The organism is Promicromonospora sp. AC04 (assembly GCF_003058225.1).
Classification (GTDB): Bacteria; Actinomycetota; Actinomycetes; order Actinomycetales; family Cellulomonadaceae; genus Promicromonospora.
The window spans coordinates 57,672-115,342 of the sequence record NZ_QBUG01000012.1 but is presented as its reverse complement, the minus strand read 5'-3'; the positions used below and the strand labels follow the sequence as shown (position 1 = coordinate 115,342).

Annotated in this window: 46 protein-coding genes (2 of these 46 cut by a window edge); 35 read left to right on the top strand and 11 right to left on the bottom strand. The window is 71.5% G+C overall.

Going from position 1 to position 57,671, the window contains the following annotated elements; genetic code table 11:
* Positions 1-293: the end of a carbohydrate ABC transporter permease gene (locus C8K30_RS26020; RefSeq protein ID WP_233257469.1), read on the top strand. It extends 703 nt beyond the left edge of the window; the window shows 293 of its 996 coding nt (coding positions 704-996); its start codon lies off the left edge, out of view; it ends in the stop codon at positions 291-293.
* Between the two features lie 11 nt (positions 294-304).
* Here C8K30_RS26020 and C8K30_RS26015 read toward each other — a convergent pair whose 3' ends face one another.
* Entirely contained in the window at positions 305-1,324 is a 1,020-nt protein-coding gene (locus C8K30_RS26015) for a LacI family DNA-binding transcriptional regulator (RefSeq protein ID WP_108495807.1), read from the bottom strand.
* Positions 1,325-1,595: 271 nt separating this feature from the next.
* Between C8K30_RS26015 and C8K30_RS26010 the strand changes: the two genes are divergently transcribed.
* From C8K30_RS26010 to nrdF, 11 genes are all read left to right on the top strand, one after another.
* Complete coding sequence (locus C8K30_RS26010) at positions 1,596-2,900, top strand: ABC transporter substrate-binding protein (protein WP_108495806.1); 1,305 nt, start codon at positions 1,596-1,598, stop codon at positions 2,898-2,900.
* Positions 2,893-3,870: a carbohydrate ABC transporter permease gene (locus C8K30_RS26005; RefSeq protein WP_369941279.1), complete on the top strand. Its 978-nt coding sequence runs from the start codon at positions 2,893-2,895 to the stop codon at positions 3,868-3,870. The genes C8K30_RS26010 and C8K30_RS26005 overlap by 8 nt, the downstream gene beginning before the upstream one ends.
* A gap of 1 nt (position 3,871) precedes the next feature.
* On the top strand, positions 3,872-4,756 hold the full coding sequence (locus C8K30_RS26000; protein ID WP_108495805.1) for a carbohydrate ABC transporter permease: 885 nt from the start codon (positions 3,872-3,874) through the stop codon (positions 4,754-4,756).
* A gap of 91 nt (positions 4,757-4,847) precedes the next feature.
* Positions 4,848-7,115, top strand: a complete 2,268-nt coding sequence (gene yicI / locus C8K30_RS25995; protein WP_108495804.1) for an alpha-xylosidase — start codon at positions 4,848-4,850, stop codon at positions 7,113-7,115.
* Entirely contained in the window at positions 7,112-8,548 is a 1,437-nt protein-coding gene (locus C8K30_RS25990) for a GH1 family beta-glucosidase (RefSeq protein ID WP_108495803.1), read from the top strand. The genes yicI and C8K30_RS25990 overlap by 4 nt, the downstream gene beginning before the upstream one ends.
* Positions 8,549-8,689: 141 nt before the next feature.
* Entirely contained in the window at positions 8,690-9,346 is a 657-nt protein-coding gene (locus C8K30_RS25985; protein WP_108495802.1) for a hypothetical protein, read from the top strand.
* 39 nt (positions 9,347-9,385) lie between these two features.
* Positions 9,386-10,795: a serine hydrolase gene (locus C8K30_RS25980; protein WP_108495801.1), complete on the top strand. Its 1,410-nt coding sequence runs from the start codon at positions 9,386-9,388 to the stop codon at positions 10,793-10,795.
* A gap of 387 nt (positions 10,796-11,182) precedes the next feature.
* On the top strand, positions 11,183-11,425 hold the full coding sequence (nrdH, locus tag C8K30_RS25975) for a glutaredoxin-like protein NrdH (RefSeq protein ID WP_108495800.1): 243 nt from the start codon (positions 11,183-11,185) through the stop codon (positions 11,423-11,425).
* A 35-nt stretch (positions 11,426-11,460) separates the two neighbouring features.
* Positions 11,461-11,895: a class Ib ribonucleoside-diphosphate reductase assembly flavoprotein NrdI gene (nrdI, locus tag C8K30_RS25970; protein WP_108495799.1), complete on the top strand. Its 435-nt coding sequence runs from the start codon at positions 11,461-11,463 to the stop codon at positions 11,893-11,895.
* Between the two features lie 38 nt (positions 11,896-11,933).
* Entirely contained in the window at positions 11,934-14,039 is a 2,106-nt protein-coding gene (gene nrdE, locus C8K30_RS25965) for a class 1b ribonucleoside-diphosphate reductase subunit alpha (RefSeq protein WP_199230713.1), read from the top strand.
* A 51-nt stretch (positions 14,040-14,090) separates the two neighbouring features.
* On the top strand, positions 14,091-15,071 hold the full coding sequence (gene nrdF / locus C8K30_RS25960; RefSeq protein ID WP_108495798.1) for a class 1b ribonucleoside-diphosphate reductase subunit beta: 981 nt from the start codon (positions 14,091-14,093) through the stop codon (positions 15,069-15,071).
* Positions 15,072-15,255: 184 nt separating this feature from the next.
* Here nrdF and C8K30_RS25955 read toward each other — a convergent pair whose 3' ends face one another.
* On the bottom strand, positions 15,256-15,984 hold the full coding sequence (locus C8K30_RS25955; protein ID WP_108495797.1) for a DUF4386 domain-containing protein: 729 nt from the start codon (positions 15,982-15,984) through the stop codon (positions 15,256-15,258).
* Positions 15,985-16,077: 93 nt separating this feature from the next.
* Positions 16,078-16,929, bottom strand: coding sequence for a UbiA family prenyltransferase (locus C8K30_RS25950; protein ID WP_108495796.1), 852 nt, complete (start codon positions 16,927-16,929; stop codon positions 16,078-16,080).
* Between the two features lie 67 nt (positions 16,930-16,996).
* On the opposite strand from C8K30_RS25950, the gene C8K30_RS25945 reads away from it, so the two are divergent.
* Genes C8K30_RS25945 through C8K30_RS25935 form a run of 3 tightly spaced genes read left to right on the top strand, consistent with a single transcriptional unit; the run spans position 16,997 to position 19,756 of the window.
* On the top strand, positions 16,997-18,112 hold the full coding sequence (locus tag C8K30_RS25945; protein ID WP_108495795.1) for a type III polyketide synthase: 1,116 nt from the start codon (positions 16,997-16,999) through the stop codon (positions 18,110-18,112).
* A gap of 1 nt (position 18,113) precedes the next feature.
* A complete protein-coding gene (locus tag C8K30_RS25940) occupies positions 18,114-18,641 on the top strand; it encodes an isoprenylcysteine carboxyl methyltransferase family protein (protein ID WP_108495794.1) in 528 nt (175 codons plus the stop codon).
* A complete protein-coding gene (locus C8K30_RS25935) occupies positions 18,638-19,756 on the top strand; it encodes an NAD(P)/FAD-dependent oxidoreductase (protein ID WP_233257468.1) in 1,119 nt (372 codons plus the stop codon). The genes C8K30_RS25940 and C8K30_RS25935 overlap by 4 nt, the downstream gene beginning before the upstream one ends.
* 19 nt (positions 19,757-19,775) lie before the next feature.
* Here the strand turns inward: C8K30_RS25935 and C8K30_RS25930 are convergent, their stop codons facing one another.
* Both C8K30_RS25930 and C8K30_RS25925 read right to left on the bottom strand, forming a co-directional pair.
* The gene (locus C8K30_RS25930) at positions 19,776-20,303 is read right to left on the bottom strand and encodes a phosphoribosyltransferase (protein ID WP_108495793.1); all 528 of its coding nucleotides are present in this window, start codon (positions 20,301-20,303) and stop codon (positions 19,776-19,778) included.
* Positions 20,304-20,433: 130 nt separating this feature from the next.
* Positions 20,434-21,405, bottom strand: coding sequence for an FKBP-type peptidyl-prolyl cis-trans isomerase (locus tag C8K30_RS25925; RefSeq protein ID WP_108495792.1), 972 nt, complete (start codon positions 21,403-21,405; stop codon positions 20,434-20,436).
* Positions 21,406-21,558: 153 nt separating this feature from the next.
* On the opposite strand from C8K30_RS25925, the gene C8K30_RS25920 reads away from it, so the two are divergent.
* Genes C8K30_RS25920 through C8K30_RS25910 form a run of 3 tightly spaced genes read left to right on the top strand, consistent with a single transcriptional unit; the run spans position 21,559 to position 23,514 of the window.
* Complete coding sequence (locus C8K30_RS25920; RefSeq protein ID WP_108495791.1) at positions 21,559-21,858, top strand: hypothetical protein; 300 nt, start codon at positions 21,559-21,561, stop codon at positions 21,856-21,858.
* Positions 21,859-21,886: 28 nt separating this feature from the next.
* On the top strand, positions 21,887-22,645 hold the full coding sequence (locus tag C8K30_RS25915) for an alpha/beta hydrolase (RefSeq protein WP_369941267.1): 759 nt from the start codon (positions 21,887-21,889) through the stop codon (positions 22,643-22,645).
* A gap of 41 nt (positions 22,646-22,686) precedes the next feature.
* Positions 22,687-23,514 (top strand): alpha/beta fold hydrolase, encoded by an 828-nt coding sequence (locus tag C8K30_RS25910; RefSeq protein WP_108495790.1) that lies wholly within the window; start codon positions 22,687-22,689, stop codon positions 23,512-23,514.
* A gap of 133 nt (positions 23,515-23,647) precedes the next feature.
* Here the strand turns inward: C8K30_RS25910 and C8K30_RS25905 are convergent, their stop codons facing one another.
* Complete coding sequence (locus C8K30_RS25905) at positions 23,648-25,204, bottom strand: DivIVA domain-containing protein (RefSeq protein WP_108495789.1); 1,557 nt, start codon at positions 25,202-25,204, stop codon at positions 23,648-23,650.
* Positions 25,205-25,544: 340 nt separating this feature from the next.
* Between C8K30_RS25905 and C8K30_RS25900 the strand changes: the two genes are divergently transcribed.
* The 4 genes from C8K30_RS25900 (at position 25,545) to C8K30_RS25885 (ending at position 30,078) form a co-directional block, all read left to right on the top strand.
* Positions 25,545-26,921 (top strand): hypothetical protein, encoded by a 1,377-nt coding sequence (locus C8K30_RS25900; protein WP_132239004.1) that lies wholly within the window; start codon positions 25,545-25,547, stop codon positions 26,919-26,921.
* Positions 26,918-27,925, top strand: a complete 1,008-nt coding sequence (locus tag C8K30_RS25895) for a hypothetical protein (RefSeq protein ID WP_233257466.1) — start codon at positions 26,918-26,920, stop codon at positions 27,923-27,925. Before C8K30_RS25900 ends, C8K30_RS25895 begins: the two co-directional genes overlap by 4 nt.
* A 64-nt stretch (positions 27,926-27,989) precedes the next feature.
* A complete protein-coding gene (locus tag C8K30_RS25890) occupies positions 27,990-29,021 on the top strand; it encodes a hypothetical protein (RefSeq protein WP_233257465.1) in 1,032 nt (343 codons plus the stop codon).
* 94 nt (positions 29,022-29,115) lie between these two features.
* On the top strand, positions 29,116-30,078 hold the full coding sequence (locus C8K30_RS25885) for a tetratricopeptide repeat protein (RefSeq protein WP_108495786.1): 963 nt from the start codon (positions 29,116-29,118) through the stop codon (positions 30,076-30,078).
* Positions 30,079-30,146: 68 nt separating this feature from the next.
* Here C8K30_RS25885 and glgB read toward each other — a convergent pair whose 3' ends face one another.
* The 4 genes from glgB to C8K30_RS25865 all read right to left on the bottom strand — a co-directional run bounded on the left by glgB (position 30,147) and on the right by C8K30_RS25865 (position 37,880).
* Positions 30,147-32,414, bottom strand: a complete 2,268-nt coding sequence (gene glgB, locus C8K30_RS25880) for a 1,4-alpha-glucan branching protein GlgB (RefSeq protein WP_108495785.1) — start codon at positions 32,412-32,414, stop codon at positions 30,147-30,149.
* 65 nt (positions 32,415-32,479) lie between these two features.
* The gene (locus C8K30_RS25875; RefSeq protein ID WP_233257464.1) at positions 32,480-33,925 is read right to left on the bottom strand and encodes a phosphotransferase; all 1,446 of its coding nucleotides are present in this window, start codon (positions 33,923-33,925) and stop codon (positions 32,480-32,482) included.
* Positions 33,922-35,676 carry a maltose alpha-D-glucosyltransferase gene (gene treS / locus C8K30_RS25870; protein WP_108495869.1) on the bottom strand — a complete coding sequence of 585 codons (1,755 nt, stop codon included), beginning with the start codon at positions 35,674-35,676 and terminating at the stop codon, positions 33,922-33,924. The genes C8K30_RS25875 and treS overlap by 4 nt, the downstream gene beginning before the upstream one ends.
* 107 nt (positions 35,677-35,783) lie before the next feature.
* The gene (locus C8K30_RS25865) at positions 35,784-37,880 is read right to left on the bottom strand and encodes an alpha-1,4-glucan--maltose-1-phosphate maltosyltransferase (RefSeq protein WP_108495784.1); all 2,097 of its coding nucleotides are present in this window, start codon (positions 37,878-37,880) and stop codon (positions 35,784-35,786) included.
* A 132-nt stretch (positions 37,881-38,012) separates the two neighbouring features.
* Between C8K30_RS25865 and glgP the strand changes: the two genes are divergently transcribed.
* On the top strand, positions 38,013-40,595 hold the full coding sequence (glgP, locus tag C8K30_RS25860; protein WP_108495783.1) for an alpha-glucan family phosphorylase: 2,583 nt from the start codon (positions 38,013-38,015) through the stop codon (positions 40,593-40,595).
* 71 nt (positions 40,596-40,666) lie between these two features.
* Positions 40,667-40,864, top strand: coding sequence for a ferredoxin (locus tag C8K30_RS25855; protein WP_108495782.1), 198 nt, complete (start codon positions 40,667-40,669; stop codon positions 40,862-40,864).
* Positions 40,865-40,959: 95 nt separating this feature from the next.
* Here the strand turns inward: C8K30_RS25855 and C8K30_RS25850 are convergent, their stop codons facing one another.
* Complete coding sequence (locus tag C8K30_RS25850) at positions 40,960-41,268, bottom strand: DUF6725 family protein (RefSeq protein ID WP_108495781.1); 309 nt, start codon at positions 41,266-41,268, stop codon at positions 40,960-40,962.
* A 138-nt stretch (positions 41,269-41,406) separates the two neighbouring features.
* Between C8K30_RS25850 and fdxA the strand changes: the two genes are divergently transcribed.
* The 11 genes from fdxA to C8K30_RS25795 all read left to right on the top strand — a co-directional run.
* On the top strand, positions 41,407-41,724 hold the full coding sequence (gene fdxA / locus C8K30_RS25845; protein WP_108495780.1) for a ferredoxin: 318 nt from the start codon (positions 41,407-41,409) through the stop codon (positions 41,722-41,724).
* Position 41,725: 1 nt separating this feature from the next.
* On the top strand, positions 41,726-42,844 hold the full coding sequence (dapC, locus tag C8K30_RS25840) for a succinyldiaminopimelate transaminase (protein WP_108495779.1): 1,119 nt from the start codon (positions 41,726-41,728) through the stop codon (positions 42,842-42,844).
* A gap of 115 nt (positions 42,845-42,959) precedes the next feature.
* Positions 42,960-44,267, top strand: coding sequence for a citrate synthase (locus tag C8K30_RS25835; protein ID WP_108495778.1), 1,308 nt, complete (start codon positions 42,960-42,962; stop codon positions 44,265-44,267).
* 162 nt (positions 44,268-44,429) lie between these two features.
* Positions 44,430-47,678 (top strand): hypothetical protein, encoded by a 3,249-nt coding sequence (locus tag C8K30_RS25830; RefSeq protein WP_108495777.1) that lies wholly within the window; start codon positions 44,430-44,432, stop codon positions 47,676-47,678.
* Entirely contained in the window at positions 47,678-50,521 is a 2,844-nt protein-coding gene (locus tag C8K30_RS25825) for an FtsX-like permease family protein (RefSeq protein ID WP_108495776.1), read from the top strand. Before C8K30_RS25830 ends, C8K30_RS25825 begins: the two co-directional genes overlap by 1 nt.
* Positions 50,522-50,560: 39 nt before the next feature.
* Entirely contained in the window at positions 50,561-51,583 is a 1,023-nt protein-coding gene (locus C8K30_RS25820) for an ABC transporter ATP-binding protein (RefSeq protein WP_233257463.1), read from the top strand.
* Positions 51,580-52,296 (top strand): ABC transporter ATP-binding protein, encoded by a 717-nt coding sequence (locus C8K30_RS25815; RefSeq protein WP_108495775.1) that lies wholly within the window; start codon positions 51,580-51,582, stop codon positions 52,294-52,296. Before C8K30_RS25820 ends, C8K30_RS25815 begins: the two co-directional genes overlap by 4 nt.
* 246 nt (positions 52,297-52,542) lie before the next feature.
* Positions 52,543-54,213, top strand: a complete 1,671-nt coding sequence (locus tag C8K30_RS25810; RefSeq protein ID WP_108495774.1) for an ABC transporter substrate-binding protein — start codon at positions 52,543-52,545, stop codon at positions 54,211-54,213.
* 151 nt (positions 54,214-54,364) lie between these two features.
* Complete coding sequence (locus C8K30_RS25805; protein WP_108495773.1) at positions 54,365-55,291, top strand: ABC transporter permease; 927 nt, start codon at positions 54,365-54,367, stop codon at positions 55,289-55,291.
* Positions 55,284-56,246, top strand: a complete 963-nt coding sequence (locus C8K30_RS25800; RefSeq protein WP_108495772.1) for an ABC transporter permease — start codon at positions 55,284-55,286, stop codon at positions 56,244-56,246. The genes C8K30_RS25805 and C8K30_RS25800 overlap by 8 nt, the downstream gene beginning before the upstream one ends.
* Positions 56,243-57,671, top strand: partial view of an ABC transporter ATP-binding protein gene (locus C8K30_RS25795; RefSeq protein WP_108495771.1) — the 5' portion only. Its footprint extends 317 nt past the window's final position; only the first 1,429 of its 1,746 coding nucleotides appear in the window; its start codon is at positions 56,243-56,245; its stop codon lies beyond the right edge, outside the window. Before C8K30_RS25800 ends, C8K30_RS25795 begins: the two co-directional genes overlap by 4 nt.

Here is a 57,671-nt window from a genome sequence, read left to right as displayed (position 1 = left end):
TGGTCGCGCTGTTCTACGGCGTCGGCTACTGGAACGCGTTCTTCAACGCGATGCTCTACATCAACGACAACGCGAAGTGGCCGCTGCAGCTGGTACTGCGGTCCTACGTGCTGCAGGGGGTGACGCTGCCGGGCAGCGGCGTGGGCCAGGTCGACGTCGACGACGGCGCCGTGACCGGCCTGCCGGTGAAGATGGCGGTGATGGTGCTCGCGATCATCCCGATCCTCGTGGTGTACCCGCTGGTGCAGCGGCACTTCACGAAGGGTGTGATCTTCGGGGCCATCAAGGGATGACGCGCCCGCCGTCAGCCGGCTGCGGCAGCGGCGGGCCCGCTCGCCGAGCTCTCCCGCTCGGTGAGCACGGGGGCGAGCAGCCTCGTCTCGGACGGCTGCTCGCCCTCGAGGCGCGCCATCACCATGTCGACCGCCACCTTGCCGATGTCCTCGGCGGGCAGGTCGATGCTGGTCATCGGGATCCGCTGGGAGAGCGCCACGTCCGTCGGGCACACCGCCACCACGGATATGTCGGTGCCGACCACGATCCCGCGCTCGGCCAGGCGGGACAGCACGTGGGGGAGTGCGCCCTCGTTGTGCACGATGATCCCCGTGGTGTCCGGCGCGGTCGCCAGCAGCGCGTCCACGGCGGCCGCGGCGCCCGACGGCGACGAGTCGCACGCCTCCACCTTGACCGCCACGCCCGAGCTCTTGGCCTGGCTCCGCAGCCCGCGCATCAGCCGCTCGGCATACGAGGTGTGCCGCCGCAGCACCTCGGGCGGCGAGCCGATCAGCGCGACGTCGGTGTGGCCCGCGCCGGCGAGGTGCCGCACGGCGAGCCGGCCGGCGGCCTCGAAGTCGAGGTCCACGCAGCTCAGCCCCTCCGGGTCCTGCGGCAGGCCGATGAGCACGGTGGGCTGCTTGGCGGCGGCCACCAGCGGCACGCGCGGGTCGTCCGCCTCGATGTCCATCATGACCAGGGCATCCACCATGGAGCCGCCGGTCACGCGGTCGAGGCCGCTGACGTCGTCCTGGGTCAGCAGCAGGACGTCGTGGTCGAAGTCCCGCGCGCGCGTGACCACGCCCGCCACGAACTGCATGATGACGGGCACGTTCACGCCCACGCGCAGGGGCGCCATGAGCGCTATGACGTTGGTGCGGGCCGAGGCCAGCGCCCGCGCGCCGGCGTGCGGGCGGTAGCCGAGCTTCTCGATGGCGCGCTCCACGCGCGCCCGGGTGGGCGCCGAGATGGGCCGCTTGCCCGACAGCACGTAGGACACGGTCGAGACCGAGACCCCCGCCGCCTTGGCGACGTCGTCGATCGTAGCCACAGTGCTCCTCTCGCATCGGTACCGCTGTGTGCCTGTGAGTGTGCCTGGCGCGGTGGCACGCCGTGCGCGCGCCGCGCCGGGCACACCAGTGTGCCTTATGGCAGGGAAGCGCTTCGACAGAAGCCTAGCCCAATTGTCGAAAAGTGCCACTGGACATGAGTCGCTGCCTAGAGTTAGCGTGTTGAAACGCTTCGACGATCAAGACGCAGAGGTCTGGTCCCTGAGCCCCCCGGGCTCTGCGCGACGGCGCTGTGAAACACAAGGAGATGCAATGAAGCACAAGCGGACGATGACTGTCGTGGCGGCCTCGCTGGCCGGCGCCATGGCCCTGGCCGGCTGCACGGGCCAGAGCGGCGGCGGTGGCGACACCGACGACAGCACGCTGACGATCTGGCACTACGAGAACGAGGACTCGGCGATGGGCCAGGCGTGGGCCGAGGCCATCAAGATCTTCGAGGAGGAGAACCCGGACGTCACGGTCGACGTCGAGAAGCAGACGTTCGAGCAGATCCAGAAGAACGCCAAGATCGTGCTCACGGGCGACGACGTGCCCGACGTCATGGAGTTCAACAAGGGCAACGCGACCGCGGGCCAGCTCGCGGCGCAGGGCCTGCTGACCCCGCTGACCGACGCCGCCACCGAGCGCGGCTGGGACAAGACGCTGACCGGCTCGCTGGCGACCACGGCGACGTACGACGAGCAGGGGCTCATGGGCTCCGGCGAGTGGTACGGCGTGCCGAACTACGGCGAGTTCGTCGGGGTCTACTTCAACAAGGACATGTTCGCGGACCTGGGCCTCGAGCAGCCGACCACCCTCGACGAGTTCGAGGACGTGCTGGCCGCCTTCAAGAAGGAGGGCATCACGCCGCTGGCCGAGGCCGGCGCCGAATACCCGCTGGGCCAGCTCTGGTACGAGCTCGTGCTCGCCTACGGCGACCGCGCGCTGGTGGACGACTACCAGCTCTTCGCGAACGACGTCGACTTCCACAACGAGGCGATGACGCAGGCCACCGAGAAGCTCGACGAGTGGATCGACAAGGGCTACATCGCGTCCGACTCGGCGGCGCTGACCGCCGAGGACATGGGCGTCTCGTTCATCGACGGCACCTACCCGATGATGGTCAGCGGCTCCTGGTGGTTCGGCCGCCTCGTGGCCGAGACCAAGGCCGACTGGGGCCAGTTCAACTTCCCGGGCAACGAGCTGCACACCGGATCCTCGGGCAACCTGTGGGTGGTCCCGACGAACGCCGACTCCCCGAGCCTGGCCGAGGAGTTCATCGACATCACCCTGCGGCCCGAGGTCCAGAACGTGCTGGCCGAGGAGGGTGGCCTGCCCGTAGCGGGCGACGCGTCGGTCATCAAGGACGACCGCACGCGCGAGCTCACGGAGAACTTCCAGGCGATCCTGGACGAGGACGGCCTGGCGTACTACCCCGACTGGCCCGTGGCCGGCTACTACGACGTGATCGTCAGCGAGCTGCAGTCCCTGGTCAACCGGTCCAAGACGCCGGCCGAGGTGCTGGACGGGCTGCAGAGCTCGTACGACGAGGGCAAGGCCGACCTGCTCGATGGCTGACACCGTCCTGACCGAACGGCGCTCGCGGGCGGACGCCCGCCCGCGAGCGTCGCGCGGGACGCGCCGTCGTCGGCCGCAGTGGGTGGGGTACCTGCCCTACCTGCTGCCCGGCGCGGTCGCGTTCGGCGTCGTGATCGGCTACCCGCTGCTGACCAACGTGTACTTCAGCCTGTTCAAGTGGCGCGGCGGCATGGCGCCGCTGCGCTGGAACGGGCTGGGCAACTACGTGGACCTGCTGGGCGACGACAAGTTCTGGACGTCGTTCGGCAACTCGCTGGCGATGATCGTCGCGATGGTGCTGGTGCCAACGCTGCTGGGGCTGGTGCTGGCGGCGGTGCTGTTCGACTACCTCGGACGGCGGTTCGGCGAGCGCGTCTCGTCGGTGCTGCGGGCCACGTACTACCTGCCGCAGATCCTGCCCGTCGCCGTGGCGGGTGTGCTGTGGAACTGGATCCTGAACTCCCAGACGGGCGCGCTCAACGTGATCCTGCGGGGCATCGGCATCGAGACGCCGCCCAACTGGCTGGGCGACCCGAGCACGGCCCTGCCGTCGGTGATGCTCGTGCTGATCTGGGTCCAGCTGGGCTACCCCGTGGTCATCTTCATGGCGGCGCTCCAACGCGTGGACCCGGAGCTGTACGAGGCGGCCGAGCTCGACGGCGCGGGCTGGTGGGACCGGTTCCGGGCCATCACGGTGCCCCAGATCCGCCCCGAGACCTTTGTGGTGACGCTGACCTGCACGGTCGCGGCGCTCAAGGTGTTCGGGCCCATCTACGTGCTGACGCGCGGCGGGCCCGAGAGCTCGACCCTCGTGCCCAGCTACTACTCGTACTTGAACTTCTTCGACAAGTCCCAGGTCGGCTACGGGTCCGCGATCGCCACGGTGCTCACGCTCGTGATCGTCGCCGTGGCGCTGATCATCCTCGGCCTGCAGAACCGGGCCGAACGACGTGAGAGGGAGGGGGTCTGACATGGCCGTCGCCACAGACCTGCGACCTGCCCAGGTGCGGGCCACCGCCGTCGACTCCCGGTACCGGCGCGGCGCGGGCCGCTGGCTCGTGCTGGCCGCCGCGGTCCTGGTGGGCCTCGCGGTGCTCGCGCCGTTCGGGATCATGCTGCTCAACGCGTTCAAGTCACCGCAGGACTACGCGGCCAACGGGCCGCTGTCCCTGCCGTCGGGCCTCTACCTCGACGGGGTGGTGGCGTTCTGGGAGCGCACCGAGTTCCCGGTGAAGCTCTGGAACTCGGTGTTCATCTCGGCCGTCGTGGCCGTGCTGGGCGCGCTGCTGTCGCTGCTGAACGCGTACGCGATAGGCATCGGCCGGGTGAAGGGGCGGCTGTGGATCATCGCGCTGTTCCTGCTGGCGAACATGCTGCCGCAGGAAGCCCTGATCTACCCGCTGTTCACGATGGCGCAGTCGGTGGGCCTGTCGAACTCGCAGTGGTCGGTGATCATCATCTTCACCGTCATCCAGTCGGCATTCGGCACCTACCTGCTGTCCTCGGTGCTGGGCACGTTCCCGCCCGCGCTCCTGGAGGCGGCGGCGCTCGACGGCGCGAGCCGCTGGCGCATCCTCTGGCAGGTCGTGTTCCCGATCGTGCGGCCCACGCTCTCGGTCCTGATGATCTTCTTCTTCATCTGGACCTGGAACGAGTTCTTCATCCCGCTGGTCATGCTGACCAGCAACGACACCCAGACCATCCCCATTGCCCTGGCGTCCCTGCAGGGCGATCGCATGATGGACGCGCCGACCATCAACGCGGGGTCGCTCGTCTCCCTCGTGCCGGCCGTCCTGTTCTTCCTGATCTTCCAGCGCACCCTGACCCGGGGCGTGACCGCGGGGGCGGTCAAGTGACCCTGCCCCACCTGATGACCCACCTGGTGACCCGTCTGACGACCCACGCGGTGCCCCGCCCCATGACCCACGACGCCGAGAGGTACCGGCCATGAGATTCACCGACGGCTACTGGCAGCTGCGACCCGGCGTCGACATGCTCCGTCCGCGCGACATCGACTCGATCGAGGCGGGCGCGGACACGCTGACCGTGTACGCGCCCACCGCGCCCATCACCCGGCGCGGCGACACCCTGAACCGCCCGGTCGTGACCGTCACGTTCGACGCCCCGGCGGACGACGTCATCGGCGTGCGCATCGAACACCACCAGGGCCGCCGCGACCCCGGCCCGCACTTCGGTATCAACCGGGAGCCCGGCGTGGTCAAGGTCGTCGCGCCCGACGACGGCCCCGCCGAGCTCACCTCGGGCGGCCTCACGGCCCGCGTCTCCACCGACGGCGAGTGGCAGGTCGACTTCGTGGCCGACGGCGAGGTGCTCACCTCGTCGTCGGGCCGGAGCATCGGGATCGCGACCACGCCCGAAGGCGACTTCGTGCACGAGCAGCTCGGGCTCGGCGTGGGCGAGCACGTCTACGGTCTGGGCGAGCGGTTCGGCGCGTTCGTGAAGAACGGCCAGAGCGTCGACGTCTGGAACGAGGACGGCGGCACGGCCAGCGAGCAGGCCTACAAGAACGTGCCGTTCTACCTGACCGACCGCGGCTACGGCGTGTTCGTGGCCCACCCCGAGCGGGTGTCGTTCGAGGTGGGTTCCGAGGTGGTCAGCCGCACCCAGTTCTCGGTGCCGGGGCAGTCGCTGCAGTACTACGTGATCCACGGGCCCACCCCGGCCGAGATCCTGCGCCGGTACACGGCGCTGACGGGGCGGCCCGCCGTCGTCCCCGCCTGGTCGTACGGGCTGTGGCTCTCGACGTCGTTCACGACGAGCTACGACGAGGAGACCGTCACCAGCTTCATCGACGGCATGGCCGAGCGCGACATCCCGCTGTCGGTGTTCCACTTCGACTGCTTCTGGATGCGGCAGTTCCACTGGTGCGACTTCGTGTGGGACCCGGCCACGTTCCCGGACCCCGAGGGCATGCTGGCCCGGCTGCACGAGCGCGGCCTGAAGGTCTGCGTCTGGATCAACCCGTACATCGCCCAGCGCTCCCACCTGTTCCGCGAGGGCCAGGAGAAGGGCTACCTGGTCAAGACGCCGGAGGGCGACGTCTGGCAGTGGGACAAGTGGCAGGCGGGCATGGCCCTGGTCGACCTCACCAACCCCGAGGCGGCCGCCTGGTACCAGGACAAGCTGCGCGTGCTGCTGGACCAGGGCGTTGACTGCTTCAAGACGGACTTCGGCGAGCGCATCCCCACCGACGTCGTCTGGCACGACGGGTCCGACCCGCAGCGCATGCACAACTACTACGCCTCGCTCTACAACAAGACCGTCTTCGAGCTGCTCGAGGAGGAGCGCGGGCGCGGCGAGGCCGTCGTGTTCGCGCGCTCCGCGACCGCGGGCACGCAGGCGTACCCCGTGCACTGGGGCGGCGACTGCGAGTCCACGTTCGTCTCCATGGCCGAGTCCCTGCGCGGTGGCCTGTCGCTGTCGCTGTCCGGGTTCGGGTACTGGAGCCACGACATCGGCGGGTTCGAGGGCACGCCCGACCCGGCGGTGTTCAAGCGGTGGACGGCGTTCGGCCTGCTGTCCTCGCACTCCCGGCTGCACGGGTCGAGCTCCTACCGCGTCCCGTGGGCGTTCGACGACGAGGCGGTCGACGTCACCCGGAAGTTCACCAGGCTGAAGATGCGGCTCATGCCGTACCTCGGCCGGCTCGGGCACGTGGCCGCCGAGGAGGGCATGCCCGTCATGCGCCCCATGGTGCTCCAGTTCCCCGACGACCGGACCGCGGCCTCCGTCGACACCCAGTACATGCTGGGGCCGTCGCTGCTGGTCGCCCCGGTCTTCAGCGAGTCCCGCGTGGAGTACTACGTCCCCGACGGGGAGTGGACGCGTTTGTCGGACGTCGGTGGGGCCGGCCTGGCCCCGGCCGTGACCGGGCCGCGGTGGGTCGCCGAGGAGCACGGCTTCGACAGCCTCCCGCTGCTCGTGCGGCCCGGCACGGTGCTGCCGGTCGGCGCGCGCGACGACCGGCCCGACTACGCGTGGGCCGAGGGCGTGACGTTACGCTGCACCCGTCTGCCCGAAGGGTTCGACGAAGACGTCCTGGTACCCGGTGGCACCGGCGCCCCGGCGACGTTCCGTGTGCGGTACGCGTCCGGCGTCGTGCACGTGAGCAGCGACGACGCTCCGGGCGAATGGGGCGTCGAGAACGAAGGACGGACCATTCGGGCCACCGGCCCGGGAGAGGTGGCACTGTGAGTGCACGGAGTTTCCCCGCGGAGTTCCTCTGGGGCTCGGCGACGGCGTCGTACCAGATCGAGGGCGGCGCGACCGAGGGCGGGCGCGGCCCGTCCATCTGGGACACGTTTTCCCACACGCCGGGCAAGACGCTGAACGGCGACACGGGCGACGTCGCGGACGACCACTTCCACCGGTGGCAGGAGGACGTCGAGCACATCAAGAACCTGGGCCTGGGCGCCTACCGGTTCTCGATCGCGTGGCCGCGCGTGCAGCCGGGCGGCTCCGGGGAGTTCAACGCCGAGGGCATCCGGTTCTACTCGGACCTCGTCGACGGGCTGCTCGCGGCGGGCGTGAAGCCCGTGGTCACGCTCTATCACTGGGACCTCCCGCAGGAGCTGGAGGACGCCGGCGGCTGGACCAACCGCGAGACGGCCTACGCCTTCGCGCGGTACGCGCGGCGCATGGCCGAGGAGCTGGGCGACCGCATCGACGTCTGGACCACGCTCAACGAGCCGTGGTGCACGGCGTACCTGGGCTACGGCTCGGGCGTGCACGCGCCGGGCCGCACGGAGCCCCTGGCCGCGCTGCAGGCGGTGCACCACCTGAACCTGGCGCACGGCCTCGCGGTCCAGCAGATCCGCGAGGTGCTCGGCGACGCCGCCAAGACGTCGATCACGCTCAACCTGCACGTCTTCCGGCCGGACGACCCGTCGTCCGAGGCGGACCAGGGTGCCGTCCGGAAGGTCGACGCGCTGGCCAACCGGGCGTTCCTCGGGCCGGTCCTCGAGGGTGCCTACCCTGCAGACCTCCTGGAGAACACGGCCTCGGTCACCGACTGGTCCTTCGTGCAGGACGGCGACCTGGAGGCGATCGCCCAGCCGCTGGACGTGCTGGGGGTCAACTACTACTCGACCGCGCGGGTCCGGGCCTTCTCCGGGCAGGGGGAGCGGCAGCAGGCCGACGGGCACAAGGACTCCGCCGGCACCCCGTGGATCGCGGCGGACGACGTCGAGTTCCTGCCGCAGCCCGGCCCGTACACCGCCATGGGCTGGAACATCGAGCCGGCCGGCCTCACGGACCTGCTGGTGTCGCTGCGCGACACCTACCCCGACCAGCCGCTCATGGTCACGGAGAACGGCGCGGCCTTCGACGACGCCGTGGTGACCGAGGACGGCGTCGTGCGAGTGCACGACCCGCTGCGCGTGTCCTACCTGCACGACCACGTCGAGGCCATGGGCCAGGCCCGCGACAAGGGCGTGGACGTGCGCGGGTACTTCGCGTGGTCGCTGCTCGACAACTTCGAGTGGGCGTACGGCTACGACAGGCGGTTCGGCATCATCCGCGTCGACTACGAGACGCTGGAGCGCACCTGGAAGGACTCGGCGCACTGGTACCGCCGTCTGGCGACGACGAACACCCTGCCGGCCGTGGACGAGGTCTCCCCGGCCTGAGGCCCGGCCGGGTGGCACCGAGAGGTAGGGGTAGTAGCGGCATGCACCTCGCATGCGGCTGCTACCCCTACGTTCGACTACCCGTACGCTCGACGGCGGCCGGTTGGCCAGGTCGACCATCTGAGGGGAGTGACTGGCTGGATGTCGGAGATGACGGCTGAGGAAATGGGATGGACAGCGGTCCTGGAGGAGCTTCGGTCCGCGTCCGGGGTGGAGGTCAGCCACGAGGTGCTCGGGGCCGTTGAGGCCGACCCGAACCCGGAGAGCGTGCCCCTGGACCCGGGACTGGTTCGATGCAGCCCCCGCTTCTCCGAGATCGGCATTCAATGGGGGACGGTCGAGCCGTACGCGCCCGTATCGGGCGAGTTCTATCTCACGCCTGTCGCGTCGGCCATCAAGGGAGAGGCACCTGACTTCTCGTCGGACCTCCATTCCGAGAGTGAGCGTGCCGTGGGGGCCGAGCTCCGCATCATCGACGATGCTCCGTACACGGGCGCCGGCATGTACACGGCCCTCAGGTTGCAGGCGGGCGTGGCCAACCCGGAGATCTGGTTCGCGGACCACCTGCGGGGCCTCTGGCGAATGGATCTCGACTACCGCGAGTACCTCAGGGTGTTGGCCATGACCAAGGGGGCCTTCAGCTGGCAGCATCTCTTCACCGACGCGCCGCTGGACGACTCGGAGTTCAGCCGGATACCCGGCCGGCTCACGAACATGCTCGACGTGCTTCCGCGCGTCTTTCCGGACCACGACTACGAACCGCTCAGGGAGCGCCTTGTGGAACGCCTCGCTGGCTAGCGCCGACCATCCAGCTCTGCTCCTGGGTACCTTCTGCTCATGACAGAGCTGAGGGAGCCGCTGGACGCGGCACTGAGCGGTGCGGTCAGGGAACTCCGGGCGGCTGCACGGGTCCCCGTCCTGTCGGCGGCCGTCGGCCGCGGGGGCGAGGTGGCCTGGGCGGGCGTCGCCGGCGCCCCATGGGCAGGCAGCCCGACGCCGGAGCACGCGTTCCGCATCGGCTCCGTCACCAAGCCCATGGTGGCCGTGGCGGTGCTGCGGCTCGTCGCCGAGGGTCTCGTGGCGCTCGCGGACCCGATCGGCAGGCACCTACCGGACGCACCCGCCCCGGACGCCACGATCCGCCACCTGCTCACGCACACGAGCGGCCTGCAGTCCGAGTTCCCAGGCCCGTGGTGGGAGCGGCACGGCGGACCCACGTGGGACGAGCTGGCCCGCTCCGGCGTCGAGCAGCTCTGGGACCCGGGCGAGCAGTACCACTACAGCAACCCGGGCTTCGCCGTGCTGGGCCGGCTGGTCGAGGTGGTCCGGGGCAGCGCCTGGGACAGGGTGCTCCGCGACGAGCTGTGGGGGCCGCTGGGAATGACCGCCACCGGCCGCGTGCCGGCCGGTCCACACGTCACGGGGTACGCCGTCCACCCGCACGCGGACCTGGTTCATCACGAGCCGGTGGCCGAGTTCCGCGCGGCGGGACCCGCCGGCGAGCTGTGGTCCACGCCGTCGGACCTGGTGCGGTTCGGCATGTGGCTCGTGGGCGGCGAGGCGGACCGGGACGCCGGCGAGGCCGTGCTCCCGCTCGCGCTGCGCCGCCAGATGGCCGTCCCGCGCGTGGTGGTCGACGACGCCGGTCCCGCCGGCGGCCCGTGGCCCACCGCGCACGGCCTCGGTGTGCGCGTCCGCCAGGACGGCACCGTCCGCACGATCGGTCACGGCGGTTCGGTGCCGGGGTTCACCTCGGATCTCCGGGCCGACGCCGCGACGGGCGACGTGGTCGCCGTCTGCGGCTCGTCGACGCACGGGATCGGCGGTGGGGCCGGCCTGCTCGCGGCGCTGCAGGGCGTCGCGGCGCCCACGCCGCTGCCGCTCGGCGGGTCGGGCGACGCCGTCGGGCCCGTGCCCGGGCGGGCATACGGGCCGGGCGCGATCACCGGCACCTGGTACTGGGGGCCGTTCCCGCACACGGTGAGCATCGACGCGGCGGGCCGCGTCGACCTGCGGTCCTCGGACGGCGGCCGCGGCACCGTCTTCGACGACGTCGGGGGCGAGCTGCGCGGCGTCGAGGGCGGCTACTGGCTGGGGGAGCGGTTCGAGGTGCGCGACGCCGGGGACGGGGCCGCTGCGCTGGACGTCGGCACCTTCCACTTCACGCGCACGCCGTACGATCCGGCCACGGCCGTGCCCGGCGGAGTCGACCCGCGCGGCTGGCACCGGCCGGGCTCCGCCGGGTGACGTAATGGTGTCCGGGGGGGGTGTCCGACGGGACACGCCCAAGTGTCGCGACACGCCGTCGACTCAGATCACTTTTTGGGCTTCGCGGACCCCTCCGCTGGCGCTTGAAGTGCCCTTTCCCGGGCCTCGCGGGCACCGGTACGACCACCCCGCGCAGAGCCCTGCACGCGGCCTACCAGGCGGTGTCAGAGGCTCGTGGCAGCATGGTCCATGGGCGTCGCGAGCGGTTCCGGTGTGGTGCCTCGTTCGCCCAGAACCACTACATGTCGTAACCGAGCGAGTGTCAGACACTAGGTGTAGTGTTTGGTTCAGCGGGAGACGCAGACCCGCAAACTAAACACACCAACGTAATTTCACAGGTGTCCTTCGAGGTCAGAGGAGGCGGACATGAGCGTCACGGTCTACAGCAAGCCGGCGTGCGTCCAGTGCGACGCGACGTACCGGGCACTGGATCGCAAGGGCGTCGAGTACTCGGTCGTCGACATCACGCAGGACGCCGAGGCGCTCGAGATGGTTCGCGGCCTCGGGTACCTCCAGGCGCCGGTCGTCGTGGCCGGTGACACCCACTGGTCGGGCTTTCGCCCCGACCAGATCAGCGCGGTCGCCGCGCTCCAGGCCGCCTCGGCCTGACCTGCAGCACTGCAACGTCGGCAAGGAGGTGTGACGTGGTTTCTCTCGTCTACTTCTCCAGCGTGTCGGAGTACACGCACCGGTTCGTCGGGAAGCTCGGACTCGATGAGCTGGGGATGTCGGTGCACCGGATCCCGCTGCGCCCGGCCGACGGCTTTCTGCGCGTGGACGAGCCCTACGTCCTCATGTCCCCCACCTACGGTGGCGGCAACGAGGGCGGGGCCGTCCCGCGGCAGGTGAGGAAGTTCCTCAACGACGAACAGAACCGGTCGCTCATTCGCGGCGTCATCGCTGCGGGGAACACCAACTTCGGGGCTGCGTACTGCATCACCGGGGACATCATCGCGGCTAAGTGTGATGTCCCGTACCTGTACGCCTTCGAACTCCTCGGTACAGCGGAGGACGTCGCGCGCGTCCGCAACGGATTGGGACGATTTTGGCAGCAACAACCACAGAGGCTCTCAGCCTGACCGAGGGCCTGAGCGAGATCCCCCTGGAGAGCATCCAGATGGACTATCACTCGCTCAACGCCATGCTGAACCTGTACGGGCCGGACGGGAAGATCCAGTTCGAGAAGGACCGCGAGGCGGCCCGCCAGTACTTCCTGCAGCACGTGAACCCGAACACCGTCGAGTTCGAGTCGCTGGAAGCAAAGCTCGAGCACCTCGTCGAGGCCAAGTACTACGACCCCACCGTGCTGGCGAAGTACTCCGGTGCGTTCGTCAAGGAGCTCTTCCAGCTCGCGTACTCGAAGAAGTTCCGCTTCGAGACGTTCCTGGGCGCGTTCAAGTACTACACCTCGTACACGCTGAAGACGTTCGACGGCAAGAAGTACCTGGAGCACTTCGAGGACCGTGTCGCCATGGTCGCGCTCGGCCTGGCCGACGGCAGCGAGCAGACGGCGCGCGACATCGTCGAGGAGGTCATCTCCGGGCGGTTCCAGCCGGCGACGCCGACGTTCCTCAACGTCGGCAAGGCGCAGCGCGGCGAGCCCGTGTCCTGCTTCCTGCTGCGCATCGAGGACAACATGGAGTCCATCGCGCGCGGCATCAACTCCGCGCTGCAGCTCTCCAAGCGCGGCGGCGGCGTGGCGCTGCTCCTGAGCAACATCCGTGAGCACGGCGCGCCGATCAAGCACATCGAGAACCAGTCCTCGGGCGTCATCCCCGTGATGAAGCTCCTGGAGGACTCCTTCTCCTACGCGAACCAGCTCGGCGCGCGTCAGGGTGCCGGTGCGGTGTACCTGCACGCGCACCACCCCGACATCATGCGGTTCCTCGATACCAAGCGGGAGAACGCGGACGAGAAGATCCGCATCAAGACGCTCTCGCTCGGCGTGGTCATCCCGGACATCACGTTCGAGCTGGCCAAGAAGAACGCGGACATGCACCTGTTCAGCCCGTACGACGTCGAGCGGGTCTACGGCAAGCCGTTCGCCGACATCTCCATCTCGGAGAAGTACGACGAGCTCGTGGCCGACGACCGCATCCGCAAGACCACGATCAGCGCCCGCGACTTCTTCCAGACGCTCGCGGAGCTGCAGTTCGAGTCCGGCTACCCGTACATCATGTTCGAGGACACGGTGAACGCGGCGAACCCGATCAAGGGCCGCATCACGCACTCGAACCTGTGCTCCGAGATCCTGCAGGTGTCGACCGCGTCGACGTTCAACGAGGACCTCTCCTACAACGAGGTCGGGCGGGACATCTCCTGCAACCTGGGCTCGCTGAACATCGCCAAGGCGATGGACTCGCCGAACTTCGGCCGCACGATCGACACCGCTATCCGCGCGCTGACCGCGGTGAGCGACCAGACGTCGATCGAGTCGGTCCCGTCGATCAAGCGGGCCAACGAGCAGGGGCACGCCATCGGCCTGGGCCAGATGAACCTGCACGGCTACCTCGCCCGTGAGCGCATCTACTACGGCTCCGAAGAGGGCATCGACTTCACGAACATCTACTTCTACACCGTGGCCTACCACGCGATCGCGGCGTCGAACCGCCTGTCGATCGAGCGGAAGCAGAAGTTCGGCGGGTTCGAGGACTCGAAGTACGCCACTGGCGAGTACTTCGACAAGTACGTCGAGCGGGAGTGGAAGCCGGCCACGGAGCGCGTCGCGCGCCTCTTCGCCGACGCCGCAGTGTCCATCCCGACGCAGGACGACTGGCGCGCGCTCAAGGCCTCGGTCATGGAGCACGGCCTCTACAACCAGAACCTGCAGGCCGTGCCGCCGACGGGTTCGATCAGCTACATCAACAACTCGACGTCGTCGATCCACCCGGTCCCGGCCAAGATCGAGATCCGCAAGGAAGGCAAGCTCGGCCGCGTCTACTACCCGGCGCCGTACATGACGAACGACAACCTGGACTACTACCAGGACGCGTACGAGATCGGGTACGAGAAGATCATCGACACGTACGCCGCGGCGACGCAGCACGTGGACCAGGGCCTCTCGCTGACCCTGTTCTTCCCGGACACGGTGACCACGCGCGACGTGAACAAGGCGCAGATCTACGCGTGGCGCAAGGGCATCAAGACTCTCTACTACATCCGCCTGCGCCAGCTCGCCCTGGAGGGTACTGAGGTGGACAACTGCGTCTCCTGCATGCTGTGACGCGTCCGCACGGCCAGATCTCCTCCTACTGCAGCCCCTGAAGGAACTCCCATGGCACCAACTGGCAAGCTCAAGCTCATCGATCGCGTGACGGCGATCAACTGGAACCGCCTCGAGGACGAGAAGGACCTCGAGGTCTGGGACCGCCTGGTCGGCAACTTCTGGCTGCCCGAGAAGGTCCCGGTCTCCAACGACATCCAGTCGTGGAACACCCTCTCGGAGCACGAGAAGACCATGACCTCCCGGGTGTTCACCGGCCTGACCTTCCTGGACACCATCCAGGGCACGGTCGGCGCGGTGTCGCTGATCCCGGACGCGCTCACCCCCCACGAGGAGGCGGTGTACACCAACATCGCCTTCATGGAGAGCGTGCACGCGAAGAGCTACTCCTCGATCTTCTCCACGCTGCTGTCGACGCCGGAGATCGACGACGCCTTCGAGTGGTCCGAGAGCAACGAGAACCTGCAGAAGAAGGCGGAGATCGTCCTCGACTACTACCGGGGCGACGACCCGCTGAAGCGCAAGGTCGCCTCGACGATGCTCGAGTCGTTCCTGTTCTACTCCGGGTTCTACGCGCCGATGTACTGGTCCTCGCGGGCGAAGCTCACGAACACGGCCGACCTGATCCGCCTCATCATCCGCGACGAGGCGGTGCACGGGTACTACATCGGCTACAAGTACCAGAAGGGCCTCGCCAAGCTGACGCAGCCCGAGCAGGACGACCTCAAGGCGTACACGTTCGACCTGCTGTTCGAGCTGTACGAGAACGAGGTGGAGTACACCGACTCGCTGTACGGCGAGCTGGGGCTGACCGAGGACGTCAAGAAGTTCCTGCGGTACAACGGCAACAAGGCCCTGATGAACCTGGGCTACGAGGCGCTGTTCCCCAAGGAGGACACCGACGTCAACCCCGCGATCCTCGCGGCGCTGTCGCCTAACGCGGACGAGAACCACGACTTCTTCTCAGGGTCTGGCTCGTCGTACGTGATCGGCAAGGCAGTGGAGACCGAGGACGACGACTGGGACTTCTGACCTCGTGTCGGGAGCCCGTCGCTCATAGCGGCTGATCAGAGGCCCGGAACCGCAGATTCTTGCGGTTCCGGGCCTCTTGCGTGACTTGGCCGAGCCAGGAACGTCTTGGCTCCGGCCATCGCCTCGTCGAGCTGGGTCAGCGGGCACTCGAACAGGGTTTCCTGGCGAACGGCCGTGATCGCGCTCAGCTTGTGGCGCTCGCGCCGATAGCCGGCGCGGTGTGCCGGTCGTGGGTCTCGTTCACGGCGGGGCGTGCCCGGAACGAGTACCAGAGCAGCCAGCCGATCATCCAGACCTCGCCGACGGTGGCCAGGAACGGGAGCAGGTCGGTGACGGGCGCTGCGGCCGGCACCAGGTAGGTGACGAAGCCGCTGACGATGTATCCGACGCCGCCGGCCACCAGAATCCAGCCGAGCGCGCGCGGCATGCCCGATCGCAGGGCGAGGACGCCCATCGGGATCAGCCACAGCCCGAAGAAGAGCGAGCCGACGTCCCAGAAGCTGCCGCCGAGCACGTACAGGAGCTGCGCTCCGTCGGCGGCATCGGCGGACGCCGGCGCTAGGGCGGTGTCCAGCGCGGCACCCAGACATGCTGCGCTGGCCAAGACCGCCACCGCGTTGATCAGCCCGAAGGCGGCCAGGGAAATCGCCGCGAACGTGTCGACGCGTCGGAACAGCCGGTAGAACCACAGGGCGACCAGCGCCTGGGCGGCGACGAGCAGGAGCTCCAGGCCGATCCCCAGGCGTGCGAGCGTCTCGTTCTCGATCAGGTGGGCGAGGGTCGATGCCGCGCTGTCGGGATCGAACAGCATCGGACGGATGATCAGGAATCCCGGGATCGCGACGACGGCGACCGCCAGGTAGAGCAGACCGGTCGTGCGTGCCGTGCGGGGGTGCAGCGTGGGCGAGCTCATGACTTCCCTCTCGGTTGACCTTACGGCGTAAGGCGACCTTACGCCGTAAGGCTCCCGAGAGGAAGGGGGATCGGATGAAGGGCGATCCCGGCCTCACACCGCGATGTCGGTCGCGCTCAGTGCCAGCAGCACCACGCACAGCGCGGCGACGGCCATGCTGAGGCCAAAGGGCGCGCGGCTACGTGGTCGGGTGACGGCCACGGCGCCCGCGGCGAGAGCCAGGCAGGCGGCGACCGCGCCGCCGGTCCAGGCGGCGGGTTCCGGGGCACCGGCCGGTCCGGTGACCACCACCGTGACCGCGAGGACCAGGACGCATGGGGCGATCACGCCGGACGCGCGGCGACCGAGCCGGTGAGGCAGGCCCCGGACGCCGGTCGCGACATCGTCCTCCAGGTCGGGCAGGGTGTTGGCGATGTGCGCTCCCACGCCGAGCAGTGCTGCCGCGGCGACTGCCCAGAAGGCCGGGACTCGTGGGCCAGGCGCGGCGAGCACGACGAAGACGGCCAGCAGCCCGAACGACATTGCGTAGGGCAACCAGGACCACACGGTCGCCTTGAGACGGGCGTTGTACGCCCACGCCCCGCCCACCGCCACGAGATGGGCGACCCCCGGAGCAACACCCAGCACCAGCGAAGCGATGACGCATACGGCAAGCGCCGCGAGTGCGGCGTCGCGCAGGGTGGCGGCGGTGACAAGTCCCGCCACCACCGGTTTGTCGGTTCGGCCGACGGCGACGTCGCGTGGGGCGTCGATCCAGTCGTTGGACCATCCGACGGAGAGCTGGCCGGTCCCGACCGCCACCGTGATCAGCGCGACGGTGCCCCATCCGGAGCCGAGGGCCGCGGCGAGCGCGGCGGCCAGGCCGGTCACGACGGCGGCCGGAGCGGCGTGGCACGCGAGCACGAGGCCGCGGACCACGCGCCGGGCATTCTCGCCGGAAACCATGGGCGGCACGCTAGTCGTGGTGGGTTCACGACGCGCGAGGAGACGTCACCTGAGCAACGATGCGTAGATGTCGCTAGTCGTGGCGGTCGAGCCTGCTCTACCGGAGCACGTGTACGCCCAGGAAGCGATCACGGCGGCCCTTGGGCCGTTGGTGGCGCCGGACCCGGCCCGGACCGCGCTGCTGCGCCGCCTGCACGCGGGCGCCGGCGTGGGCCGCCGTCACCTGGTGCTGCCGCTCGAGGAGTACGGCGGCCTGCGCTCCTTGGGCGCCTCCAACGCGGTGTTCATCCGTGAGGGTGCCGCGCTGGCCGAGCGGGCGTGCCGACGGGCGTTGGCCGCTGCCGGCCTGGAGGCGCGCGACGTCGATCACGTGTTCGCCACGTCGGTGACAGGGGTGGCGGCACCGTCGTTGGACGTGTTGCTCTCCGAGCGGCTGGGCCTGCGTGGCGACGTGCGGCGTACGCCGTCGTTCGGCCTCGGTTGCGCGGGCGGGGCCGGTGGGCTGGCGCGTGTGCACGACCATCTGCTGGGCCGGCCGCATGACGTGTCTCTCCTGGTGTCCCTCGAGCTGTGCTCCCTGACACTTCAGCACGGCGACGACTCCGTGGCGAACATGGTGGCCTCCGGCCTGTTCGGCGACGGCGCCGCGGCCGTCGTCGTCGTGGGCGCCCTGCACCCGCTGGCGGGGCCGACGTCGGACGGTGCTGCGGCGCAGCCGGCGGCGGGCCGTCGGCGGCGTACGGCCAGAGTGGTCGACACCCGGTCGGTGCTGTACCCCGGCACCACTGCCGCGCTCGGCTGGGATGTGCGCGACACCGGTTTCGCCATCGTGCTCTCTGCCACGCTCCCGGACCTGCTGCGTGCGCACCTGCTCGCCGACGTGAAGGGCCTGCTCGCGGAGCACGAGCTCACACCGGCCGCGGTGCCCACCTGGGTGGTGCACGCGGGCGGGCCGCGCGTGATCGACGCCGTGCGGGATGCCGTCGGGCTGTCCGAGGACGCCGTCCGGGAGAGCCGGGAGAGCCTCGCCTGCGCGGGCAATCTCTCGTCCGCGTCCGTGCTCGACGTCCTCGCGAGGACCCTCGCGCACTCCGACGCCCCGCCGGGTTCACCCGTCGTGCTCATGGCCTTCGGCCCGGGCGTCTCGTGCGAGCTCGTGCTGCTGCGCATGGGGGGTCGCTGAGATGCTCGGGCTCTATGTCGCCCTCGTCGGTGCCACGGCGGTCGAGCGTCTCGCCGAGCTCGTCGTGTCGGCCCGCAACGCCCGGTGGTCGTTCGCCCGTGGTGGTGTCGAGTCCGGCCGGGGGCACTTCCCGGCGATGGTGGTCCTGCACAGCGGGCTGCTGGTGGCGTGCGTCGCCGAGGCGGTGCTCGCCGACCGGCCGTTCCTGCCGTGGCTGGGCTGGCCGATGTTCGTCCTCGTGGTGGCGAGCCAGGCGCTGCGGTGGTGGTGCGTGGCCACGCTGGGGTACCGCTGGAACACCCGCATCATCGTGGTTCCGAACCTGCCGCTCGTCAGTGCGGGACCGTACCGGTGGATGCGCCACCCCAACTACGTGGCGGTGGTGGTCGAGGGCGTCGCGCTCCCGATGGTGCACACCTGCTGGGTCACCGCCGTCGGGTTCACCGTGCTGAACCTGGTGCTGCTGAGCCGCTTCCGCATCCCGGCCGAGGAACGGGCGCTCCGGTCCGCCGAGGTCGAGACCCGGTGAACGGCGTGAACCGCGGTGCCGCGGACGTCGACGTCGTGGTGGTAGGGGGCGGCCCGGTCGGGCTGGCGGCGGCGGTGCGCGCTAGGGCTGCCGGGCTCGACGTGCTGGTCGCGGACCGGCGGACGGGCACCCTCGACAAGGCATGCGGCGAGGGCCTGCTCCCGGGTGCGCTGCGGGCCGTGCAGGCGCTCGGCGTCGACCCGCCGGGCCATCCGCTCTCCGGGATCAGCTACCGGGCACCCGGCAGGCACGCCGACCACCGGTTCGCCGCGGGTCCGGGTCGGGGCGTGCGGCGCACGGCACTGCACGAGGCCCTGCGAGCGCGCGCTGCCGATGTCGGCGCATCGCTCTCGCACGGCAGGGTCACGGCCCTGCGGCAGGGCGCCACGAGCGTCGAGATCGAGGTGGTGCCGGGCGGTCGTGCCGACGGCACCGACGAGGGGAGAGCCCCGATCACGCTGCGCGCCGGCTGGGTGCTGGGGTGCGACGGCCTGCACTCCACGGTTCGTCGACTGGCGGGGCTCGACGCCGGCCCAGGGCTACGCGGCAGCCGGCCGGCACGTAACCGGTACGGCCTGCGCCGGCACTTCCGGGTCGCGCCATGGACCGACCTCGTCGAGGTGCACTGGTCGCCTCACGCCGAGGCCTACGTGACACCGGTCGCCGGCGACGTAGTCGGCGTCGCGCTGCTCGCGCCACGTGCGGTGGCCGGCGTGGGCTTCGACGAGCTGCTGCGTTCGCAGTTCCCGGAGCTCAGTTCACGGCTCGGCGCCACCGCGTCCGCCGGTCCGCTGCTCGGTGCCGGACCGTTGCGCCGTCGGTCGCGGCGACGCTCCACGGGACGGGTGCGGCTCGTGGGCGATGCATCGGGCTACGTCGACGCCCTGACCGGCGAGGGGATCCGGGTCGGCCTCGCCCAGGCTGAAGCGGCCGTCCGTCACCTCGGCGACGGCGACGCGTACGAGCGTGTGTGGCGGACGGTGACCCGCGACTACCGCACGCTCACCACGGGCCTGCTCGTCTGGGCATCGAGTCCTGCCCGCGGAGCCATCGTGCCCTTGGCTTCGCGGACGCCCTGGCTCTACGGCGCTGTGGTCGAGCGGCTGGCCCGCTGACCGGACCACCGTCGCACGCTCACGCGTCGATCGACCTCGCGCCCGTCACGGGCGGCTCGGCGGACCACGGGAAGGTGATCCACAGGTCGGTGTCCTTCCACGAGTAGTCGGGCTGGATGATCGTGCGCGGCTTGGTGTAGAGCACGGCGGAACGGGCCTCGGCGCCCTGCTTCTCCAGCAGGTCCATGACCAGTGCCAGGGTGCGGCCGGAGTCGGCGACGTCGTCCACCACGAGGACCTTGGCGCCGGGGAGGTCGGACGTGTCCATGAGCGGCGGCAGCACGCGCGGGTCGTCGAGCGTCTTGCCGATGTCCGTGTAGAACTCGACGTTGAGCGTGCCAACGCCCTTGGTGCCGAGCGCGTACGCCATGGCGCCGCCGGGGACGAGGCCACCACGCGCGACGGCGACCACGACCTCCGGCACGAAGCCGCTGTCCACCACCTTGTGGGCCAGGTCGCGGACCGCGACGGGGAAGGTCTCCCAGGTGAGTACCTCGCGTTCCGGCACGGGAGCGGACTCAGCGGCGGGCAGTTCTGTCGACGTCATGGGAAGACCCTACGAGACGTGGCGGGCACCCGGCTCGGGTGCCCGCCACGTCTGTGTCGTGACCTGCGGCGATGCGCACGTCACGTGCGCGAGATCTCAGGCCGGTCCGAGGACGGACCGGAGGGGAGGGTCAGGCGGCCTTGGCCTCGAGGATGTCGACCACGAAGAGGAGGGTCGAGTTCGCGGGGATGCCGCCCTGCTCCTGGTCGCCGTAGGCCTGGTCCGCGGGGACGACGAGCAGCACCTGGCTGCCGACCTTCTGACCGGCGATGCCGTTGGTCCAGCCGGGGATCACGGCGTTGAGCGCGAACGACGTCGGCGTGCCGCGGCTCCACGAGGAGTCGAACGACGTGCCGTCGAGCAGGCAGCCCGCGTACTGGACGGTGACCGTCTGGTCCTTGGTGACCTTGGCGCCGTCACCCTCGATGAGGGGCTGGACCACCAGGTCGGTGGGCGCCACGTAGTCCGTCGGGACGGTGACGGTCGGCTGGCCGTCCTCGGCGAGCTCGACGGTGGGCAGGCCCGCCTCGGGGGTCACCGCGGTGCCCTCGGCCCGCGTCGGGATCTCCTTGGCCTCGGTGACCTCGACCATCGTGACCTGGATGGTCTGGTCCATCGCGGTGCTCGCCATGAGGAGGCGCGCGCCGACCTTCTGGCCGATCAGGCGGTCGTTCAGGAGGTCGTACTGCGGGTCGCCGAGCGTGAACGACTCCGGCTTCTTGGTCTCCCAGGTGGAGCCGCTCGTCGAGCCGTCCTTGCCCGCGATCACCAGGTAGTTGATGGTGACCTGAGCGCCTTCGGTCAGTTCCTCGCCGGTGCCTTCGTCGACGATGCGCGACGTCGGGGTGGTGACCTCCAGCGGCGCCTTGAACTCCACCTTCGGTTCCTTGCCGACCGGGCCCGAGACCTCGATCGCATCAACGGCCTTGACGTCCGCCTCGGACGGGCTGGGCGCAGGCGACGGCTCGGCGGCCGGCGTCACCTCGCAGACGTTGCCGTCGGCGGCAGCGCTGCCGCCTCCGTCGTCGCCGCTTGCGCAGCCGGTGAGCGCGATGGAGGCCAGCGCGACGGCTGCCAGGCCGGCAGTGGTGCGGTGCTTCACGAGTAGTCCTTCGGTCGGGTTTGCGCCTTGCTGGGGACCGCCACACTCTAGCGGGCGGAAATGAGTGAGGCTCCCAGGCACTGTGGTAAGCAGAATGGGCTGCTTTCGGGCAGGCTCCAGCCATCCGCTCCGCCCTGCGGAAGAATAGTTGCCATGCCGTCGAAACGCCGCTCCAGCAAACGTCCGTACGCCGCGGACCACGTCCCCCTCGACGTGGACCGGGCGACGGGCGGCCGGCGCAGCGAGTCGGCGGCCGACGGCGAGTGGGTGGTGCAGCGGATCCGCTCGTCCGACAAGACCTACATCTGCCCGGCGTGCCGCCAGGAGGTCACGCCGGGGACGGCGCACGTCGTCGCGTGGAAGACGGATGTGCTCGGTGGCCCCGACGCCGGGCTGGACGCCCGGCGGCACTGGCACAACAGCTGCTGGCAGCGGCGCGCCAACCTGCGCTGAGTCCCGGTCGACCAGCACGGGGGAGACAATGGGGTCGATGACCACTGAAGCCGAGCTCCACCAGATCCGCTCGCTCACCGTCCTGCCCGCAGAGCGGGAGGACATCGAGCTGCACACCGCCGACGGCCTCACCCTCGTGGGCGAGCTCGCGCTGCCCGCGGACAGCGAACCGTCGGCCAGCCTGCTGACGTTCCACCCGCTGCCCACGCACGGCGGATTCATGGACTCCCACGTGTACCGCAAGGCGGCCTGGCGCCTGCCCGCGCTGGCGAACCTGGCGGTGCTGCGGTTCAACACGCGCGGTACCTCGTCCCCGCGGGGCACGAGCGAGGGCACGTTCGACGGCGGCGAGGCGGAGAAGTACGACGTCGCCGCCGCCATCGAGCTGGCCGAGTTCCGCGGGCTGCCGCGGCCGTGGCTGGTCGGCTGGTCGTTCGGCACGGAGCTGGTCCTCAAGCACGGCGCCGACCCGAGCGTCGAGGGCGCGATCCTGCTGTCGCCGCCGCTGCACCGCGCGACGGACGAGGACCTGGACCGCTGGGCCGCGTTCGGCAAGCCCCTCGTCGTCCTCGTCCCCGAGCTCGACGACTACCTCCGCCCCGACGAGGCTCGCCGCCGTTTCGCACGCGTACCGCAGGCCGAGGTGATCGGCGTCGACGGCGTCAAGCACCTCTGGGTCGGCGAGCCGGCAGTGGCCCGCGCGCTGAACGAGATCGTGGCCCACGTGCTGCCCGACCATCCGCTCCCGCTGCCGACCCACTGGGACGGACCACTGGGCGCTTCCTGAGCGGCCACCCCCACCACCGCACCCACCACAGGAGGACGACGATGACGTCTCAAGCCACCAGGAACCTGGCTACCTTCACGCTGCACGACGGCGGCGGGGTGCCGCTCGTCCTGCTGCACGGCTTTCCGCTCGACCACCGCATGTGGGCCGCCTGTGCCGGGTACCTCGCGCCGGGGATCCGTGCCATCGGCGTCGACCTGCCGGGCGCCGGGCACAGTGACCTGGACGGGTACCCGCCGAGCATCGAGCATGCGGCCGACGCGGTGTACCGGACGATGATCGCGGCGGGCGAGGGCAACGCCGTCGTCGTCGGGCACTCGATGGGCGGGTACGTGGCGCTCGCCCTGGCCGAGCGGCACCCGGGGTTCGTGGCCGGCCTGGGGCTGGTGAACACCAAGTCGACAGCGGACACCGACGAGGCGCACGCCAAGCGGCTACGGATCGCCGCCGCTGCGGACGCCAGCCAGACCGTGGACGCCGTGCTCGGCATGCCGGCCAACCTGGTGGGCGCCACCAGCACGGAGCGCCGCCGGCACCTGTTCCCGGTCCTGGACTCGTGGATCCGCGCGCAGTCGCCCGCGGGCGTCGCGTGGGCGCAGCGGGCGATGGCGGCCCGTCCCGACCGCACTGCGGTGCTCGAGCGCTTCGGCTCGCCGGTCGCCGTCGTGGTGGGCGCGGAGGACTCCATCACGCCGCTGGCCGAGGCCGAGCACATGGTCAGGGCGGCCGGGTCCCCCGCGGGGCTGTCCGCCGGCGACGCCGCGCTCACGCTGGTGCCCGGGACCGGGCACCTGAGCGTCGTCGAGGACCCGCAGGCCGTCGCGGCGGCCCTGAGCCTGCTGCACGTCCAGGTGGTGGCCCACCACTGAGCCCGGTGAGCCGAGGTGGAACCAGGCTGGAGACAGAACCACTGCGACAGCACCAGGGCGAGAAAACGGCTGGGGCGTTACCAACCACGTGGTTGGTAACGCCCCAGCCGTTTTCTCGCCGGGTCTCGGCGGATCAGCTCGAGGCGCCGGCCTTCTCCGAGACGGGCTCCTCGGCGTCCTCGTTCTCCGCGGGGGAGGAGGCCGAGTCGGAGGCGGCCTGCCCGGCCTTCGTGCTCGCCTTCGTGCCCTTGACCGACGGGATGACGACGGTCGCCGTGCCGACCGGCACCGGCGTCGGGCTGCTCGGCGGGATCGAAGCCGGCATCGAGGAGCCTGCGTCGGAGACGTCGGGCTCGGCCTCGGTGCCGTCACCGACGACGGCGAAGCGGGCCTGCTGCGCGGGAGTCGCCCCCGCCAGGCTCGCGGGCTTGGCCGGAGCCGTGGGCAGCGCGGGCGCCGCGGCACCGGGGGCGGGCGGCGTGCCGAGCATGCCCCGCAGCTCTTCCAGGTACGAGTTGATGGAGTCGTGCTGGCGCGTGAGGTCCTCGAGCTGGTGCTGCGCGGCGGACCGGCTGGACTCCGCCTCGGCGCGGGCGTCGTCGATGGTCTGCTCCGCGAACTCCCGGGCGTCGGCCACGATGCGGTCCGCGGACTTGCGGGCGTCGGCCACGAGGTCCTTGACGTAGACGTCGGACTCCGAGCGGATCTTCTCCGACTGCTCGAGGGCCACCGCGACGCGCTTCTCGGCCTCCGCCGCGTGCTCCTCGGCCGTGCTGACCAGCTTGGCGGTCTCGGACTTCGCCGTCTCGTGCCGCTCGGCGAGCTCCTTCTCCACTGCCTCCTTGCGGGTGGCGATGTCGAGCTCGGCCTGGGCGAGCGCCGCGCGGGCCTGCTCGCGCAGGTCCTCCATCTCGCTCGTGACGGCGTTGGAGGCCTCGGCGGCCTGGCGGCGGGCCTCGGACAGGATCTGCTCGGACTCGGCGCGGGCGCTGGCCAGCATCGCGGACGAGTCGCGCTCCGCCGTCTCGCGCTGCTCGGTGGTCTCCGCGTTCACCTTGGCGCGGAGCTTGCCTGCGTCGCGCTCGGTGTTGACGCGCAGCTCGGTGGTCTCGCGCTCCACCGTCGAGCGCAGGGTGCCGAGCTCGCGCTCCAGGCTGGCCCGGCGCTCGCTCTCCTCGGCGTTGATGGCGCTGGCGATCTGCGCGGACTCGCGCTCGGCGGAACCCACGAGCTCCTCGGCGCGGCGCTGCGCGGCGAGCAGGTGGCCCTCCGCCTCGGCGGCCATCGTGGTGCGGATCTCCTCGGCCTCACGGCGAGCGCTGGCGAGCATCTCGGCGACCTCGGACTCGGCACGGGACCGCACCTGCCCACCGGACAGCTTGGCGCGGGCCATGATGTCCGCGGCCTGCTGGTTGGCCTGGTTGATGATGTCCGTCGACTGGTCCTCGGCGGAACGCAGGAGGAGCTCGATGCGGGAACCGAGGCCGGCGTACGACGGCTTCTCGGTCTCGCGCAGGTTGCGCTTGGCATCGGTGAGGTCCTGCGTGAGCTGCATTGCGCGGCCGTCGGAAGCCTCGACCTGCCTACGCGCCTCTTCGAGCGCGTGGTTCAGTCGGTCCAGGTGCGCATGAACCTGGTCGCGGTCATAACCGCGCATGGCAGTAGGGAAGAGCGAGCGCTCGTCGGACACGGTGCAGACCTCCAGTGTCGGAACTTGGTGAGGCGCGGGTCAGGCTCCCCCCTGGGACGCCGCATTATGCGGGCTCGTCCGGCGCCCAGGATACGTGCCTTGTGCGGATGTGGATACTCCGTGACGGGATGCAATCTGCGAAATGCGTGGAATACTCACCGCTGGCCCGGGGCCCCTTACCACGGTGGCGGTTCAGGCACACCTCCGTGAAGGAAGGGTGAGAATCCCTGCCGAACCTCACAAGCACACCCGTCATTGGACAGGGCTCCGCGTTCGGTCCCTATGCTGGAACATCCACCTGATCGACGGGCACGCGCCCAAAATTCGAAGGGAATCGGTGGTGCAACGCTTTTTGGCGACTCTCCTGATCCTTGCCGGACTCGGCGGGATCGGTTACGGGGTCGCGACGGCAACCGTCCTGCGCGAGTCCGACACAGTTGTCGCGACCGCGACCCCCAGCGGCGACGGAACCATGGTCGTGACCGAGCCCGGTGTGCTCGGTCTGGTTGACGACCAGGTGACCGTCCGGGCCACTGTCCCAGAGGGACAGAAGGTCACGCTCGCGCTCGGGTCCGACGTCGACGTGCTCGGCTGGGTCGGTGAAGACCCCTACGACTCGGTGACCGGCCTGTCCTCGTGGGAGACGCTGAGCGTCGCCCCGGGCACGGGTCTCGCCACGGACGAGGAAGGGGAAGAAGCCTCCGACGAGCCGGCCGAGAAGCCGAGCACCGGCCCCGACCCCGCCGGATCCGACATGTGGATCACCGAGGTGAGCGGCGAGACCACCGTCCAGATGCGCTGGACCGAGCAGCCCGGCCGCGTCGTGCTGCTGGCAGCGGGCGTCGGCAAGGGCGCCGAGGCGCCCACGCTCGAGCTCACCTGGCCGCGCCCCGTCGCCACCCCGTACCTGTGGCCGGGCGTGCTGGGCGGCGGCTTCGCCCTGATCCTCGGCGTCTTCATGGCCATCGGCGCGCGTCGCAGCAAGAAGCGCGGCGGCAGCAAGGGCCGTTCGCCGTCCGGGGCCCGTACCCGGCAGCCTGCCTCGGACCTGCCGCGTCGCGACGCGGTCTTCGGGGTGGACGGCGACGAGCCGAACCAGTACCCCGACGAGTCCCACGGCGGGTACCCGCCCGCGCTGGGCGATGCGCCCGACGGCGGCACGGCGGTCTTCCCGCCGTCGGCCCCGGGGATGCCCGGCCAGGGGCTGCCCGTGCAGGGCATGCCCGCACCCGACGACGAGCCCACCCAGTCCTGGGGCCCGCCCGCGCCGTTCGGCGGAGCGGCCCCGATCACACCCGAGCCGGCTCCCGCGCCGGAGCCGGTCGCCGCCCCGGCGGCATCCATCCGCGGGATGCGGCGCAGCCGCCGTGGTCAGGGCCCGGCAGCAGCACCCGCGGCTCCCGCCCAGGCCCCGGCTCAGCCGCCGCAGTTCGGCGGCGCCGTGCCGGAGCACACCCAGCCTGCCCCGGCACCGTCCGGGGCGACGGCCGCCGCCCAGGCCGCCCCGGCGCCGTCGGGCAAGCCGATGACGCGGCGCGAGATGCGCATGCGCGAGCAGGCGGAACGCAGGGCGGCGACGGGCACGCAGCCCGCCGTGCCCGCCGCCGAGCCGGAGCCTCAGCCCGAGCCCGAGCAGCAGACGCCCAGCAGCCGAGCCGCGGCATGGCGCCAGACCTGGGGCGTCACGGGGAACGATGACGGAGGTAGTAACCGATGAAGTCCACCACGACCCGCTCCATGGCCGTGGTAGCAGCTGTGCTCGCCACGGGACTGCTCGCCGGCTGTGCCGAGGAGCTTCCCGTCCCGAAGCCGGAAGCGCCCGTCGCGGCGGCCGTCGTCACCCAGTCGCAGGAGCGCAAGATCCTGGACAAGGTGTCGGGCGTCGTCGACGAAGCGAACAAGGCCAGCAAGGCCGACTCGCTGGCGGCGCGCCTGTCCGGGCCCGCGCTCTCGATCCGGGAGACCCAGCTCAAGCTGGCCGCCGCCCGTGGTGACGACGAGCCGCTGACGAACCTGACGATGCAGATGCAGCAGGTGATCCTGCCGTCGGACCAGGAGTGGCCGCGCAGCAGCTATGCGATAACGGTCCAGCCCAAGGACCTCACCACGCCGGTCCTCATGGCCTTCAACCAGTCCACGGCCCGTGAGCAGTACAAGCTGTGGGCCTGGGTCCGGCTGCTGCCGGGCGTGACCATGCCGCAGTTCGCCGAGGCCGACCTGGGCAGCGCCTCGGTGGCGCCGAACGACGAGAGCCTCAAGATGACGCCCGACTCCGCGGTCGAGCAGTACGCGTCCGTGCTGACGGTCGACGAGCGCTCGAAGTACGCGGACAACTTCGCCGACGACGACCTGCGCGCATTCTTCCGGGAGTACGGCCAGAAGCAGGTCGACGCGATCAACAAGGAAGAGTGCGGCGGCGAGTTCAAGGTCGGGTACGAGCGCACGAAGGACCCGGTGAAGGCCGTCCGCACGGCCGACGGCGGCGCGCTCATGCTCGCGGCGATGATCAGCACGGAGACCATCACCGCCAAGGAGGAGGGCTGCGAGATCGGCCCGCCGTCCGAGTCGGCTCAGGCCCTGTGGGGCGACGCCGGCAACACCAACGTCGTCCAGCTCAACTACAAGGACGTCGTGGCCATGTACATACCGCCCAAGGACTCGGACGACCAGGTCAGCCTCGTCGGCTACGAGCACGTCCTGTCCTCGGTCTCGAACGGCTGACGTTTTCGCAGATCATCGCCTCTGCCGCGGCTAGGGTGGCCCCGTGAATCCACGGAGGCCACCCTTGCTGCGTTCCGGAGCTCTTCCCGCGACCCGACGGGCTGTCGCCGGCCTGACGGCGGTCGGCGCGGCGTCCGTGCTGCTCGCGGGCTGCACGGTCGAGCCGCCCACCCCCGCGCCCGAGGCGCCGGTGGTCGCGGCAGTGGTCAGCACGTCGCAGGAGCGCAAGATCCTGGACCGGGTGTCGGGGGCCGTCCAGGCAGCGGACGACGCCACCGACGCGGGCACGCTGGCCGCGCGCCTGACCGGCCCCGCGCTCGCCATGCGCCAGGCCGAGCTGAGGGTGGCCGAGGCCCGCGGGGACAACAAGCTGCTGACCGACCTGACGTTCGAGACACAGCAGGTGATCCTGCCCTTGGAGCAGGGCTGGCCGCGCAGCAGCTTCGTCATCACCGTGCAGCCCCCGGACAACGCCACGCCGGCGCTCGCCGCCTTCGAGCAGTCCTCGGCCCGTGAGCAGTACAAGCTGTGGGGCTTCGTCCACCTGGCGCCGAGGGTGACCATGCCGCGGTTCGCGGAAGCCGAGCTCGGCAGCCCCGCGGTCGCGGCGGACGACACGAGTCTCAAGGCGTCGCCTCAGGCCGCCGTCGAGCAGTACGCCTCGGTGCTGACTGCCGGCGAGGACTCGCGCTACACAGACAATTTCGCCGCCGCCGACGACGACGAGCTGCGGCTGCAGCTGCGCAAGAGCGGTGCGAACCAGGTCGCCCAGATCGAGGACAAGGACGGCGAGGGCAGCTTCGAGGTCGCGTACGAGCCGGCGAAGGGTCCCGTCAAGGCAGTGCGGACGGCGGACGGCGGGGCCGTGGTGCTGGCGGAGCTGCTGAGCCTGGAGACGCTGAAGGCCGAGGAGGGATGGCGGCTCACGCCGGCCACGCCGTCGGCCAAGGCGCTCTGGGGTGATGCCAAGGGGACCGACGTCATGAAGATCGCCTTCCGCAACACGGTTGCCCTGTACGTGCCGCCCGCCGGCTCGGCGGAGCAGATCGGCCTGCTGGGCTTCCACCGGGTGCCCTACGCCGTGTCGAACGGCTGAGCCGAAGGTGAGCGCCGGCGCCGTGATCCCGACAACGTTCTCGCCGAGAGCGGAGTCGACGAGTAACCACCGACGCGTTCATTAGGATTACCCCATGAGCAGTACCACTCCTCAGCCCGGCCCCGCCCGGAGCGCGCAGCCCGAGTTCGCGGTGCGCGGCGCCGTCGACCTGTCCGCCCTCAACCGTCCCAAGGCGCCGCCGCCTGGTGAACCCGGCGGCGCGCCCGAAGCCGGCGGCTTCGTCGTGGACGTGAGCGAGGCGAACTTCGAGCAGCTGATCCGCGACTCGTCCACCTATCCGGTGGTGATCCTGCTGTGGATCCCGACCGACCAGGCGAACGCCGAGCTCGGCGTCACCCTGGGCCGTCTCGCGCAGGAGTACGCCGGCCGGTTCGTGCTGGGCCGCGTCGACGCGCAGGCCAGCCCGCAGGTCGCCGCCGCGTTCCAGGTGCAGGGCGTGCCCACCGTCGTCGCGGTGCTGCAGGGCCAGCCCCTGCCGCTGTTCCAGGGCGCGGCCGACGAGCAGCAGATCCGCGGCGTGCTGGACCAGGTCCTCGCCGCCGCCGAGCAGAACGGCGTCAAGGGCCGGGCCCCTGGCGCGGCACCCGCGAGCGAGGAGCCGGAGCCCGAGGTCGAGCAGCCGCTGCCGCCGCTGCACCAGGAGGCGTACGACGCGATCGAGCGCGACGACCTGGAGGGCGCTGCCGCCGCCTACGCCAAGGCCCTGCGGCAGGACCCGCGGGACGCGGACGCGACGGCCGGCCTCGCGCAGGTGCACCTCATGCAGCGCACCCACGACTCCGACCTCGCCGTCGTGCGCCAGGCCGCGGCGGACGCGCCGTCCGACGTCGATGCGGCGCTCGCAGTCGCCGACATGGACATGCTGGGCGGCAAGGTGGACGACGCCTTCGCGCGCCTGCTCGACCTGCTGCCCGAGGCGGACGCCGACGGCAAGGAAAAGATCCGCGTCCGGCTCCTGGAGCTCTTCGAGGTAGCGGGCACCACGGACCCAAGGGTAAGCAAGGCCCGCAAGCGCCTGGCGATCAGCCTCTACTGACCCGCTCTGCGCGTTGAGTGCTGGATATTCGCCCTTTCTTGCTCGTCAGAAGGGCGAATATCCAGCACTCAACGGGTTTCCGGGACCAGGATCAGCGCGCCCAGCGGGGGGACGCGGATCTCGGCCGACCAGCGGCGGCCGTGGTGCGGGACCGGTTCGGCCCGGACGCGGCCCATGTTTCCGACGCCCGAGCCGCCGTACACGGTGGCGTCCGTGTTCAGCGCCTCGAGCCAGACGGGACCCTCGGCGGGCGGCAGGGTCTCGGCCGGTTCGGCCGTACCGGCGACCCCGGCCGGCGGGGCGGGTATCTCCGGCAGCGGCAGGCGGTAGCCCTCGTGGGGCACACCCGCGAAGTTCACGACGACCACGACCGGGTCCCCGCTGCGTGACCGGCGGACGTAGGCCAGCACGTTGTGGTCGGCGTCGTCCGACTCGAGCCACTCGAAGCCTGACGGGTCGAAGTCGAGCTCCCACAGGGCGGGCGTCGCGCGGTAGAGCGCGTTCAGGTCCCGGACCAGGTGCTGGACGCCGGCGTGCCCGGCGTCGCCGAGCAGGTCCCAGCGCAGGCCGTCGGACTCGGACCACTCCGTGTCCTGCGCGAACTCGCACCCCATGAACAGCAGCTGCTTGCCGGGATGGGTCCACTGGTAGGCCAGGAACGAGCGCACCCCGGCGAGCTGCTGCCACCGGTCGCCCGGCATCTTGCGCAGCAGCGAACCCTTGCCGTGCACCACCTCGTCGTGGCTGATCGGCAGCACGAACTGCTCCGTGAAGGCGTAGATGAGCGAGAACGTGAGCTCACCGTGGTGGTAGCGCCGGTTGTACGGGTCCTCCGCGAGGTAGCGGAGGGTGTCGTTCATCCAGCCCATGTTCCACTTCAGGCCGAAGCCCAGCCCCCCGCTCGACGTCGGGCCCGTGACCTGGGGGAACGCCGTCGACTCCTCGGCGATCATCATGACGCCGGGCGAGCGCCGGTAGGCGGTCGCGTTCGCCTCCTGGAGGAACGCGATGGCTTCCAGGTTCTCCCGCCCGCCGTGCACGTTGGGCGTCCACTCGCCCTCCTTGCGGGAGTAGTCGAGGTAGAGCATGGACGCGACGGCGTCCACGCGCAGCGCGTCGACGTGGAACTCCTCGAACCAGTAGGTGGCGTTGGCGACCAGGAAGTTGCGCACCTCGCGGCGGCCGAAGTCGAAGATCAGCGTGCCCCAGTCCTGCTGCTCGCCGCGCCTGGGGTCGGGGTGCTCGTACAGGGGGGTCCCGTCGAAGCGGGCCAGGGCGAACTCGTCGCGCGGGAAGTGCGCGGGCACCCAGTCCAGGACGATGCCCACCCCGGCCTGGTGGAGCCGGTCCACCAGGTACCGGAAGTCGTCGGGCGAGCCGAACCGCGACGTCGGCGCGTAGTAGCTCGTGACCTGGTAGCCCCACGACGCTCCGTACGGGTGTTCCGCCACGGGCAGCAGCTCCACGTGCGTGAAGCCCTGCTCGGTGACGTACGCGGTCAGCTGCTCGGCGAGCTCGCGGTAGCCCAGGCCGGGGCGCCAGGAGCCCAGGTGCACCTCGTAGACGCTCAGCGGCTCGGAGTGCGGGTCGGTCGCCTCGCGGGCCGCGAGCCACGCCTCGTCGTGCCACTCGTGCGTCGATGTGGTCACGACGCTGGCGGTGGCGGGGGGCTGCTCGGTCGCCTTGGCGAGGGGGTCGGCCTTGGCGCGCCAGACGCCGTCGGCCCCGAGGATCTCGAACTTGTACCGCAGGCCCGGGCCGACGTCCGGGACGAACAGCTCCCAGACGCCCGTGGCGCCGAGCGACCGCATGGGGTGCGTGCCGCCCCAGCCGTTGTGGTCGCCCACGAGCCGCACGCCGCGCGCGTTCGGCGCCCAGACGGCGAAGGCGACGCCGGCGATGTCGCCGGCGGCGCTCGGGTACCGGTGCAGGTTGGCGCCGAGCACCTGCCAGAGCTGCTCGTGCCGTCCCTCGCCGATCAGGTGCAGGTCGACGTCGCCCAGGGTGGGCAGGAACCGGTACGGGTCGTCCGACGACCAGGTCTCGGTGCCCGAACGGGTCCGGATCCGGTAGTCGGGGGCGTGCCGGGACCCGTCCGGCTCCTCCGCCGCGGGCACGACGGCGGCCCATACTCCCGCGCCCTGGTGCGTCGCGGCGACCTCGGTACCGCCTTCCGAGGTCACCACCACCACCTCGTCGGCGAGCGGGCGCAGGGCGCGCACCACCGTCCAGGGCCCGTCGAGCAGGTGCGGGCCGAGCACGGTGTGCGGATCGTGGTGGGATCCGGACGCGATAGCGGTCAGGACCTCGAGGTCGACGTCGGGCAGGTCTGCCATGGGTTCACCTTTCCACGTCCGGTGTGTGGCGTGCGACACCTGTCCGGCGTGTGCCCCCGCCCAGGTCATGAGGTGAGCACGCGTTCCACCGCGGTCAGCGGGATGTGCATCCACGCGGGGCGGTGCCGGGACTCGTAGACCACCTCGTACAGCGCCTTGTCGACGATCAGGGCGCGCAGCAGCAGCTCGGCGGTGGCGACGGAGAGCTCGCTGCCCGACCTCGTCGCGTCCGCGACCGGGTGCACCGTCCCCTCGTGCGCCTCGCCGCTGGCCTGCCGGTACCCCTCGAGAAAGCTGACCTGGGCGTGCGCGGCCCAGTGCGGGTCCGTGGCCCGCCCGACGGCGGCCGCGTAGTCCAGCGAGCGGAGCATCCCGGCGACGTCGCGCAGCGGCAGGTCGGGGGCGGTGCGCTCGGACACGGGGCGCTGCGGCTCGCCCTCGAAGTCGAGCACCTTCCAGCCGCCCGGCGAGAAGAGCGCCTGCCCGAGGTGCAGGTCACCGTGGATCGGCTGCAGCGGCACCACCCCGCCGCCCTCGACGACCGCGGACAGGCGCGCGCTCAGGGCGTCGTACAGCGCGGTGACGCCCGCGCGGTGCGGGGCCAGGGCCGGGACGTCGGCGAAGGCCTCGGCGGCGCGGCGGCGCAGCACGCCCATGAAGCCCGCCGGCTCCAGCCCGGGGCCGGGGCCCAGCGCCCGGCGCAGGACCGCGTGCAGGTGCGCGACGACGGCGCCAAGCTCCGCCGCCTGCTCCCCGAAGTCCTCGTCCCGCGCCGCGTACGCGCAGGCCAGCTCGAACCCGTCGGTGGCGTCGGCGACGAGCGCGGAGAGGACCGCGAGGTGAGCGAGCGGCGCGGCGCCGGCTTCGGGCGCGGGCAGCTCGACCGCGCCGAGGAAGCGGGGCACACCGTCCCAGCCGGCCTGGGTCAGGGCCTCCGGGATCACGACGTCCGGGTGCGGTCCCAGCGCCACCGTCCGCAGGATCTTGAGCATCCCGCCCTGGCCGGTGTCGTGCGGCAGGGCGGGGAACATCACCGACGTGTTCGACTGCTCCCCGGAGATCCGCCGCGCCCCGGCCATCTCGTCGCAGTCCTCCTGCCCGCACGCCTCGGGGAGCGCCGAGCCGAGGTAGGCCCGCCACGCCGCGGGGTGGGCGCCGCCGTCGTGCACCGTTACGGTGCCCGACCTCGTAGCGACCGTGCCGATCAGGCCCGCCGCCTCCGTGTCGACGGTGTCGGCGGTCGGCTCAGCAGTGGGGGTCAGGACCAGCGGGACCTGGACCACCAGTGCGTCGGAGCCGGCCGCCAGCCCCGGGCCGGCCAGCCGCAGGAACGCGACGACGACGTCGGCCACGCCCGGGAACGTGACGGTGAGCCACGGCTCGTGCCTTACGCCCTGGGCGGGCACCGGGTACCAGCGCTGCTCGGGCAGCCACGCGTCCAGCAGCCGCAGCACCTCGGGGGCGAGGTGCGCGGCACCGGGGGAGACGTGGACGGGGCGCGCCGGGCTCACACCTCTCGCGCCTGCCCGACGGAACCGTCCGCAACGGCCGGCGTCGGTGGCGCCAGCACCAGCCAGTAGAAGTCGCGCGCGCCCCACGTCATCGTCAGGACGCCGTCCTCGCCGACGCTCGGGAACCCGGCCCCGCCGAACACGTCGGTGAGCGTCCAGCCGGCGTACCCCGGGAGCTTGATCGTGGACGAGCGTGCCGTCGCGGACAGGTTCGCGGCCACCAGCAGCGTCTCCTCGGCCGAGGACCGGGTGAACGCGATGACCGACTCGTCGTTGCAGTCGAGCGCCGTGAAGTCCCCCGTCCCGAACGTGGGGTGCAGCCGCCGGAACGCCAGCATGTTGTGCGTCCAGTGCAGCAGCGACGTCGGCTGCGCGAGCTGCGCCTCTACGTTGGTGTGCTGGTAGTGGTGCACCAGCGACTGGACGAGCGGCAGGTACAGCTTGCCCGGGTCGGCAGTGGAGAAGCCGGCGTTGCGGTCCGGCGTCCACTGCATAGGGGTGCGCACCGAGTCGCGGTCGGGCAGCCAGATGTTGTCGCCCATGCCGATCTCGTCGCCGTAGTACACGCACGGGGTGCCGGGCAGTGCCAGCAGCAGCGCGTTGGCCAGCTCGATCTCCTTGCGGGCGTTGTCCAGCAGCGGCGCGAGCCGCCGTCGGATCCCCACGTTCGCCCGCATCCGGGGATCGGGGGCGTACCAGCCGTACATGCTGGCGCGCTCCTCGGTGGACACCATCTCCAGGGTGAGCTCGTCGTGGTTGCGCAGGAACGTGCTCCACTGCCCGGACGCGGGGATGGCCGGGGTGTCCGCGAGGATCTCCAGGAGCTGGCGGGCCCGCTGGTCGCGGATCGCGTAGAAGATGCGCGGCATCACGGGGAAGTGGAAGCACATGTGGCACTCGGGCTCGTCGTCCGTGCCGAAGTACCCCACGACGTCCGACGGCCACTGGTTGGCCTCGGCCAGCATGATGCGGCCCGGGAACTCGGAGTCGAGCATGCGCCGCACGCGGCGCAGGAACCGGTGCGTCTCGGGCAGGTTCTCGCAGTTGGTGCCCTCGGCCTCGAACAGGTACGGCACGGCGTCGAGCCGGAACCCGTCCACGCCGAGCTGCAGCCAGAACCGCGCGACGTCGAGCATCGCGTCCACGACGCGCGGGTTCTCGAAGTTGAGGTCGGGCTGGTGGCTGAAGAACCGGTGCCAGAAGTACTGCCGCCGCACCGGGTCGAACGTCCAGTTCGACGTCTCGGTGTCCACGAAGATGATCCGCGCGTCCTGGTACCGCGTGGCGTCGTCGCTCCACACGTAGAAGTCGCCGTACGGGCCGCTCGGGTCGGCGCGGGACGCCTGGAACCACGGGTGGGCGTCGCTGGTGTGGTTCATGACCAGGTCGATCACCACGCGGATGCCCCGCTCGTGCGCGGCGGCGACCAGGTCGCTGAAGTCCGAGATGGTCCCGAACTGCGGCGAGACGGCGGTGAAGTCAGCGACGTCGTACCCGCCGTCGCGCAGCGGCGACGGGAAGAACGGCGGCAGCCACAGGCAGTCGACGCCGAGCCACTCCAGGTAGTCGAGCCGCTCCACGAGGCCGCGCAGGTCGCCCGACCCGCCGTCGGCCGAGTCGGAGAACGACCGGATCATGACCTCGTAGAAGACCGCCTTCTTGTACCACTCGGGGTCGGCCGACAGGCCCTTGCGCCGGGCGTCGAGGCGCGGTTGCCGCCGCGGCGGCAGCGCCTGGACGGGCACTGGCATCGTCGGCGGGTTCGGCATGACGGGGCGCGCGGGCTGCGCCCGCTCGGCGTTCGGCTCGGGGTAGCCCTCCGGCGGCCCGACGGCGGGGCCACCCGGCCCGAACGTCGTCATGCCGGACCCACCTGGAGGACGTGGGCCACCCGGACCTGCGGGTCGAGCCGGACCCAGGGATGTGCTCCCCAGCCATAGGTCTCGCCGGACAACAGGTCGTGCGCCACGAAGAACGGGGAGTTGTCGTCGCCCTCGGGGGCACTGAGGCCGAGGGCCGAAAGGTCCAGGTGCACTACTGACTCCTGTGTGTTCCGCGGGTCCAGGTTCAGCACGACCACGATCACGTCGTCGTGTCGTGGGGCACGTCGATCGTTACCCCCTGCTCTCATGGTGCGGCCCGGTGGCGCCGCTGTCGCGCGCGACACGTGATCGGCAGTGATCCGGCGGGAGTAGGCCACCACCTGGTCGTTCGTCGTGGGGTGGACCGTCAGGTTGCGCAGCTGCGTCAGTGCGGGGTGCGCGCGGCGGACCGCGTTCAGCTCGCCGAGCAGCAGCGCGATCCCGTACTCGTCCGCGCGGGACCAGTCCCGTGGCCGGTACTCGTACTTCTCGTTGTCGATCTGCTCCTCGACGCCGGGCCGCGGCGTGTTCTCCACCAGCTCGTAGCCGGAGTAGATGCCCCACGTGGGCGAGCCAGTCGCGGCCAGCACCGCTCGCACCGCGAACGCCGCGACCCCGCCCTCGATCAGGTAGGGCGGGAGGATGTCGTGGGTAGTGGGCCAGAACGACGGGCGCAGCACCGAACCCTGCGGCCCGCTCACCTCGGCCAGGTACTCCTCGACCTCCTCCTTGGAGTTGCGCCAGGTGAAGTAGGTGTACGACTGGTGGAAGCCGATCCGGGCCAGCGTCTGCATCATCGCCGGCTTGGTGAACGCCTCCGACAGGAAGATGACCTCGGGGTTCGTCGCGTGCACCTGCGCCAGGAGCCACTCCCAGAAGTTCAGCGGCTTGGTGTGCGGGTTGTCGACGCGGAACAGGGTGACGCCCCGGTCGATCCACGTGCGGATCACGCCCAGCACCGCCGCGTACAGGCCGTCGGGGTCGGTGTCGAAGCTGAGCGGGTAGATGTCCTGGTACTTCTTGGGCGGGTTCTCCGCGTACGCGATCGACCCGTCCGCGCGCACCACGAACCACTCGGGGTGCTCGGTGACCCAGGGGTGGTCCGGCGAGCACTGCAGCGCGATGTCGAGCGCGACCTCCATGCCCTCGGCACGCGCGGCGGCGACGAAGCCCCGGAAGTCCGCCTCCGTCCCCAGGTCGGGATGGATCGCATCGTGCCCGCCGTCCTTCGACCCGATGGCGTAGGGGCTGCCCGGGTCACCGGGCTGCGCCTCGAGCGTGTTGTTCCGGCCCTTGCGGAACGTGGTGCCGATCGGGGAGACCGGCGTCAGGTAGACGACGTCGAACCCCATCGCCGCGATGCCCGGCAGCCGCTTCGCCGCCGTCGCGAACGTGCCCGACACCCACTTGCCGTTCTTCCTCTGGTACGCCCCCTCCGAGCGGGGGAACATCTCGTACCAGGACCCCGCCAGCGCAAGCCGCCGCGACACCCGCAGCGGGTAGGCCTCCGACGCCGAGACCAGCTCGCGCAGGGGTGCGCGGCGCAGCGCGGCGGCCACCTCGGGCGACGTCGCGGCCGCGAACCGGGCCTGGGCCGGGCGGGTGGCGTCCGCCAGGGCACGGGCCGCAGCGGTGAGGACGCGCGCGTCGCGGGCGGTGCGGGCCGCGGCGACCAGCGCGTCTCCGGGCACCAGGCGGCAGATCTTGTCGAAGAGCCGCACCCCCTCGGCGAGCATGAGCTCGGTGTCGATGTCGGCGCCGATCTTGATCCCGGCGTCGTGCACCCACGTGGCGTACGGGTCCGACCACGCCTCCACACGGAAGGCCCAGTCACCCTCGGCGTCGGGCTGCAGGAAGCCGCGGAAATGGTCCAGTCCGGGAGCGATGTCGGCCATGGGCGCCCACGAGTGGTCCGACCCGTCCGGGGCGACGAGCACGGCCGTGGCCGAGACGGCGTCGTGCCCCTCGCGGAAGACCGTGGCCTCGACCGGGACCACCTCACCCACCGCTGCCTTGGCGGGCCATCGGCCCCCCTCGACGACGGGGGAGACCTCGAGGACGGGGATGCGGCCGATGGGCGTGTGCGCGGTCACGCGCCAACGTTACCGACTATGCGCGCGGCGAGGGCGAAGGACGCGTGGGCGGAATGTGACCTCCGCGAGAACACGAGAGAGATGCGCGGAGGTGAGGTGTGCTGGGCCCGACATGTGCGTAGTGTTCTTCCGGTGAGAGCGATCCGCAGATTCACCGTCCGCACGGTCCTCCCCGAGCAGCTCGCAGCGCTCGACGAGCTGGCCCAGAACCTTCGCTGGTCCTGGCACGCGCCCACGCGCGACCTGTTCGCGAGCATCGACCCGGAGCTCTGGTCCGACGTCCGGGGCGACCCCGTCGCCCTGCTCGCCGCGCTCGGCTCCGACCGCCTCGCGGCGCTCGCGGTCTCCGACGAGTTCACGGGCCGCGTGCGCGCGGCGTCGGAGGACCTGCACCGCTACCTGCACGACCCGCAGTGGTACCAGGGCCAGACGTCGGCGGCGGGCGGCGAGCTGCCGCGCGCGATCGCCTACTTCTCGCCCGAGTTCGGCATCACGTCGGTGCTGCCGCAGTACTCGGGCGGCCTCGGCATCCTGGCGGGCGACCACCTGAAGAGCGCGTCCGACATGGGTGTGCCCATCGTCGGCGTCGGCCTGCTGTACGGCGCCGGCTACTTCCGGCAGTCGCTCACCCGCGACGCCTGGCAGGTGGAGACCTACCCGCTGCTCGACCCGGACGGCCTGCCGCTCGCGGTCCTGCGCGAGGAGGACGGCACGCCCGCCGTCATCTCGCTGGACCTGCCCGGCGGGCGCAAGCTGCACGCGCACGTGTGGGTGGCCGCCGTCGGCCGGGTGCCGCTGCTGCTGCTCGACTCGAACGTGCCGGAGAACGACGACACGGCCCGCAAGGTGACCGACCGCCTCTACGGCGGTGGCGGCGAGCACCGCCTGCAGCAGGAGCTGCTGCTGGGCGTGGGCGGGGTGCGCGCGCTGCGCGCCTGGTCGCGCCTCACCGGCGCGCTGGAGCCGGAGGTCTACCACACCAACGAGGGCCACGCGGGCTTCCTCGGGGTGGAGCGCATCCGCGAGCTCGTCGGGTCGGGGCTGAGCATCGGCGAGGCGCACGAGGCAGTGCGCGCCGCCACCGTCTTCACCACCCACACGCCCGTCCCCGCCGGCATCGACCGGTTCCCGAAGGACCTGGTCACCACGTACTTCGGCGGCGACAACGGGATGGCAGGCGTGCCGCTGGAGACCGTGCTGGCGCTCGGCGCGGAGGACTACGAGGGCGGCGACCCGACCGTGTTCAACATGGCCGTGATGGGCCTGCGGCTCGGCGGCCGGGCGAACGGCGTCTCGCTGCTGCACGGCCAGGTCTCGCGGCAGATGTTCGAGGGCCTGTGGCCCGGGTTCGACGCGCGCGAGGTGCCGATCACGTCGGTCACCAACGGCGTGCACTCGCCCACCTGGGTCTCGCCGCGGTTCGCGGCCGTCGAGGCGGAGCGGATGGGGCTGGACGAGATCACGGCGCCCGAGGCGTCGTCGGGCTGGCTCGACCCGAGCAAGGTGTCCGACGCCGAGCTGTGGGCCCTGCGCGGCGAGATGCGCGGTGAGCTCGTGGTCGAGGCCCGGCGCCGCGTGTACGCGTCCTGGCGCGAGCGCGGGGCGTCCCCGGCCGAGCTCGGCTGGGTCGACGACATCCTGTCGCCCGACGTGCTCACCATCGGCTTCGCCCGGCGCGTGCCCACCTACAAGCGGCTCACCCTCATGCTCCGCGACCAGGACCGGCTCAAGGCGCTCCTGCTGCACCCCGAGCGGCCCGTGCAGCTCATCGTGGCCGGCAAGTCGCACCCGGCCGACGACTCCGGCAAGCGGCTCATCCAGCAGCTCGTCCGGTTCGCCGACGACGCCGGGGTGCGGCACCGCATAGTGTTCCTGCCGAACTACGACATCGGCATGGCGCAGTCGTTGTACCCGGGCTGCGACGTCTGGCTGAACAACCCGCTGCGGCCCCTGGAGGCCTCGGGCACGTCGGGCATGAAGTCGGCGCTCAACGGCGGGCTGAACCTGTCGATCGAGGACGGCTGGTGGGCCGAGTGGTACGACGGCGAGAACGGCTGGGGCATCCCGACGGCGGACGGCGTGGTGGACGCCGACCGCCGGGACGACCTGGAGGCCGCCGCGCTGTACGACCTGATCGAGTCCCAGGTGACGCCCGCGTTCTACGACCGGACCGACGGCGTGCCGGGCCGCTGGCTCGAGCTGGTGCGGCACACGCTGGCCACGCTGGGCCCGAAGGTGCAGGCCACGCGCATGGTCTCCGAGTACGTGCACGGGCTGTACGCCCCCGCGGCGGAGGCCGGCCGGGTGCTCGCCGCCGACGGGTACGCCGCGGCGAAGGACCTCGCGGGCTGGAAGGCCCACGTGCGCGGCTCGTGGCCGCAGGTGCGCGTGGACCACGTCGAGTCCGCGGGTATCGGCGAGGCGGTGCAGGTCGGGGACCGGCTCACGGTGCGCGCCTACGTCTCGCTCGGACCGCTGTCGCCCGTGGACGTGGACGTGCAGGTGGTGCACGGGCGGGTCACCGAGGCCGACGTCATCGACGAGTTCACCCCCGAGTCGCTCACCCTCAGCGAGTCCTACGAGGCGGGGCGGCACGCGTTCGGCGGGGAGGTCGACCTGGACACCTCCGGGCCGTTCGGCTACACCGTCCGGATCGTGCCGAAGCACGCGCACCTGGCGAGCGTGGCGGAGCTGGGCCTGGTCGCGAACGCCTGATCCGGGCCCGTTCCGCGGAACAGTCCGCGGAACGGGTCCGACCAGCCTCGGTGAAGTGAAAGAGTGGCCCCATGAAGATCAACGTGGACCGCGACGTCTGCTGCGGCGCCGGCCAGTGCGCGCTGCTCGCACCCGATGTGTTCGGTCAGGACGACGACGACAGGGTCGTCCTGCTCGACGAGCGCCCGGGACCCGAGCACGACTTCGCCGTCCAGGAGGCCGTGAGCATGTGCCCGACGGGCGTCATCTGGGTGGACCAGAACGCCTGAGCCTGCCCTGAGATGCGCGATGCCGGGCTCCCGTCCTCCGGCGGGGGTCCCGGCTTCACTTCCGGCACTCCCAGCAGGAGGCGTCTCCTGCCGGCCTAGGTGTCGCCCGTGGAGCGCGCCCGTCGCGCGGGCCGCGGCGGGATCGGCTTGGCGGTCTCGATGTCGGCGGCCGCGACGGAGACCTCCTGCGGCTCGCCGCGGCCGGGCGCCGGGTCGGTGCGCAGCCGCAGGCCGGCGTCGGACACGTCGACGACAAAACCGATCAGGTCCGTCCAGCGGTGCGCCGTGCCGCCGTCGGACACGACGGGGCCGGCGGGCGCCAGCCGGCGCCGGACGACGACCCGGGTGCCGGGCCGCAGGGCGCGCCAGCCACCGCCCGGGGCGGGCGGTGTAGCGAATGTCACGTCGGTTCTCCTTCCGCTGCGTGAGACCGGTGGGGATCTGGGGGTCTCCCGGGAGATACTAGGATCGCGCCGCAGGGTCAGCCCCGCGGTCTGCCTCTTGCATGATCCTCAGTCCGGAAGTGGAAGGACACCCTCGAAGTGACCTACGTGATCGCTCAGCCGTGCGTCGACGTCAAGGACCGGGCGTGCATCGAGGAGTGTCCCGTGGACTGCATCTACGAGGGCAGCCGCTCCCTCTACATCCACCCGGACGAGTGCGTGGACTGTGGCGCGTGCGAGCCGGTCTGCCCGGTGGAGGCCATCTACTACGAGGACGACGTCCCCGAGGAGTGGAAGGACTACTACCGCGCGAACGTCGAGTTCTTCGACGACCTGGGCTCGCCCGGCGGTGCCGCGAAGATGGGTGTCATCGAGAAGGACGACCCGATGATCGCGGCCCTTCCGCCCCAGGCCTGACGTGGGTCTGCACGACCTCTCCGACCTGCCCTACCCCTGGGACTCGATCGCCGGCATCACCGCGACGGCGAGGTCCCATCCGGGTGGCCTGATCGACCTCTCCATGGGTACGCCCGTGGACCCGACCCCCGACGTCGTGCGGCGTGCACTCGAAGCGGCGTCGAACGCGCCGGGTTACCCCATGACCGCGGGCACGCCCGCGCTGCGCCAGGCCGTCGCGGCCTGGTTCGCCCGACGCCGGGACGTGCCCGGCCTCGACCCCGCGGCGGTGCTGCCGACCATCGGCTCCAAGGAGCTGGTGGGTCTGCTGCCCGCGCTGCTGCACCTGGGCCCCGGCGACGTGGTGGTGCACCCGGGGGTCGCCTATCCGACGTACGTCGCGGGCATCCGCGCGGCCGGCGCCACGCCGCTCGCGACGGACGACGTCGCCGACTGGGCCGGGCGGGACGACGTCAAGATGGTCTGGGTGAACAGCCCGGGCAACCCCACCGGACGGGTGCTGGACGTCGAGGCGCTGCGCGTGGTGGTCGACGCCGCGCACGCCATCGGCGCCGTCGTCGTCTCGGACGAGTGCTACGCGGAGCTGGCATGGGAGGCCCCGTGGGCCGACGACGGCGTCCCGTCGATCCTCGACCCGCGGGTGTGCGGCGGGTCGCACGAGGGCCTGCTCGCCGCGTACTCCCTGTCGAAGCAGTCCAGCATCGCGGGCTACCGGGCGGCGTTCCTCGCCGGCGACGGCGCCCTGATCGCCGACCTGACGCAGACCCGCAAGCACCTGGGGCTCATCGTGCCCGCGCCGGTGCAGGCCGCCATGACGGCGGCGCTGTCCGACGACGAGCACGTCGCCGCCCAGCGCGAGACCTACGGTGCCCGACGCCGGGCGCTCGCCGCGGCGGTCGTCGATGCCGGGCTCGTCATCGACGGGTCGGAGGCCGGCCTGTACCTGTGGGTGGCGGCGCCGGACGGCCGTTCTGGTCTGCGAATAGCGGAATGGTTCGCGGAACGCGGCATTCTCACCGCGCCCGGGCATTTGTACGGCGACGATACGCACACGCGGGTGGCGCTGACCTCCACTGACGCGCAGATTGCCGATGCTGTGTCACGCCTCACAGAGGCTTGACCGACGGATTGGAAAAACAAGAGCAGGGCGCGATACTGTCGTGCCCCAGGTCGACGCTGCCCCGACAGCTTTCTTTCACCGCAGCGTCCCTCGTGCGCCATTCAGGAAGGAAGACATGACCTCCACACCGGTGGACGGCTCGAGCCGCGTCGAGCTCGCCGTCAACGGAACCTCTCACACCCTGCCTGTCGTCGCCGCCAGCGAGGGCAACGACGGCATCGTCGTGTCGTCGCTGCTCAAGGACACGGGCCTGGTCACGGTTGATCCCGGTTTCATGAACACGGCGTCGTGCGAGTCGTCGATCACGTACATCGACGGCGACGCGGGGATCCTGCGCTACCGCGGGTACCCGATCGACCAGCTTGCCGCGGGCTCGGGCTTCCTCGAGGTCGCCTACCTGCTCATCTACGGCGAGCTGCCGAGCGCCGCGGAGCTCGACTCGTTCACCGAGCGGGTCAACCGCCACACCCTGGTGCACGAGGACTTCCGCACGTTCATGGGCACCTTCCCCCGGAACGCGCACCCGATGGCCGTGCTGGCGTCCGCGGTGAACGCGCTGGGCACGTTCTACCCGGAGTCGCTCGACCCGGCGGACGACGAGCAGGTCGACCTGGCCACCGTGCTGCTGCTCGCCAAGACGCGCACCATCACGTCCTACCTGCACCGGCGCCGCGTGGGCGAGCCGCTGCTGTACCCGGACTACTCGCGCGGCTACGTCGAGGACTTCCTGCGCATGACGTTCGCGACGCCGTACGAGGCCTACGAGGCGGACCCGGTGATCGTGGACGCGCTGGAGAAGCTGCTCGTGCTGCACGCGGACCACGAGCAGAACTGCTCGACGTCCACGGTGCGCGTCGTCGGCTCGTCCAACGCGACCCTGTACGCGTCGGTCGCGGCTGGCGTGAACGCCCTGTCCGGCCCGGCACACGGCGGCGCCAACGAGGCCGTGCTGACGATGCTCGAGAAGATCCGCTCGGGCGGCGAGACCGTCGAGACCTTTATGGAAAAGGTCAAGAACAAGCAGGACGGCGTGCGCCTGATGGGCTTCGGCCACCGGGTGTACAAGTCCTACGACCCGCGCGCCGCGATCGTGAAGAAGTCGGCGGACGAGGTGCTCGACAAGCTCGGCGCCAAGGACGAGCTGCTCGACATCGCGCGCGGCCTCGAGGAGATCGCCCTCTCGGACGACTACTTCGTGGAGCGCAAGCTCTACCCGAACGTCGACTTCTACACGGGCCTCATCTACAAGGCCATGGGCTTCGAGCCGGAGATGTTCACGCCGCTGTTCGCGCTCGGCCGGATGCCCGGCTGGATCGCCCAGTGGCGCGAGATGATCAAGGACCCGCAGACCAAGATCGGCCGCCCGCGCCAGGTGTACACGGGCGCCACGGAGCGCCCGTACATCCCGGCCGCGATGCGCTGAGCTCCGCGAGATAGAACCAGGGCGAGAAAGAACCCGAGCACTCCCGGGTTCTATCTCGCCCTGGTTCTACCTCGGCGGGCCCGACGGGGGCGTGACCGGATTGTTGCCCTGGGCGTCGTTAGTTTCGTCGTGAGTGTCACAGGGCACGGCTAGTTTGGCTGCGTGAGTCGAGCCACCCTCCTTGCCCGCCGGTCCACGGCGCACCGCGGGCTGCTCGCGCTCGTCTGGCTGCTCGTCGCGGTGCTGACCGGTGCCCTGGGCGTGACCGTCGGCTGGACGCAGGCGGCCGCCACGGCGGGCGCCCGCGACGGGCTGGCCGCGGCCGAGCCGTCGGGCCGGGCGGTCCAGCTCGCGACCCGCCTCGCCGACGGCGCTGCGGCCGAGGCCCAGGACGCGCGCGTCCAGCAGGTGCTCGCGGAGCTGCTCGACGGCGTGCCGCACCACGTCGCGTACGACGTGCGGACCGAACCGCAGTACACGACCGGTGCCAAAGGGCAGGACCTGGGCCGCTGGTCGGTGGCTCTCCTGCCCGCGCCGTCGCGTGCGGACACGCTGGCCGGCGCGGGCGCGGACGGCGTCACCCTGGTCGACGGCGCCTGGCCGGTCGGCGCCTCCGATGCGGCAGTGCAGGCCGACGCCGCGCGGGCCGCCGGGCTGGCGGTCGGCGACACGGTCCGCCTCGGCGTCGATCCCGACGAACCCACGGCCACCGGCACGCCCGTCACCATCGCCGCGACATGGCGCGTCACGGACCCTGACGACGCGGTCTGGCTCGGCGACCCCCTGGTGCTCACCGGGTCGGACGGCGCCTACCCGGGCCCGTTCGTGGTCAGCCAGGAGGTCGTCGCCGGCCTGGACACCGACCCGTTCGCCCGCTGGACAGTGGTGCCCGACGGCGCCGTGCTCACCCCCGCTGAGCTGCCCGCCCTGGCGGCGCTCACCGGCGAGGCCGAGCGCATCCTGGGGGAGGACACCGACATCGCGCCCCGCGGGCTGACCATCGCCGGCACGCTGGACGTGACGGCCGCCGACCTGGGGGCCGCGCTGCGAGCCGCGGACGCCGTCGCGCTGGTGCCGCTGTGCCTGCTGGCCCTCGTGGGCCTGGTCGCGCTGGTGCAGATGGCACGCCTGCTGGCCGCGACCCGGGAGGGCGAGGTCGCGCTCCTGGTCTCGCGCGGCGCCGCGCCCGGGACCGTGACCGTCGCTGCCCTCGCGGAGGGCGCGCTGCTCGCGCTGACCGCCGCGGCGGCGGGCGGGGCAGCCGCCTGGACAGCGCTGCGGATCGTCGCCCGGGCCGACGCCGGAGCGGCGGTCTCCGCGGTGACGCCCCTGGCCGTGGCGCTCGCGGTCGCCGTGGTGGCGACCGCGACGCTCGTGGTGGTCGCGGCGCTGCAGGCGCGGGCGGCGGTGCGGCGGCAGGTGACCGACCGCTCGGGGCGGGTGCGGCAGGCCGCGGCCCTCGGCACGGTGGTGCTGACGGTCGCCGCCGCCGCGGTGAGCACGACCCAGCTGCTGCGCTACGGCTCGCCCCTCCTGACCACGCCGGACGGCCCGCGCACCGACCCGACGGCGGCCGCCGCGCCCGCCCTCGCGCTCGCCGCGCTCGCGGTGGCGGCGATGGCGGTGCTCGGCCCGGCCACACGGCTCTGGGCGGGGCTCGCCGGCCGGTCGCGCGGCGTCGTCGGGTCGCTGGCGGCGCGGCAGGTGGCCCGCCGGATCGTCGTGTACGTGGTGCCGGTCGTCCTGCTGGTGCTCGCCGGCGGGGCGGCGACCCTGGCCGGCGGGTACACGGGCACGGCGGAGCGCCTGCGGGCCGACGTCGACGTGCTCGCCAACGGCGCGGACGTGCGGGTCACGGCGCCCGAGAGCGGGCAGCTCGACCCCGCGCCGTATCTGTCGGGCGGCTCGGGTCCGGGCAGCGCCGCCGTCGCTGCCGCGCCCGCGCTGTACGGGACCGGCTACTCCGACGGCCGTCCGGTCACGATGCTGGCACTGCCCGCTGCGGCGGTGCCCCAGGTGGTGCGCGCACCGGGGGAGGTGCTCGACGTCGAGCAGGTGGCCGACGACCTGGCGAGCGACGTCTTCGCCGCGGCCCCCGCCCTGCCCGACGGCGCCCGCGACGTCGGCATCACCGTGAGCGGCCGGATCCGCCAGACCGTCGAGATGCTCCTGCCCGCCGGTGCACCCGTGCACGAGCTGGACCTGTCCCTCGTGCTCGCCGCGCCCGACGGGACGCTCGCCACCGTGGGCCTTGGACAGGTCACAGAGGGCGACGGGTCCGGCAACACCCTCGGCGCGGACACGACAACGCACGACCTGACCGGCGAGGTGCCGGCGCCACCGGAGGGCCAGTCGTGGCGGGTCGCCGCCCTCGACGTCGACACGAGCCCCGGATGGTCGATGGCGGAGGTGACGCTGTCCGTGCAGAGCCTCACGGCGGGCGGAGAGCCGGTGGAGCAGCCGGAGTGGACGCGCTCGGAGACCCTCGACGGGCCCGACGGCCTGGAGCTGACCGAGGGCGAGGCCGAGTTCACGATGCCGCTCGGCGACGGCGCGGCCGGGGCGAGCAGGCTCCGCCTCCTGACCACCCCGGACCCCGCCCCCGTCCCACTGCTGGCCTCGTCGTCGCTGGTCAGCGCGCTGGACATCGCCCCGGACGACACCTTCGAGCTGACGCTCGGCGGGACCCGGCTGCCGGTGGTCGCCGTGGCGTCGTCGGGCACGGTGCCCGGGGCGCTCGAGCCGTACGCAGTGCTGCTGGACCGCGGGGCGCTCGCCGCCGCGCTCGTGCGCGAGGTGAGCGACCCGGTGCTCACGAGCGAGGTCTGGCTCGCGGCGGGCCGGCCCGGCCCTGCTGCCCCTGCACGAGCCGTGGCCCGCCTGGCCCGCGAGGCGACGGCCGTGGCCGAGGCCACGGGGGAGAGCAGCCGGGAGCAGCCGACCGTCACGACCCCGGGCTACGGCTCGACGGACACCGCTGTGCCGGTGCGGGTCTCGTTCTGGCTCGCCGCGGCCGGCGCGACGGTGCTCGCGCTGGCGGGCGTGCTCGCGGTCGCGGTGGCGACCCTGCGCGAGCGGCGCGGCGAGGTGGTCGTGCTGCGCGCCGTCGGGCTCGGTCCCGTGGCGCAGGGCCGGGCCCGGGCCGCCGAGCTGATCGCCGTCGGCGTGGTGGCGCTCGCCGTGGGCGCGGTCGCCGGGTGGGGCGTGGCTCGGCTGGCCGTGGGCGGCCTGGCCGCCGCGACGCTCACCGGGATCGACGCCGCACCACCTGCGCGGTTCGTCCTCGAGACCGGGGGGACCGGCCTGGTGCTCGCCGCCGCCGTGGCCGGGCTCGTGCTGGTCGCGATCGGGGTGGGCGGGCGCGTGGCCGCGCAGGCCCGCGACACCGCCTACCGCGAGGAGGTGCGCTGATGGGAGCGCTGTCCGGGCTGGGCCTGCTCGCGCGGCGGCAGCTGCGCACGTCCTGGGGCGCGACGGCGACGCTCGGCGTGGTCGCGTTCCTCGCCGCCGGCGTGCTGTCGACGGCGCCGCGTGCCGTAGCGACCATGCACGCGGACCAGGTGGCCTACGAGACGGCGGCCGCGACGGGCCTCGCTCGCGACGTGATCTCGGTGGTGGGAGCGGTTCCCGGCGTGCCGCCGGGCGGCGGGTTCTACGATCCGGGCAGCGCCGGGAGCGGCGTGCCCGCAGAGCCGAACTGGGCCCAGTTCCTCGCGAACCTGGACACCGTGCGCGCAGAGACTCCCGAGCCGCTGCGCTCGGTGATGGGCGCGCCGCGCTTCCACGTGACCTCGACCGACACCGCGTACACCGAACCCGTGCCCAGCTCCGAGCTGGCCGAGGCCAAGGTCTTCCTCCGCTCCGCCACCGACCTGGGCGAGCACACCGAGCTCGTCGAGGGGCGCTGGCCCGCCGCGACGACGGCACCCGTGTTCGGGCACGAGGAGCAGTTCCTGGGACACCCCTCGGAGCAGGCCCCGTCGTTCGAGGTGGCCGTGTCGCGCGCCGTCGCGGACGCGTACGGCTGGGAGCTCGGCGGCACGTACGACAACCTCTCCGGCTCGGGCGTCGTCGCCCTGGCCGACCGCTATCCGACCCTCGTCGTGACCGGCATCTTCGAGACCGGCGACCCGGACGCCGACTACTGGCTGCACCACGCCCTGGGAGCCAGGGCCTCCGTGATCGCCGACCCGAACCGAGGGCTGCTCGCCACCGCCACCGCCTACGTGGACCCGGCGATGATCACGCCGCTGACGCTCGGCATGGCCGAGACCCGCATCTGGTACCCGGTGAGCACCGACGGCGTGACGGCCGCCGACGTGCCGGTGCTCCTGTCCCAGATCAACGGCCAGTCCGCCAAGACGTTCCTCGTCGCGGCCGTGCCCGACGACCCCACGCCGATGCAGCTGCGGCCGAGCAGCCGCCTCAGCGAGATCCTGGAGCGCCTGCTCGCACAGCGCACCGGCGTCGACGCGATAGTCGCGGTCCTCGCCGTCGGGCCGCTCGGCGCCACCGTCGCCGTGCTGGCCCTGGGCGCGCGGCTCGTGGTCGACCGCAGGCGCTCGGCGCTCGCCCTGCTGCGCGCCCGCGGGGCGTCCGGTACCCAGGTGCGCCTGCTCATGGGCGGCGAGGGCCTCGTCGTGGGGCTCGGGTCCGCGGCAGCCGGGTTCGCGGCAGGGCTCGCCCTCTCGGCCGGCGTCGGCATGGACGCACCCGTCACCACCGGCCAGGTCGCGCTCGCCCTCGCAGCGGGCCTTGCCCCCGCGGTCGCCCTCGCGCTCGCCACCTCGCCCGCCGGCCTGCGGGCCACCCGGGCGGACCTCGCGCCCCGCTCGCGCAGCCGCGTGCGCTGGATGCTTGAGGTGCTCGTCGTCGCGGGCGCGGCGCTCGCGACCTGGCTGCTGCTCTCGCGCGGGGTCGTGGCGGGCTCGGGTGCGGGCTCCGGCGTCGACCCGCTGGTGGCCGCGGCTCCTCTGCTGGTCTCCCTCGCACTCACCCTGCTCGCCGTGCGCGCGTACCCGTGGCTCGCGCTCGCGGTCGAGCGCGCGCTCGCACCGCGGCGCGACCTGGTCCCGTTCCTCGGCGCCGCGCGGGCCACGCGCGACCCCGCCGGCGGCCCCGTCCCGGCGGTCGCGCTCGTGCTGGCCGTGGCCGTCGCGGCGACCTCCGCGGTGCTGTACTCCACCGTCTCGGGCGGCGTGGTCCGCGAGGCGTGGCGAGCCACCGGTGCCGACCTGCGCATCTCCGGCCCGATCGTCGACGAGCCGACGGCGGAGCAGATCGCCGCGCTCGACGGGGTCTCCGCTGTGACGCCGGTCGGCGCGGTGGGCGACGGTGTGCTGCAGGACGAGGCGTCGTCGCTCCGCGCGGAGGTCTACACGGTGGACGCGGCCGAGCTGGCCGTCGCCCAGGAGGACGTGGCCGGCGCCCCCGAGACGCCGGCCGATCTGGTCGGGCCGGGCGGCTCGAGCGGGCCGGACGACGCAGTGCCGGTGATCCTCACCAGCGCCGCGGCCGGCCCCGGGATCGGTCCCGGGAGCACGGGCGGCACCCTCGTGACGCAGGAGGGCAGCGTGCCGGTCCGCGTCGTCGATGTGGTCGACGAGCTGCCCGGACTGCCCGCGAGCCGGGCGCTCGTCCTCGCCGACGTCGACCGCCTCGCCGCGGCCACGGGCGACCGGCCCTACGCGCGGCTCGCGCTCGTGGGCCTGGCCGACGACGCCGACCGCACCGCGGTGACAGCCGAGATATCGCGGCTGCTGCCGTCGTCGGTAGTGGAGGATCCGGACCAGGAGGCCGACGCCATGCTCGCTGCGCCGGTCTCCGGCGGGCTGGCCATCGCCTTCGTGCTGGCCGTGCTGCTCGCGGGGCTCCTGTGCGCCGCCGCCGTGGTGATGACGCTGATGCTCGCCGCGCCCGCACGAGCCCGGCTGCTCGCCGTGCTGCAGACCCTGGGCCTGTCGCCCCGTCAGGGGCGCGGGCTGGTCGGATGGGAGATCGGGCCGTGGGCGGTGGTGGCGCTCGTGGTGGGTGCCGTGCTCGGCGTGGCCGTGCCGTCGCTGGTGCTGGCCGCCGTGGACGTCACGGCCCTGACCGGCGGCGCCGTCCAGCCCGATGCGCAGTACGACCCGTTGCTGCTGGGCGCGGCCGCCGCCGGGTTCGTCGTGGTGGTGCTGGCCGCGGTGGGCGTCGCCGCGGCACTGAGCCGGCGCGGCGAGGTCGCCGCCCAGCTCCGGATGGGCAGCAATGACTGACATGACTACCGCGGACCCATGCGTTCGGAGGGAGACCCGATGAGCACGACCATCGAGCTGACGGACGGCGGCGCGCCGGCGTCGGCCGAGCCGGCCGGCGGCGGCGAGATCCGGTGCGGCGACCTGGTGCGGATCTTCGCCACGGACGGCGTCGAGGTGCAGGCCCTGCAGGGCCTCACGCTGATCGTCGACCCGGGGGAGATCGTCGCCGTCGTCGGCGCGTCCGGGTCGGGCAAGTCCACGCTGCTGACCATCCTGTCCGGCCTGGACACGCCCACCGGCGGGTCCGCGGTGGTGGCGGGCACCGACCTGCTCACCATGGGCCACGCCGAGCGGGTCCGGTACCAGCGGTCCACCGTCGGTTTCGTGTGGCAGCAGACGTCGCGCAACCTGCTGCCGTACCTCACGGCGAGCGAGAACGTGCGGCTCCCGCTGGAGCTGGCGGGCACGCTGCCCCGGCGCGAGCGCGCTCGGCGCGTCGAGGCGCTGCTCGAGCTGCTGGAGGTCGGCCACGTGGCCGGACGGCGGCCGGGCGAGATGTCCGGCGGCGAGCAGCAGCGCACCGCGATCGCCGTCGCGGTGGCCAACAACCCGCGGGTGCTGCTGGCCGACGAGCCCACCGGCGAGCTCGACGAGGCCACCTCGGTGGAGGTGCTGGAGGCCCTGCGCGGCGTGAACCGGGAGACAGGCGTGACCACGCTGATCGTCACGCACGACCCGACGGTGTCCGAGCACGTAGCGCGCACCGTCCAGATCCGGGACGGCCGTACCTCCACGGAGACGCTGCGGCGCACCGAGACCGACGAGCACGGGCGGGCACGGCACGTGTCGGAGGAGTTCGCGGTGCTCGACCGGGTGGGCCGCATGCAGCTGCCCCAGGACTTCGTCCACGCCCTCGACCTGCGCGACCGGGTGCGGCTGGCGCTGGAGCCGGACCACGTGGGCGTGTGGCCGGCGGCGCCGGGCCCCGCGGCCCAGCCCGACCCGGCTCGCGCGAGCCCGGCGGTCGGACCGAGCCCGGCGGCCAGGCATGCCGAGACCCAGCCCGAGGAGGACCGATGACGACCACCGCTTCGACACGTACCCCGGCGCGCACCGTCCTGCGCGCCGAGGGCCTCACGCGGGTGTTCGGGACCGGCGCCGGCGAGGTGCGCGCCCTGGCGGACGCCGCGCTGGAGGTGGCCGCGGGTGAGCTGCTCGTGGTGCGCGGCCCGTCCGGTTCGGGCAAGACGACGCTGCTGAACCTGCTCGGCGGGCTGGACCGTCCGACGTCGGGCAGCGTGTGGCTCGGTGATGCCGAGCTGACCGCGCTGGGGGAGAAGGCAGTGCTCGCCGCGCGCCGCGACCGGATCGGCTACGTGTTCCAGTCGTTCGGGCTGGTGCCCGTGCTGTCGGCGGCGGAGAACGTCGAGGTCCCGCTGCGGCTGCGGCGCACCCCGGCGGCCGAGCGCTCGCGGCGCGTCGCCGAGGCGCTGGACGCCGTCGGGCTGGCGGAGCACGCGAAGCAGCGGCCGTACGAGCTGTCGGGCGGGCAGCAGCAGCGGGTGGGCATCGCCCGCGCGCTGGTGGCGGACCCGGAGGTGCTGCTCGCGGACGAGCCGACCGGACAGCTCGACTCGGGCACGGCAGCTGTGGTGATGGACCTGCTGGCTCGGGTGGTGCACGAGCGCGGCGTGGCCGCCGTCGTCTCCACGCACGATCCGGAGCTGATGGCCCGCGCCGATCGGGTGGTGGAGCTGCACGACGGGCGTGTGGTGGCCTCAGGCAACGGGTGAATTTCCTGATGAGGGCCCTTGCCACGCCCGTGTTACGGGTGTGAGAACCACCTGGTCAGAACTGTTACCTGGTGTTACCCCCATATACCAGGATGGTCACAACTCGGTGGCGTTTCTCGCGGAGTGGTCATCGGCATCTGCGCTGAGCGGCTACGTTAGGTCTGATACCACGGGGTGCAAAGATGCGCCCGCATCGCTCCGGACGGCGTCCGCCGGGCCGGAGTGAACTGCTACCCAGGAGGACACGTGACACCTCGAAAGCGACTTTTGGGGCTGGGCGCATTCGCCCTCGCCTCGTCGCTCGTGCTGACCGCTTGCGGCGGTGGCGGCGGCGAAGAGCCACCTGCCGAGGGCGCGAGCACCGGCATCGTGACCGTCGGCAACGGTGAGCCGCAGAACCCGATCATCCCGACCATGACCAACGAGGTCTTCGGATCCAAGGTCACCGGCAACATCTTCGCCGGGCTCGTCTACTACGACGCCGAGGGCGTCGTGCACAACGAGGTCGCCGAGTCGATCGAGTCGGACGACAACGTGGTCTGGACCGTCACGCTCAAGGACGGATGGACGTTCTCGGACGGCACGCCGGTCACGGCGCAGAGCTTCGTGGACGCGTGGAACTACGGCGCCTACGGGCCCAACGCGCAGAACCTGAGCTACTTCTTCGAGCCGATCGCGGGCTTCGAGGACGTGCAGTTCGCGGAGGACCAGCTGGACGCCGAGGGCGCGCCCAAGGAGGGCGAGGTGCCTGCCTCCGAGACGCTGTCCGGTCTCGAGGTCGTCAGCGACACCGAGTTCACCGTGACGCTCTCGCAGCCGGAGTCGGACTTCCCGCTGCGGCTGGGCTACTCGGCGTTCTACCCGCTGCCCGAGTCCTTCTTCGAGGACCCGGAGGCGGCCGGCGAGGCCCCGATCGGCAACGGCCCGTACGTCCTGGAGACCTGGGAGCACAACTCGCTCATCGAGCTGCGCCCGAACGAGTCGTACGAGGGTGACCGGGTGCCGCAGAACGGCGGCGTCGACCTGGTGGCCTACACCGACGAGGACTCGGCGTACAACGACCTGCTCGACGGCAACCTGGACATCGTCACCAACGTCCCGGCGTCGGCATTCGGCACGTTCGAGGACGAGCTGGGCGACCGCGCGGTCAACCAGCCCGCCGCGGTGATCCAGGTGATCAACGTTCCCGAGTACGTCGAGGGCTTCCAGGGCGAGGCGGGCCTCATGCGCCGCCAGGCCATCTCCATGGCGATCGACCGTGACCAGGTCACCGAGACCGTCTTCTCCGGCTCGCGCACCCCGGCCACCGACTTCACCTCTCCCGTCATCAACGGCTGGAGCGACGACGTCGAGGGCAACGAGGTGCTCGACTACGACCCCGAGGGCGCCAAGGCGCTCTGGGACGAGGCCGAGGCGATCGAGCCCTGGGGTGACGAGCCCCTGTACATCGCGTCCAACGCGGACAGCGACCACCAGTCGTGGATCGACCCGGTCTGCAACGGCATCCGCGACACGCTCGGCATCGACTGCGAGTTCGACGCGTACCCCACGTTCGACGAGTTCCTCGACGCGCGTGACAACAACGAGATCAAGGGGCTCTTCCGTGGCGGCTGGCAGGCCGACTACCCGGCCATGAGCAACTTCCTCGGGCCGATCTACGGCACGGGCGCCGGCTCGAACGACATGGGCTACTCGAGCGAGGAGTTCGACGCCAAGCTCACCGAGGCCAACGGCGAGACCGACCCCGACGCGGCGATCGAGCTCTACAAGGAAGCCCAGACGATCCTGTTCCAGGACATGCCGGGCATCCCGCTCTGGTACAACAACGCGACGGGCGGCTGGTCCGAGGCCGTCGAGAACGTCGTGTTCGGCTGGGACAGCGACCCGATCCTGTACCAGGTGACCAAGTCGGAGTGAGCCTGATCACGACCGGACCTCCGGCGTGACGCTTCGCTCCAGGTGAGGCGGGGTACGCGCGACGCGTGCCCCGCCTTGCAATGTGCAACGGCGCGCCGCCCGGAAGTTGTCCGGGAGAATGGTTCGCTGAAACCGCCCAAGGAGAATTTCGATGCTTTGGTATCTCGGACGCCGGTTGCTGCAGGTGATCCCTGTGTTTATCGGCGCCACACTTCTGCTCTACGCACTGGTCTTCCTGCGCCCGGGTGATCCCGTGGCCGGGCTGGGCGGTGAGCGCGGGCTGCCCGAGGCCGTGCAGCAGCAGATCCGCGCCCAGTTCCACCTGGACCAGCCCTTCATCGTGCAGTACCTGTACTACCTCAGGGGCATCTTCACGTTCGACCTCGGCGACACCTTCACCGGCCGCCCGGTGGCCGAGGTCGTGGCCGAAGCCCTGCCCATCACGTTCCAGCTCGCGATCATGGCGCTCGTCATCGAGACGGTCTTCGGCATCGGCTTCGGCCTGTTCGCCGGGATCCGCAAGGGCAAGCTCTTCGACTCCAGCGTGCTGGTGCTGAGCCTGCTGCTCATCGCGCTGCCGACGTTCGTCACCGGCCTGGTGCTGCAGATCGTCGTGGGCGTCAACCTCGACTGGCTGCCCGTCACCGCGGGCCGAGATCCCGACTTCTACAGTCTGCTCATGCCGGCCATCGTGCTCGCGACGACGTCGTTCGCCCAGATCCTGCGCCTGACCCGCACCTCGGTGATCGAGAACGTCACTGCCGACTTCGTGCGCACCGCGAGTGCCAAGGGCCTGCCGCGCGACAAGGTGGTCTCCCGGCACGTGCTGCGCAACTCGCTCATCCCTGTTGTCACGTTCATCGGCGTGGACCTGGGCAACCTCATGACGGGCTCCATCGTCACCGAGGGCATCTTCAACATCAACGGTGTCGGCGGCACGCTCTTCGAGGCGATCCAGCGCGGCGAGTCCGTCACGATCGTGACGATGTCGACCGTGATCGTGCTGGTCTACATCGTCGCCAACCTGCTCGTGGACCTGCTGTACGCCGTCCTGGACCCGAGGATCCGTTATGCCTGAGAACCGCTACGACAAGGCCCCGCGTCCGGGCCAGGGCCACTACGTGGCCGCACCCGAGGACGTCACCGTCGGTGTCGTCGATGCCGTGGTCACCGACGAGGCGCCGTCGAGCATGTGGCGCGACGCCTGGCGGGACATGAGCCACCGCCCGCTCTTCTGGATCTCGGCCGCGATGATCCTGGTCGTGGTGGTGATCTCCATCGCCCCGGGCTTGTTCACGGACCAGCTCCCGCGCTCGGGGTGCGTCCTGGCGGACTCGTTGCTGCCGCCGTCGCGCGAGCACATCTTCGGTACCGACAAGATCGGCTGTGACATCTACGCGCGGACGCTCTACGGGGCCAAGGCTTCGGTGACGGTCGGCCTGCTCACCACGGTCTTCGTGGTCGTGCTTGGCACGGTCGTCGGCGCCATCGCCGGCTACTACGGCGGCTGGACCGACACGATCCTGTCGCGCATCACGGACATCTTCTTCGCCGTGCCGTTCGTGCTCGCCGCGATCGTGATCCTCAGCATCGTGCCGTCGCGCAGTGCGCTGGCAGTGGCGCTGGTGCTGGCCTCCTTCGGCTGGACCACCATCGCCCGCATCACCCGTGGTGCAGTGCTCAGCGTGAAGAACAACGAGTTCGTCACGGCGGCGAAGGCCCTGGGCATGAGTCGTGGCGCCATCCTCTGGCGGCACGTCCTGCCCAACTCCTCGGCGCCGATCATCGTGTACTCCACGGTGGCACTCGGCACCTTCATCGTGGCCGAGGCCACGCTGACGTTCCTCGGCATCGGCCTGGACCCGTCCACCGTCTCCTGGGGTGGTGACCTGTCGAACGGGCGTGCCTCGATCCGCACCAACCCGGAGATCATGTTCTACCCGGCCGCGGCACTCGCCTTCACCGTGCTCGGCTTCATCATGCTGGGCGACGTCGTGCGCGACGCCCTCGACCCGAAGGCGAGGAAGCGATGACCACCACGATCACCCTCACCGACGGAACCACCGAGGACGCCCCGGTGCCCGCCGAGAAGCCCGACGACAGCACCCCGCTGCTCGAGATCAAGGACCTGCAGATCTCGTTCACCACGGCCACCGGCACGGTCGACGCCGTGCGCGGCGTTGACCTCACGGTCTACCCGGGCCAGTCCGTGGCGATCGTTGGGGAGTCGGGCTCCGGCAAGTCGACCACCGCGCACGCGATCATCGACCTGCTGCCCGGCACCGGCAAGGTGACCGGCGGGTCCATCTCGTTCGGCGGGCGCGAGCTCGTCGGCCTGAAGCGCAAGCAGGTCGAGGACCTGCGCGGCCGCGAGATCGGCCTGGTGCCGCAGGACCCGATGTCCAACCTGAACCCGGTGTGGCGCATCGGTGCGCAGATCGACGAGGCCCTGGTCGCCAACGGCTTCCCGGGCAGCAGGGCGGAGCGCAGCGCGCGCGTCGCCGAGCTGCTCGGCGAGGCCGGCCTGCCCGACGCCGCGCGCCGCGCCCGCCAGTTCCCGCACGAGTTCTCGGGCGGCATGCGCCAGCGTGCGCTCATCGCGATCGGCCTGGCCTCGCGGCCGAAGCTGCTCATCGCGGACGAGCCGACGTCGGCCCTCGACGTCACGGTGCAGAAGACGATCCTGGACCACCTGGAGGGCCTCACCGCCGAGCTCGGCACCGCGGTCCTGTTCATCACGCACGATCTGGGCCTGGCCGCCGAGCGTGCCGAGCACCTCGTGGTGATGTACAAGGGCAAGGTCGTGGAGTCCGGCCCGGCGGCGCAGATCCTCAAGGACCCGCAGCACGAGTACACCAAGCGGCTCGTGGCCTCGGCCCCGTCGCTGGCCTCGCGCCGCATCCAGTCCGCGCACGAGCGCGGCACGGAGGCCGAGGACCTGCTCGCCGAGCATGCGGACGAGGTGGAGGCCGCTGCCCCCGACGTCGTCGTGGCGAAGGACCTGACCAAGGTGTTCCACATCCGTGGTTCGCGGCCCGGCGCGCACACCGACTTCACGGCGGTGGACAGCATCGACTTCGTGCTGCCCAAGGGCCACACCCTCGCCCTGGTGGGGGAGTCCGGCTCCGGCAAGTCCACGGCGGCCAACATGGTGCTGGGACTGCTCGAGCCGACGTCGGGCACCGTCATGTTCGACGGCAACGACGTGGCGACGATGTCCCCGAAGGAGCAGTTCGCGCTGCGCCGCCGGGTGCAGCCGGTGTTCCAGAACCCGTACGGCTCGCTGGACCCGACCTACTCGATCTTCCGCTCGATCGAGGAGCCGCTCGTCCTGCACCGGGTGGGCGACCGGAAGGCCCGCGAGGCACGCGTCCGCGAGCTGCTCGACATGGTGTCGCTGCCGCAGGCGACGATGCGACGGTTCCCGAACGAGCTGTCGGGCGGGCAGCGGCAGCGCA

What these genes read in the sequence shown, in the direction of transcription:
- C8K30_RS26010 (WP_108495806.1), top strand. Translation starts at nt 1,596, where the DNA reads ATGAAGCACAAGCGGACGATGACTGTCGTGGCGGCCTCGCTGGCCGGC.
- C8K30_RS26005 (WP_369941279.1), top strand. Translation starts at nt 2,893, where the DNA reads ATGGCTGACACCGTCCTGACCGAACGGCGCTCGCGGGCGGACGCCCGC.
- C8K30_RS26000 (WP_108495805.1), top strand. Translation starts at nt 3,872, where the DNA reads ATGGCCGTCGCCACAGACCTGCGACCTGCCCAGGTGCGGGCCACCGCC.
- yicI (WP_108495804.1), top strand. Translation starts at nt 4,848, where the DNA reads ATGAGATTCACCGACGGCTACTGGCAGCTGCGACCCGGCGTCGACATG.
- C8K30_RS25985 (WP_108495802.1), top strand. Translation starts at nt 8,690, where the DNA reads ATGTCGGAGATGACGGCTGAGGAAATGGGATGGACAGCGGTCCTGGAG.
- C8K30_RS25980 (WP_108495801.1), top strand. Translation starts at nt 9,386, where the DNA reads ATGACAGAGCTGAGGGAGCCGCTGGACGCGGCACTGAGCGGTGCGGTC.
- nrdH (WP_108495800.1), top strand. Translation starts at nt 11,183, where the DNA reads ATGAGCGTCACGGTCTACAGCAAGCCGGCGTGCGTCCAGTGCGACGCG.
- nrdE (WP_199230713.1), top strand. Translation starts at nt 11,934, where the DNA reads ATGGACTATCACTCGCTCAACGCCATGCTGAACCTGTACGGGCCGGAC.
- nrdF (WP_108495798.1), top strand. Translation starts at nt 14,091, where the DNA reads ATGGCACCAACTGGCAAGCTCAAGCTCATCGATCGCGTGACGGCGATC.
- C8K30_RS25955 (WP_108495797.1), bottom strand. Translation starts at nt 15,984, where the DNA reads ATGAGCTCGCCCACGCTGCACCCCCGCACGGCACGCACGACCGGTCTG.
- C8K30_RS25950 (WP_108495796.1), bottom strand. Translation starts at nt 16,929, where the DNA reads ATGGTTTCCGGCGAGAATGCCCGGCGCGTGGTCCGCGGCCTCGTGCTC.
- C8K30_RS25945 (WP_108495795.1), top strand. Translation starts at nt 16,997, where the DNA reads ATGTCGCTAGTCGTGGCGGTCGAGCCTGCTCTACCGGAGCACGTGTAC.
- C8K30_RS25940 (WP_108495794.1), top strand. Translation starts at nt 18,114, where the DNA reads ATGCTCGGGCTCTATGTCGCCCTCGTCGGTGCCACGGCGGTCGAGCGT.
- C8K30_RS25930 (WP_108495793.1), bottom strand. Translation starts at nt 20,303, where the DNA reads ATGACGTCGACAGAACTGCCCGCCGCTGAGTCCGCTCCCGTGCCGGAA.
- C8K30_RS25920 (WP_108495791.1), top strand. Translation starts at nt 21,559, where the DNA reads ATGCCGTCGAAACGCCGCTCCAGCAAACGTCCGTACGCCGCGGACCAC.
- C8K30_RS25915 (WP_369941267.1), top strand. Translation starts at nt 21,887, where the DNA reads ATGGGGTCGATGACCACTGAAGCCGAGCTCCACCAGATCCGCTCGCTC.
- C8K30_RS25910 (WP_108495790.1), top strand. Translation starts at nt 22,687, where the DNA reads ATGACGTCTCAAGCCACCAGGAACCTGGCTACCTTCACGCTGCACGAC.
- C8K30_RS25895 (WP_233257466.1), top strand. Translation starts at nt 26,918, where the DNA reads ATGAAGTCCACCACGACCCGCTCCATGGCCGTGGTAGCAGCTGTGCTC.
- C8K30_RS25885 (WP_108495786.1), top strand. Translation starts at nt 29,116, where the DNA reads ATGAGCAGTACCACTCCTCAGCCCGGCCCCGCCCGGAGCGCGCAGCCC.
- glgB (WP_108495785.1), bottom strand. Translation starts at nt 32,414, where the DNA reads ATGGCAGACCTGCCCGACGTCGACCTCGAGGTCCTGACCGCTATCGCG.
- treS (WP_108495869.1), bottom strand. Translation starts at nt 35,676, where the DNA reads ATGCCAGTGCCCGTCCAGGCGCTGCCGCCGCGGCGGCAACCGCGCCTC.
- C8K30_RS25855 (WP_108495782.1), top strand. Translation starts at nt 40,667, where the DNA reads ATGAAGATCAACGTGGACCGCGACGTCTGCTGCGGCGCCGGCCAGTGC.
- C8K30_RS25835 (WP_108495778.1), top strand. Translation starts at nt 42,960, where the DNA reads ATGACCTCCACACCGGTGGACGGCTCGAGCCGCGTCGAGCTCGCCGTC.
- C8K30_RS25825 (WP_108495776.1), top strand. Translation starts at nt 47,678, where the DNA reads ATGGGAGCGCTGTCCGGGCTGGGCCTGCTCGCGCGGCGGCAGCTGCGC.
- C8K30_RS25820 (WP_233257463.1), top strand. Translation starts at nt 50,561, where the DNA reads ATGAGCACGACCATCGAGCTGACGGACGGCGGCGCGCCGGCGTCGGCC.
- C8K30_RS25815 (WP_108495775.1), top strand. Translation starts at nt 51,580, where the DNA reads ATGACGACCACCGCTTCGACACGTACCCCGGCGCGCACCGTCCTGCGC.
- C8K30_RS25805 (WP_108495773.1), top strand. Translation starts at nt 54,365, where the DNA reads ATGCTTTGGTATCTCGGACGCCGGTTGCTGCAGGTGATCCCTGTGTTT.
- C8K30_RS25800 (WP_108495772.1), top strand. Translation starts at nt 55,284, where the DNA reads ATGCCTGAGAACCGCTACGACAAGGCCCCGCGTCCGGGCCAGGGCCAC.